We start from the raw sequence: 57671 nt of genomic DNA on the forward strand, positions 1-57671 counted from the left end.
GCCTACCTGCACTCGGCAACCATGGTGAAGGCCGGCGTGTTCCTTCTCGTGCGATTGTGGCCGGTTCTGTCCGGCACACCGGAATGGTTCTGGCTGGTTGGTTTTGCGGGTATCTCCACCCTGCTGCTGGGCGCCTATTTCGCGATGTTCCAGCAGGACCTCAAAGGTCTGCTCGCCTATTCGACAATCAGCCATCTAGGCCTGATCACAACCCTGCTCAGTCTTGGAAGTCCGCTTGCCGCCGTAGCTGCGATCTTCCACATGATGAACCACGCGACCTTCAAGGCGTCGCTGTTCATGGCCGCAGGTATCATCGACCATGAAACCGGCACTCGCGACATGCGCAAGCTGAGCGGCCTTTATACCTATCTGCCGGCGACGGCCACTCTGGCTATGGCGGCAAGTGCCGCCATGGCTGGTGTTCCGCTGCTGAATGGCTTTATTTCCAAGGAAATGTTCTTTGCCGAGGCGGTGGAAACCCACGCGGATTCCATTCTCGACAAGGCCCTGCCCTATGTCGCGACAATTGCTGGCGCCTTCAGCGTCACCTATTCTTTGCGCTTCATTCACACGGTGTTCTTTGGACCTGCGCCAACCGGCCTGCCAAACCCGAAGCCACATGAGCCACCGCGCTGGATGCGTTTCCCGATCGAGTTTCTGGTGTTTGCCTGCCTTGTGGTTGGGATCGTTCCTGGTCTTTCTATCGGCCCTTACCTGCATTCTGCAGTTCTGTCGGTGCTTGGTCCGGAAACCCCTTATTACAGCCTTTCGATCTGGCACGGTTTCAATCTGCCGCTCATTATGAGCTTGATTGCACTGGCCAGTGGTGTGCTGCTTTACGTGCTGCTGAACGGTTATCTTGCCAAATGTGATGATGGTCCGCCGGTCTTCCGTCACCTGCGCGGCCAGCGTATTTTCGAGCGTATTATCGTTACCGTTTCCTGGAAATGGGCACGCTGGCTGGAAAGCACTCTCGGCACACGCCGCCTTCAGCCGCAATTGCGCCTGCTGGTGCTGTTTGCACTGGTGGCTGGTATCTCGCCGCTGATAATGTCTGATTTCGCACTGACCTTGCCACGCGTCACCTCTTTTGATCCGGTATTTGTCATCTTGTGGCTGATCGGAATGGTCGCCGCACTTGGTGCTGCCTGGCAGGCGAAATATCACCGTCTCGCTGCGCTCATCATGCTTGGTGTGACCGGCCTGGTGACATGCCTTACCTTCGTATGGCTGTCGGCGCCGGATCTGGCGATCACCCAGCTTCTCGTTGAAATTGTCACCACGGTCCTCATCCTGCTTGGTATGCGCTGGCTGCCAAAGCGCGAGGAAAAGGTGGACAACAGCACAGAATTGCCGGCCCAGCTTCGCCGCGCCCGCGACTTTCTGGTGGCCGTTTCGTGCGGAATTGCAATGTCTGTTGTTGCCTACGCCGTGATGACGCTGCCTGTGCCAAATACAATTGCCAATTATTTCCTTGAGCGTGCCTATTCGGAAGGCGGCGGCCGTAATGTCGTCAACGTTATCCTCGTTGATTTCCGCGGCTTTGATACGATGGGTGAAATTGCGGTTCTTGCCATTGTGGCGCTAACCGTGTTTGCGCTGCTGCGTCGTTTCCGTCCAGCCAGCGAGAGTATCGGTAAAACCGAACAGCAGAAGATACAAAACGCCTTCGATGCCGCCCGGCCGGAACGTTCGGCTGGCGATACCGCGCGGGACTACTTGCTTGTTCCATCAGTTATCATGCAGTGGATGTTCCCGGTAATCATTACCTTCGCTGTCTACCTGTTCATGCGCGGGCATGATCTTCCAGGTGGCGGTTTCTCGGCAGGCATCACCATGGCGATTGCCTTCCTGCTGCAATATCTGGCCGGTGGCACACGCTGGGCAGAAGACCGCATCCGTATTCTGCCACTGCGTTGGATGGGTTTTGGTCTGATCGTTGCTGCCATGACCGGCATGGGATCATGGTATCTCGGATATCCGTTCCTGACATCTTACTCGCAATATCTGGAGCTGCCTTATATCGGCAAGATCCCGCTTGCCACCGCATTGATGTTCGATCTGGGCGTGTTCTCTCTCGTCGTTGGCGCTACGGTGCTGATGCTCATCGCGATTGCCCACCAGTCGCTGCGTAACTACCGCGTCAAATCTGCGGACACGAAAGCGGAGGGCGCGTAAATGGAACTCATTCTCTCAATCGGCATCGGCGTCATCACAGGCTCTGGCATCTGGCTCATCCTGCGTCCGCGTACCTATCAGGTCATTATTGGCCTGTCGTTGTTGTCCTATGCGGTGAACCTGTTCATCTTCGGTGTCGGAGGCATCAAAAGCAATGCGCCGCCGGTACTGGTGGATGGGGTTGATATCTCAACCCTGACCGATCCCGTACCACAGGCACTGGTTCTGACAGCTATCGTCATCGGTTTTGCGACCACGGCGCTTTTCCTCGTCGTTCTGCTTGCCGCAAGAGGCCTGACCGGCACAGACCACGTTGACGGAAGGGAGCAGTCGAAATGAACTCCTTCCCTTCGCATATCGTCATCGCACCTATTATGCTGCCGCTTTTAACCGGTGCTCTGCTGCTGTTCTTTGATGAGCGTCAGCGTTTTGCCAAAGCGATGATCAGTCTGGTGTCCTGCTGTGTCTTGCTTTTGATCACCATCACATTGTTCCAGCAGGTCAATTCGACCGTCAACACGGAAGTGGCGGCTGTCGTTTCAACCGGCGTTTACCTGCTCGGTAACTGGCCGGCACCTTTCGGCATTGTGCTGGTGGCTGACAGACTTTCCGCCATGATGTTACTCTTGACATCGCTTCTGGCCATTCCGGCACTGATTTATTCGCTGGCGAAGTGGCACAAGTCAGGTGCACATTTTCACTCACTATTCCACCTGATGCTGATGGGTATTAATGGTGCATTCCTGACAGGTGACCTGTTCAATCTCTTCGTGTTCTTCGAGGTGATGCTGGCAGCGTCCTATGGCCTGTTGCTGCACGGCTCCGGCCAGCTTCGCGTCAAGGCCGGTCTACATTACATCGCCATCAACCTTGTCAGCGCGCTTTGCTTCCTGATCGGCGTCAGCATGATCTACGGCGTGACCGGCACGCTGAACATGGGCGATCTGGCTCAGCGTATTCCGTCCCTGCAGCCCGACCAGCGCATGTTGCTTGAAACGGGTGCCGCCGTTCTTGGCGTGGCGTTTCTGGTCAAGGCCGGTATGTGGCCTCTGAACTTCTGGCTGCCCTCAACCTACAGCGCGGCATCGGCACCGGTCGGCGGTATCTTTGCCATCATGAGCAAAGTCGGCATCTACGTGATCGCTCGCCTGTCCTTCCTGCTGTTTGGCTCAACAGCCGGAGAATCAGCAGGTTTCGGTCATGATGCGCTGTTGTATGGCGGTATAGCCACAATTGTGTTTGGCGCCATTGGTGTGCTTGCCTCGCAGGCACTTGGCAGGCTTGCCGGTTTTTCGGTTCTTGTCTCGTCCGGCACGCTGCTGGCAGCCATGGGCACGGGCAATGCGACGGTCGCCGCAGGAGCCTTGTTCTATCTGGTCAGCTCGACGCTGACGATCAGCGCATTCTTCATGCTAATTGAATTGGTGGAACGCGGACAGGATGCCGGCGCGAACGTTCTTGCCGTGACCATGGAAGCCTATGGTGACGCGGAGGATGAAGAGGAAGACGCCGAAATGGGGGTGACGATGCCTGGAACCATGGCGGTTCTCGGCACGTGCTTTGCCGCCTGCGGTATTCTTCTGGCGGGTCTGCCGCCGCTCTCCGGATTCATCGCCAAGTTCTCGATCCTTTCCGCCATTCTCAACCCTTCGGGGCTTGGCGCGAATGACACCATCCCGGCACTGTCGTGGTGGATCGTGTTCCTGATCGTGTTTTCCGGTTTTGCGGCCCTGATCTCGATGACCCGTGCAGGCATCAGAACCTTCTGGGCCTCGATTGAAGGCACCGTTCCACGCGTGCTGGTGATCGAAATTGCACCTGTGATGGCATTGCTCGGCCTGACACTGCTGATGACCATTCAGGCCGGTCCTGTTATGCGCTACATGGAAGAAACGGCCCGCATTCTCGACCTGCCGGAATCCTACATTCAGGGTGTTATTTCCGCACCACGGGCGACCAGCCCAGCCGAGGAGGCACGCCCATGATTGCGCGTATCTTTCCTTATCCGCTGCTGACGGTTTCGCTTGTGATCTTCTGGCTGGTGCTGAACACGTTTTCGCTTGGCCACCTTATTCTGGGAAGCATCGTCGCCATGATCGCCTCCATGGCGATGGCGGCGTTGCGGCCGGTCAAACCGACGTTTCGTCGCTGGTATCTACTGCCCAAGCTCATCCTGATCGTGCTTTTCGATATTGTCCGCTCGAACATATCAGTTGCGCAGATCATCCTGTTCAAGAAGGAAAAAAATCGTCGTTCCGGCTTCTTGAACATTCAACTTGAGCTGAAACATCCGATGGGACTTGCGACGCTCGCAATCATTTTGACCAGCACACCGGGCAGTGCCTGGCTGGAATACAACTCCAGTCAGGGAACGTTGCTCTTGCACGTGCTCGACAATGTCGACGAGACGGCATGGACCGCCCTTATCAAAAACCGTTATGAAAAACTGCTGATGGAGATATTCGAATGAGTTCAATCATTCTGTTCTGGTCAATCAGCCTTGCGCAACTGTTTCTGGCCATCGCAATGGGAATATCGGTTTCGCGTATTGCACGCGGGCCCCGCGCACAGGACCGCGTGCTTGGCCTCGACACGTTATATGTCTGCGCAATGCTACTGCTGCTGACCTTTGCAATTCGCACCGGCAACGTCCTTTATTTCGAAGCTGCACTGGTGATCGCCATCCTTGGTTTTGTGTCGACTGTTGCCCTTTCGAAGTTCCTGATGCGTGGTGAGGTGATCGAATGAGCGAATATGGTGAGTTTCCGCTGTGGGCAGCCATCGCCGTTGCCTTTTTCATCCTGCTGGGCTCCAGCCTTGCGCTGATCGGCACTATCGGCTTTGCCCAACTCAACAGCTTTTATGAGCGGCTACATGCGCCGACCCTTGGCACAAGCTGGGGAACGGGTGGCATTGTCATGGCATCAATCATCTATTTTTCGGTGTCTGAAGGACGATTTGCCTTTCACGAGATTTTCATCGGTATCTTCATGACGGTGACCACACCTGTCTCGCTGATGTTGCTTGGCCGTGCAGCGCTTTACCGTGACCGCACCGAGCAGAATACCGAAGTGCGCAACAGTCTGGATGACGAACAACCGTAATTTCCAGACTGCGCCAAGATTACCGTTGTTTTACGTGGCCCTGCAGCCCACATATTGAGCATGTTCCGCACATTGGCTGCGGGTTGCGGCAATACCTGCAAGGCGCGAGTGATTGAACAGCAAGGCACAAACCACGACACTTCCGGATGTTTTCAGAGGCTGGTTTAAGGATAAAGGCTGGCAACCACGCCCTCATCAGCTTGAATTGATGGCGCGGGCGCGCGGTGGCGAGAATATGCTGCTGATCGCTCCGACCGGCGCCGGTAAAACGCTTGGCGGTTTTCTCGCCTCTCTCACCGACCTTACGCAGCAACAGCAGTCTCGCAAGCTGCCAGGCGAAGCTTTTCGGGGTGTGCACACTCTCTACATATCGCCGCTCAAGGCGCTGGCCGTCGATATCGAACGCAACCTGATGAAGCCGGTTTCGGAAATGGGGCTTCCCATTACGGTTGAAACTCGCACCGGCGACACCCCGCAGGGCAAACGGCAGCGACAAAAACTGAACCCGCCCGATATCCTGCTGACCACCCCTGAACAGGTCGCGCTTCTGTTGGCCAACCGCGAAGCGGAAAGGTTCTTCAAAGACCTGAAATTTGTCGTGCTGGATGAGTTGCATTCACTCGTTACATCCAAGCGCGGGCATCTTTTGTCGCTTGGTCTAGCGCGGCTACGCAAACACGCGCCGGGCATGCGTACAATCGGTCTGTCAGCGACGGTTGCCGAACCGATGGAGCTGCGGCAATGGCTGGCACCCCAGCATTGCGATACCGGTCCTGCCGGTGTCATAACCGTGTCCGGTGGCGCGAAACCGGATATCGCAATATTACATGCGCAGGAGCGCATTCCCTGGTCCGGCCACTCGGCACAATATGCAATGCCGGAACTCTATGAGATCCTGAAACAGCATCAGACAACGCTGATCTTCGTCAACACACGCTCACAGGCCGAACGGATTTTCCAGGAACTCTGGAGCATCAATGACGACAATCTACCGATTGCCCTGCATCACGGCTCGCTGGATGCCGGACAACGCCGCAGGGTGGAAGCGGCAATGTCAGAAAACCGGTTGCGTGCCGTTGTCGCCACCTCGACATTGGACCTTGGCATTGACTGGGGTGATGTTGATCTGGTCGTCCATGTCGGTGCTCCGAAAGGAGCAAGCCGTCTGGCGCAGCGCATCGGCCGATCCAATCACCGCATGGACGAGCCGAGCAAGGCAATCCTGGTTCCGGCCAATCGTTTCGAGGTGATGGAGTGTCAGGCGGCACTCGATGCGAATTACATTGGTGCGCAGGACACGCCACCGGTCAGTGCCGGTACGCTGGACGTGCTGGCGCAGCACATTATGGGCATGGCCTGTGCCGAACCTTTTGATGCCGACATGCTGTTTGAGGAAGTGACCAGTGCCTATCCCTACGCGCCACTGGCACGCGGTACATATGATCGGGTTCTCGACTTTGTCGCGACCGGTGGCTACGCACTACGCACCTACGAGCGATACGCCCGCATTCGCAAGACGAAGGATGGCTTGTGGCGGGTCTCCAATCCGCAGGTCGCGCAGCAATACCGCATGAACCTCGGGACCATCATCGAAGCGGCAGAACTGAATGTGCGGATGGTCAAACGTAATGACCGTGGCACGCTTGGCCGCGGCGGAATGTCACTGGGCAAGGTCGAGGAGTATTTTCTGGAACAGCTCGTTCAGGGCGATACATTCGTGTTCTCCGGCAAGGTGCTACGTTTCGAGGGTATCCGTGAAAATGAATGTCTTGCCTCGCAGGCCTCTTCCATGGACCCGAAAATTCCGTCCTATGCCGGGGGAAAATTCCCGCTATCGACCTATCTTGCCGATCAGGTCCGTTCCATGCTGGCAGACCCTGCCCGCTGGTCGCAACTGCCCGATCAGGTGCGCGACTGGCTGGAAATCCAAAAAGAAAGATCGCTCATTCCGGCGCGCAATGAGCTACTTGTTGAAACCTTCGAACATCGCAAACGCTTTTACCTCATCTGTTATCCGTTTGAAGGCAGGCTGGCGCACCAGACGCTTGGCATGTTGCTTACCCGTCGACTGGAACGTGCCGGTGCCAAACCACTTGGTTTCGTGGCGACAGATTATTCGCTTGCCATATGGGGCATGGAGGACATGGGCCGGATGCTGGCCAACGATCGTCTCTCCCTCAATGAGCTTCTTGACGAGGATATGCTGGGCGACGATCTAGAAGCGTGGCTCAACGAATCCTTTTTGCTGAAGCGGACATTTCGCAACTGTGCCGTGATTTCAGGGTTGATCGAAAGGCGACATCCAGGCAAGGAAAAGACCGGACGACAAGTCACTGTATCAACCGATCTGATCTATGACGTGCTACGCAGCCATGAGCCCGACCACATTCTGATGGAGGCAACACGCATTGATGCAGCCTCCGGACTTTTGGATATCGGCAGACTTGGAGATATGCTGAAGCGAATCAGAAGCCATATAACCCACCGGGCGCTTGAGCGGGTTTCGCCGCTGGCCGTGCCGGTGATGCTGGAAATAGGACGCGAGCACGTGGCTGGCGAAGCCCATGAAACGGTGCTTGAGGAAGCGGCAGAAGACCTTATTCGTGAAGCCATGAAGGAATAACGCAACAGCATGAACCGTATTGCCAGCTACCGCGATGTGACTGCACAGACACCAAGCCAGTGCGCCGAAATTTGTGTGCATGATGTTGCTGTGCTGTGCGATCCGCTTGGCGGATTGGTTATCCCCCAACATGGCATGCTTGTTGTCTCGGACCTGCATCTGGAAAAAGGCGCTGCCTTTGCGCGTCGTGGTCAGCTGCACCCACCTTACGACACACTAGCGACACTGCGACTGTTGCAAATCCTCATCGACCGTTACGCTCCCAAGACGGTGGTCACCCTTGGCGATAATTTCCACGACCGGAAAGGCTCTGCCCTGCTGCCCCCGCTGTTTCGCCAATCCATCAAAGATATGGCGAAAGGTCGTGACTGGCTGTGGGTCAATGGTAACCATGACCCTGACGGCGCGGTTGGATTGCCTGGGAACTCGGTCGATGAACTACATTGTTCCGGCCTTGTCTTCAGACATGAACCGAAACCAGGCCAAGCAAATGGCGAAATCGCCGGGCATCTGCATCCGGCAGCCGTGGTCAGGCGACGTGAAAAGTCGGTACGCCGCGCCTGTTTTGCCACCGATGGCACACGTCTTGTGATGCCGGCCTTTGGCGTAACCACCGGCGGGCTGGACCTCCGGCATGCCGCCATGAACGGCCTGTTTAACAGGACGCATCTCGTGGCCCATTTGCTCGGCCGCGACAGGATTTATTCCGTACGTTTCGACAACCTGATCGGCTGACCTCCAAATTACTGGCGGTAGACCAGAACTGGAATGTTCGAATTGCTCAACACCTTCGAGGTGACGCTGCCCAGAACCATGGCACGGACGCCCTTGCGACCATGAGAGGCCATGGCAATCAGATCGCAGCCAATCTGGTTTGCAGCCTCGATAATAGCTTCATGCGCCTTGGTGGCGCGGGCAAACAACGCGTCACACTCCAGGCCCAGTGTTTTTGCCCTCGCCTGCGTGTCTTTCAATACCTGCTCGGCCTCATCACAAATATGCGTCTCTTCCTCTTCGGTGATGATGGCAATGTTTTCTGCATCGGCCGCGACGATGTGGAACGGTTCGGCAACCGTGATGACCGTGACCTTGGCTCCGGCATCCTTTGCCAGCGCAAAACCGCTGTCGATAGCAATCTGCGCCAAGGGTGATCCGTCGGTTGGAATGAGAATGTGCTTGAACATGGCATTTCCCCTTTCGCAGCAGAGGACCCATCAGGTTGCCGACCCGCCGCAACGCTTGAAAAACAGCGCTACCAGAACGGAACTGTCCCTGTGCGCTGATAAGGACATCATGCACCTGAACGGCAATTTGCAGATTGATCCGTATCAAGCACTCAAGCTGATATTACCGGGAGGATATCAGTCCTTGCGGAACAGGATGCTGGCGCTCCAGCCGGTAATGACGGCGATCAGAACACACAACATGCCATAGGCAAGTGGTGTTTGATGGGCAGCATCGGTAATGGCCTGTTCGATACCAGTTTTGACGACACGCAGGCGCAGTTCTCGTTGCGCAATGAAGTCACCGCTCTTGAACAGATAGGCACGGGCGGTGTGTACGCCATTCGGTACGTTCGCTGGCAGGCGCAGCGTTGCCCAAAACAGGCCGGTACGCTCCAAACGCACGCCGGTTTCATCATTGCGATAAATACCATCTGACAGTTTGAGGCGACGATAGGCCTGACGGAACTCTCCGATATTGTCAGGCTCGCCCGCGTAGCCGGCCGTTACCAGAGGCAGGTGATTTACACCAAGACCGATATCGTTGAGCACTTCGGGGCTGGCAATGGAATTGACATCGCGTGTGCTGGCAAGCGCATAGGATTCCGGCAGCGGCTCAAAGCTGATAGAGCTGGTGTTGACCCAGATGCCAAAGACACGTTCTTTCTTGCGCACCGTCGCCAGGTCCAGCGGGCCTGCCAGTGTGACGATGACATCATATTGGCCGATGGCCAGCAGCAGTTGGTCGGGATTGTTGAGCGCACCGAACATCGTAAAATCGGCACCACGGAAATCCGAGGTGATGGCGATTTCCGTCGTCGAAGCACCAATCTCGATGGTCTCACGTACCGTCTGTGGTTGGCCGTAAGGTGATGTCGTCAAGGCCGGGATCTGTGGCGGTGTTTGTGCCCATGCGGAGCCACTCAGTACCATAGTGGCAAACAGCGCGCGAAGAAGTTTGCGGATCAAAAGCCCACCCCTCCCACAGCAACCGAGAAGAGGTCCTCTGGCCGGACGACCAGCGCGATGGCAAGACGTACACCAACAGCCAGAACAAGAAGGGCAAGAAGGGCGCGCAGCTGTTCGCCGCGCAGCTTCTGACCAACGCGTACGCCATATTGGGCGCCGACTACACCGGCAATCATCAGGATGAAGGCCAGAACGATATCGACGGAATAGTTGGTCGCAGCCTGCACGATCGTCGTATAGGCCGTCACGAAAATGATCTGGAACAGCGAGGTTCCGACAACGACGTTGGTCGGGATACGCAGCAGGTAGATCATGGCAGGAACCATGATGAAACCGCCGCCGACACCCATGACCGAGGTCAGGACGCCGATAAAGAAACCAAGGCCAATCAGCGGAATGATGCTGAGATAGATCTTGGATTTCTTGAACCGCATTTTAAACGGCAGGCGGTGTACCCAGTTATGATGCCCCGGTCTTTTCAACGTGACTTGCTCATTTCGGGCAGCGCGGCGAAGCGCCACAATGCTCTCCATCAGCATCAAACCGCCGACGGTTCCGAGAAAAATCACGTAAAGCAGCGAAATGATCAGATCGAGCTGGCCGGCCCGGCGCAGCAACGAGAACAACCAGATACCGGCCGTTGCCCCACCAATACCGCCAATAAGCAGGATACTTCCCAGCTTCACGTCCAGCGTACCGCGCCGGAAATGCGATATCGAGCCGGAAATCGAGGATGCGACAACTTGATTAGCACCGGTCGCAACCGCAACAACGGGGGGAATATTGTAGAAAATCAGCAGTGGAGTGATCAGGAACCCGCCACCTACACCAAACATGCCGGACAGAAATCCAACAGCGGCGCCCATGCCTAGAATGATGAAAATATTCACCGACAGTTCCGCAATCGGCAGATAAACAGTCACGCTCGGACCTCAAGCAGGGTGGTTCAAGGCTGGAAGGCAAAGCGGTCGTTTGGAGTGTTTGCCTGATCTTAGCATTCCGGCAGTCAAGGAACGCGGCTTTACCGCATATCCTGAACTGTCATGCCTGCCGGGGGCAGGCAAGTCAATTCATCTACCGGAATTGCGTTGATAATTTGGAAACTTTGCTGCCGGAGCGATTACGCGTTGCGCTCCAGCAGGGCCTTAACCAGGTTATCGGAAATGCGGCCGTCAGGTTCCTGTCCAATGGACTGCTGGAATGCCTTGATGGCGGCAACCGTCTTTTTGCCCATCTGCCCGTCGGCAGTTCCCGCATCAAAACCGTTCTTGTTCAGAATGGCCTGAATGTTGCGGATTGCCTTGGTCATGTCGACCGTGGAGGTTTTTACACCTTCCATGCCAGCCCACTCATCCGGCATGTTGACGGCATTGGTGTCTTCGTTAAGTGGTGTCGGCTTCCAGGCGGCAACCTTGGCGCGGGCGCTTTCAAGCTGTGCAGGCTGCATGGCCTTTGCAACTTCATCGCGCTTCTGGGCTGCGTCATTGTCTCCGCCATTGGCGGCGATAGCAAACCACTTGTAGGATTCTTCAATGTTCTGACTGACACCGCTGCCACGTGCATAGAGAATGGCAAGGTTGAACTGGCTGTCGTGAACACCAAGTTCAGACGCCTTCTGGAACCAGTTTGCCGCCTGCACGTAATTTGGCTGGCCAATCGCATCAGAGGCCAGAAGCACCGCCAGATTATGCATGGCACCGGCATTGCCCTGCTCTGCAGCCTTGGCGTAGTAGGCGCTGGCTTCATTCAGGTCGCGCGAAACGCCGTTTCCTTTTTCCAGCATGTTGCCAAGGCGGTACTGAGCGGGCGCGAGACCGCGGTCTGCAGCAAGTTTGTACCATTTCGCAGCTTCGCCGGCATTCTCAGCAACGCCACGTCCTTCGGTGTAACGTGCGCCAACTTCGAACAGTGCAGCTGCATTGCCGGAAGCAGCGGCCTCAGACAGAGAAGCCGGCTGAATTTCAGACGGAATGGCAATCTTGTCAGCGACAACGGCATCGACCGGTGCCCGCAATGTTTCCTGCGGCGGCTGGGCTGTCGTTTCAGCTTCAGGCAGCGGTGCACCACCGATGGTTCTTTCATCTATGGCATTCGGCTGCTGATTGGCGGTCATTGCCGCGTCCTGTTCAACGGCCTTGTCGGTTTCCAACAGCAGGTCGGACGGAATGGTCACCGGCTCATGTGCAACTTCCGGAGCAGCAGGAGGTGTGATCGCAGAGTTTTCACCCGGGGCCTGTGTTGGGGCCTGGGTTGGAGCCTGCTCGATAACCTGCGATGCAGGCTCACCTTCGATAGCCGACTTGACCAGCGGCAGAGCCATCATCACCAGCAGGATCGCACCGATACCCATCAGGATGGGGCGGCGGTAACGTGCAAATGCGGAAGCTTTGCCTTCCTGACCTGCGACATCCTTGTTGGCAGCACCAGATGCCTTTTCAGGCATGGTTTCCTGTGCAGCGGCCTGCGCGGCGCGGCGGGCAGCAGCGATGAAGTCTGCCTTGCTAACTTCAGGACCGGCAGGTTTAGCCGTGTCGCGCTGTGCATTCTGGCTGGCACGGACACGTTCAAGGATTTTCTTGACGTCCGGTACGCCAGAGCCTGGCTCAAGCAGCTCGTTTTCCTGACCGGCAGGCAGAACGTCGATCGGATCCAGCGATGGGGCAGGATTGATCTGGGTGCGCTGCTGTGGCTCGGATGCTGTTGTGCGCGATGCCTCGGACTTGAAACGGCTTGTCAGGCTTGCCAGCAGACCACGCTTTTCCTTGACCGGAGCGGCTGGCTTGTCAGCGATCGCGACATCGGCAGACGGACGCGCTTCCGGAATGATCAGGGCTTCTGCCGCGGTTTCCAGTTGCTGGGCCGCCTCTTCCGACAGCTGGCGCTCAATGGCTGCGCTGTTGAACAGCGGCTTTGCAGGTGCAGCCTCTTCTTCACCGGCATAGGCAAAAAGGCTGCCGGATGCCATTTCGGCAACGGGTTCGCGTGCCGGGCGGTTTTCGACCGGTTCCTGCTGCCAGGATTGCTGGGCTGCTGCGAAATTTGTTTCCGAGAAAGAGCGGTTGTCGAAGCTGTCGAGACGACCGGCAATCTGCACGAGGGTTTCATGCAGCGCTTCGAATGTGCGATGAGTACGCTCTTCCGACGAACGGCTGAGGTTTTCCAGATTGCGCAGATCGCTGGCCAGGTCGTTCAGCATCGTCATGTCGGTCTGCTGGACATTGCCCGACAAACCCTTGCGGGAATAGGCATCCACCACGGCTTCTGCCGCCTGACGTGCCGCCTCGATGATATACTCATCGTTGGAAGCCATATAATCTTCGATTGCAGCCATGCGGGCATCAAGTTCCGCAGGCATTACAAACGGCTCAGGCTGCACCGGCTGGCTGATCAGCGAGGACAGGTTGGCAATCTGGTCTTCCAGATTTTGCAATGCGTTGTAATCGGTCGGTGATGACGACGAGGTTTCGTCAAGGCGGGCGGCGATATCGACCAGCCGTTCTTCCAACCGCAGGAAAGCACCATCATCAAAGGCGGCAACCGGCTGTTGCTGCTGTTGTGCCTGACGGTAGTCGAGGTCCTCGATACGGCGTGCCAGATCGTCGAGACGCGAGGCCAGGGCATCATTAAACGTGCCATGATCCAGCGCTTCGATCTTACGCGAAATGTCGGTCAGAAAACCTGTCAGCTCCGGCTGGGCAACCGGTTTTTGAGCACGTTCCATCATCAGCGAAAGCTGATCGAGCCGCTCATCCAGATGGACGGCATTGCGCTCGGTTGCCAGTTCTTCGATCCGAAGGGTCAGTGCTTCCATGCGACCGGCAAGTTCGTCTGCCGGATTGCTGCGAGCGGAGGCATTGCTCAGCTCATCAATCTGCACAGCCAAACCGTTCAGGCGGCCTTCAAGACGCTGGAACAGCGATGTATCCAGAGCCGGCGCGGCATTGCGCGAGCTGGTTGCGGCAATCGCACGGCTGATTTCATCAAGGCGCTGGTCAAGATTGGAGAATTGTTCCGTAATTGCGCCACCGGAAGGCTGCATATGCTTGCCAAGATGTTCCACAGCTTCTGCGATGGTGATCAGCTTTTCTTCCAAAATGCGAACCGCAGGGCTATCGCTCATCGCACCAAGGTGGCCCTTGATGTCATCCAGCCGGTAGGCCAGCGAAACGATCTCTTCTTGCAGTGCAGATGTGTCGAACTTGCTGAGGTTCTCCTCAACGTTCTCCCAGTGATCTTCAATACGGCTGACGGTGTCCTGCCGCGCAAGCTGATCCATCAGGGCGCGCAGATCATCGAACTCCTCGCGCAAGCCATAAGCATTCGGCGAAGCACTGCCACCGAGTTGATCGATGCTGGCAGCCAAACGGTCGATGTCGGAGCGGATATCACCGACAAACTGATTGTCTTCAGCGATTGATTTGATGCTGCGGATTTCCGAGCGCAGGCCCTGCACTTCGCGAGCAATGCCTTCTGAAAGATCCTGCTTCAGTTCCTGGCGCAGGCTGACAAGCGCCTGCGCGATATCACGCATGGCGGTATCGTTGGGCTGGGAAACGACTGGCGGCTGAGGCGGCCGTGGCTCGTAAGACTGATAGGCGCGCTGAGGAGCGTCTGCGGGCGGTGTAGCAGTCGAGCGCGCCAAAGGTGGGCGCGGCGCGGGCACAAATGGGGCGCGCTCCGGCTGGCGGGGCGCTGGGCGTTCTTGCCGCTCGAGACGTTCCTGGCGATCTTCCTGCCGTGGCGGTCTCGTCGCTGCATTGAGGGCACGCTGGCGCTGGCGAATCTCGTTGATTGGATCAAAACGCTCCGGCCGAGCAGCAAGCGGCGGCTGAACGTGGCGTTCTACCGGCTCTAGCCTGCGCTGAGGCTGTGGTTCCTGCGGAGGCTGACCCATGAGGCCCTCGATGCGAGCTTCCAGCCCCTCAATGGTCCGGCTCAAGGCATCAAGGGACGATCTGCCATCGCTATACCGATTTGGTCTCGATCCGTTCATGTTCCTGCTCACTTCGCGATGGTTGGCATTGGTCCGCCATAGCGTCGATCTGCATTGTCATCGAGAATGGGCCACCCCAATCCCGACTCGTTGCGATGCACGTTTGAGGTAAACGAGCAGACAACGCGAACAGACACCACGTTTCGAACAATTTACGAAACGTGGTAAAGAAGTGGTTAACCGACGTCGGTATTTTTTAACTTTTCCTTTAATTCCCTTAAAAAATTATGGATTCTCGCTTTTCCAACGCCAATAACCGCTCCTTGCTCCCGATAAATTTACCCACCTGAGCATTTTGACGTTTACGCAAACGTCAAAATTTGCAACTATGCTCTCATACGTGCTTGAACGATGCGGAGGAACATCGGTAATGCCTGTTTACAAGGCCCCTGTTAAAGATACGCTTTTCATTCTCAACGATGTGCTCGGTTTGGAGCGCTACAATAATCTTCCCGGTTTTGAAGACGCCACTCCCGATATGATCGAGGCGATTGCCGGTGAAGCGGCCAAACTGGCGGAAGAACAGCTTTTCCCGCTTAACCTGCCCGGCGACAGCCAAGGCTGCAAACGCGCAGACGATGGATCCGTTTCTGTACCGGACGGTTTCAAACAGGCTTACGATGCCTATTGCGCTGGCGGGTGGATCGGTCTTGCCGTTCCCCAGGAATTTGGCGGGCAAGGCCTGCCTTACACCATGCATGCCGCCATCGGTGAATATATGTCGTCTGCCAACCTGTCGCTGATGATGTATCCCGGTCTGACGCAGGGTGCGATTGCCGCAATCCTCGTGCATGGCACCGACGAGCAGAAGCAGACCTACCTGCCCAAAATGGTGGAAGGCACGTGGTCCGGCACCATGAACTTGACCGAGCCCCATTGCGGCACTGACCTCGGTCTGCTGCGCACCAAGGCGGTTCCGCAGGGCGATGGCACTTACAAGATTTCCGGCCAGAAGATTTTCATCTCGGCTGGTGAACACTCCATGACCGACAACATCGTGCATCTGGTGATCGCCCGCATCGAAGGCGCGCCTGAAGGCACCAAGGGTATTTCCCTGTTCATCGTGCCGAAATTCCTGGTGAATGACGACGGAACACAGGGTGCCCGCAACGGTGTGGTCTGCGGAGCCATCGAGCACAAGATGGGCATTCACGGCAACTCGACCTGCGTCATGAACTATGACGATGCGACCGGTTATCTGCTTGGCGCAGAGAACAAGGGCCTCTCGGCCATGTTCGTGATGATGAACGAAGCCCGCCTCGGCGTTGGCCTGCAGGGTCTTTCGGTCGGCGAAATTGCCTATCAGAACGCCGTCGAATATGCCCGCGAACGTATTCAGGGTCGTTCATTGTCTGGCGCGAAGGCCCCGGACAAAAAAGCTGATCCGATTATCGTGCATCCGGATGTGCGCCGCACGCTGATGACGATCAAGGCCTATAACGAGGCTGGTCGCGCGTTCCTTCTATGGACCGCGTTGCAGTCGGATATCGCCCATCGCTCTACGGACGAAAAAGAGCGCCAGGCGGCGGACGACCTGCTTGGACTGGTAACGCCAATCCTCAAGGGTGTGCTGACCGACAAGGGCTTTGACCATGCGGTGATGGCACAGCAGGTGTTTGGCGGCCACGGCTACATCGAAGAACACGGCATGAGCCAGTATGTGCGTGATGCGCGCATCACCATGATCTATGAAGGTGCCAATGGCATTCAGGCGCTGGATCTGGTCGGCCGCAAGCTGGGCCTGAATGGCGGACGTGCTGTCATGGCGCTCTTTAAGGAAATTGGCGATTTCTGCGAGGACAACCGCGCGGATGAGGCGCTGGTTACCTACACCAAGGGTCTGAAAAAGGGCTTGAACGATCTGCAGGCGGCAACCATGTGGTTCATGCAGAACGCCATGGCAAAACCTGACAATGCCGGCGCCGGTTCGACCGACTATATGCACCTCTTCGGCCTTGTAGTCCTGGGTTATATGCATGCCCGCATGGCCAAGGCAGCGCAGAGCGCTTTGTCATCCGGCAGTGCATCGGACGTGGACTATCTCAAGACGAAACTCGTGACGGCAAAGTTCTTCATGGAGCGTATTATGCCCGAAACCGTTCTGCGCAAGACCCGCATCGAGACGGGTGCCGACACGATGATGGAACTGGCTGCCGAGGCATTCTGAGGGGCAAACGCCCCTCTTTGCCCCTCCAAGATTTCGAAGACGCTCCATGCGTCACAGGGAGATAGAGAATGACCGAGGTTTATATTTACGATCATGTCCGCACGCCGCGCGGACGCGGCAAGAAGGACGGCAGTTTGCATGAAGTGCCATCCGTTCGTCTTGCTGCCAAGACATTGGAAGCAATCCGCGATCGTAACGGACTGGATACGTCAACCGTTGACGACATCATCATGGGTTGCGTCGATCCTGTCATGGATGCCGGTGCGGTGATCCCGAAGGCCGCCGCTTTCGAGGCGGGTTATTCGACCAAAGCACCGGGCATGCAGATCTCGCGCTTTTGCGCCTCGGGTCTGGACGCCGTCAATTTTGCCGCCGGCAAGGTTGCCGCTGGCTCTGACGATATCGTTATTGCAGGCGGCGTAGAAAGCATGTCGCGCGTTGGCATGGGCATGTCTGGCGGAGCCTGGTACATGGATCCATCAGTCAATTTCCCTGCATTCTTCATGCCGCAGGGTGTTTCCGCTGACCTGATTGCCACGAAATACGGCTTTTCCCGCGATGACGTGGATGCTTATGCCGTGGAAAGCCAGAAGCGTGCTGCCCATGCCTGGGAGAACGGCTACTTCAAGAATTCGGTTGTTCCGGTCAAAGACCAGAATGGCATCACCATTCTTGACCGTGACGAACATATGCGTCCGGGTACCGACATGCAGGCACTTGCCTCGCTCAACGCATCGTTCCAGATGCCGGGCGAAATGGGTGGGTTTGAAGCTGTTGGCATCATGGCGCATCCGGAAGTCGAGCGTATCAACTACGTTCACCACGCAGGTAACTCCTCTGGTATCGTTGACGGCGCGGCCGCTATTCTGGTCGGTTCGAAGGCCGGTGGCGAAAGCATGGGTCTGAAGCCCCGGGCGCGCATCAGACATTTTGCCAATATTGGGTCCGATCCGGCACTGATGCTGACCGGTCCCGTGGACGTGACGGAAAAGCTTCTGAAGAAGACGGGCATGTCGATTGCCGACATCGACCTCTTCGAACTCAACGAAGCCTTTGCTGCCGTGGTTCTGCGCTACATGCAGGCCTTCGACATCAGCCACGATAAGATGAACGTCAATGGCGGCGCCATTGCCATGGGTCATCCGCTCGGTGCCACGGGCGCCATGATCCTCGGCACGGTTCTCGACGAACTGGAACGCCGCGATCTCAACACCGCGCTGGTAACGCTCTGCATCGGTGCCGGCATGGGTACGGCAACGGTCATTGAGCGCGTTTGATTTCGGGAGGAAACCGATGAGCTATACAAATTTTACCGTCGAAACTGACGCTGACGGCATTGCCCTCGTAACATGGGACATGCCTGAAAAATCCATGAATGTCTTTACCGCAGAGGTACTGCAGGAACTCGACGCCATCGTCGATGCAACCGTGGCCGATGCTGCCGTCAAGGGCGTGGTCTTCACGTCGGGCAAAAGCACCTTTTCCGGCGGCGCCGACCTTTCGATGATCAAATCGATGTTCTCGTTTTACCATGAGGAAAAACAGAAGAACCCCGATGAAGCCGCACAAAAGCTGTTCGATCTCGTCGGCAAGATGAACTGGATGTATAGGAAAGTGGAAACCAACGGCAAACCATGGGTATCTGCTATCAATGGTACGTGCATGGGCGGCGCACTGGAGCTTTCCCTCGCCTGCCATGGCAGGGTTGCCTCCAACGCCAAAAGTGTCAAGCTGGCACTACCTGAGGTCAAGGTTGGCATTTTCCCCGGTGCAGGCGGTACACAGCGCGTTCCACGCCTGACCGATGCACAATCGGCATTGCAGATGATGACAACAGGGCAGTCGTTGACTGCCCAACGCGCCAAGGCCATGAACCTCGTTCATCAGGTCGTCGAGCCGGATCAACTGATTTCTGCCGCCAAACAAATGATCAAGGACGGTCTGAAACCGGTCGCCCCGTGGGACGAAAAGGGTTTCAAGGCGCCCGGCGGCGGCATCTGGACACCAGCGGCAGCCCAGCTGTGGCCTGCGGCACCGGCTATTCTGCGCCGTGAAAGTGCTGGCAACTACCCGGCGGCACTTGCCATTCTCAAATGCGTTTATGAAGGCCTGCAATTGCCGTTTGATACCGCATTGAAGGTCGAGCAGCGTTATTTCACCGAAATCCTTCGCTCGAAGGAAGCCTTCGCGATGATCCGCTCGCTGTTCATCTCGATGCAGGAACTGGGCAAAGGCGCACGCCGCCCGGTCGGCCAGCCGAAGAGTGATCTGAAACATGTCGGCGTGGTTGGCGCCGGTTTCATGGGCGCATCCATTGCTTATGTCACCGCCGTTTCCGGCCTTGATGTCACCCTGATCGACCGGGACGACGAAGCCGCAGCCAAGGGCAAAGCGACCTGCGAAGGTCTGGTCAAGGACAGCGTCGGCAAGGGCCGCATGACGCAGGATGAAGGCGCTGCCATTCTCGCCCGCATCACGCCAAGCGCTGATTACACAACGCTCAAAACCGCGAACCTTGTTATTGAAGCGGTATTCGAAGACCGCGATGTCAAGAAAGCGGTCATAGAGCAGGTGGAAGCCGTGCTGCCGGAAGGCGCTATTTTTGCCTCCAATACCTCAACCTTGCCAATCAGCGGACTGGCGAAGAATTCCAAACGTCCAACCGATTTTATCGGCATCCACTTCTTCTCACCGGTTGAGAAGATGATGCTGACCGAAGTCATTCTGGGCGAGGAAACCGGTGACAAGGCTCTGGCTGTGGCACTGGATTACGTGGCGAAAATCAAGAAGACCCCGATCGTCGTCAACGACACGCGTGGTTTCTTCGTCAATCGTTGCGTATTGCGTTACATGGCCGAAAGCTATGAGATGCTGATCGAGGGTGTTCCGGCGGCAATGATCGAAAATGCTGCGAAATTTGCGGGCATGCCGGTTGGCCCATTGGCGTTGAACGACGAAGTTGCCATTGATCTTTCCTATAAGATTCTCAAGGCAACGGTTGCAGATCTCGGGGACAAAGCTGTCGATCCACGCCAGATGGCACTGGTGAAAAAGCTGGTGGAAGACGAAGAGCGTTTTGGCCGCAAGAACGCCAAGGGCTTTTATGACTATCCACCGAAGCCTGCAAAGAAGTCTCTGTGGCCGGGCCTTAAAAACCTCTACCCGCAAAAGAAGCCAGACGATGTGGAAATGGATGTTCTCAAGTCCCGCTTCCTGGTGACCATTGCACTGGAAGCTGCACGAACGGTGGAAGAAGGCATTGTGACCGATCCACGCGAGGCTGATGTCGGCTCTATTCTCGGCTTTGGTTTTGCGCCGTATACGGGTGGCGCGCTGTCCTACATTGACGGCATGGGTGTGAAGACCTTCGTGGAACTGGCTGACAAGCTTAGACAGACTTACGGCTCACGCTTCACACCAACACCTTTGTTGCTGGACATGGCCGCCAAGGGCGAAACCTTTTATGGGCGGTTTGACCCTTATGCAGTACAAAAAGCTGCCGCGTAATTGAAAGGCGCCGTGCAGACCATGCACGGCGCCTTCCTCTTCCCATAAAGATAAAATTTACCTTAAATTTTACTTATTTGAACTTTTGCTTATGCAGCACGTTAGCGCCCCAGACAGAAAGGGCGGCAACCATGATCTGCAACATTGCAAAACTTGAAAAAGAACGCGAAGACCTGATCGAGGTGATAACCGGGCTGGAACGCTGGAGGCGCTTTTCCATCGATGACAGAAATGCCATCGCTCTCCACATCACGTCCCACATGATGCGCCTGAGCGCGCTTGATGACGAAATCAATGAGGCAAGGACACAGTCAGGCCGTTATGCGCTTAAGGCCTGATTTGGCGCCAATCAATGGGGTGACTGACATTCCAGACGCTTGCCTGATTTGTCCTGATAGGTGTTATCCACCGGATGGTAAGACATGTAGCGTTTGGCGCACCATTGCACATGCTGCACTTCCTCCGCTGATAGCAGGAAGTTATCCTGGCCAGAATTCGAAGCGCCTTCCCCGGCAAAGGCTGCCAAAGGATAATGGCGTTTGGCTGTATTGCCGTCAGCTGCCTGATTCTGCTCTGCAGGAGCGATGATACTGAAAGCATGGGCAGGCATCGTAACAACGCCCAGAAGGCCAAGGCTCAAAGCAAACACAGAAGCGAATTTTTCCACTCTAAACATGGGAATTTCCCTCTCTTCGTTGCAAAACAAACGAAGGCTGAGGCTTTTTTGTTCCCGGATGGTTGGGCCACCAAGTCACGACGTGAACAATACTTGGTGAACGCAAGACAACAGGCATCCAATTTTTCAAGCTGATGAAGTTGATATTTCCGCCGTGATCACTGGCTGCGACCACAACCCTATTTTCAGGGGAACAATGCCCGGTCTGTCACGTTCACTTAACAGAAGCGCGCCGTGTCAAACGAACGTGACGGCGCTGAAGAACATCAGGATTTTTTCGTTTTCTCCTGATGGCCAACGAAAAGGCAGACGAGCTTCTTACCCGTCCGGCGCGCTTCGCCCGAAGACATTTTCCATCCTGTTACGTGAGGACACGCATATGGAAAAGACTGAGACACGCACTCTTGCCGAACAGTACCTAAACCTCGGCGGCACTCGACAAGTGATGATCGACGACAACAAGACATTCATTCGCCAGTACGAGGAAGAGCCAAGCAAAGCTGCTGAATTCTGGCATGAGCATATTGAAAGTCTGGATCAGGCAACTCGCGAAGATGTCGAATTTTTTCTGCCGTCAATCAACGCTGACGGAAACACCGATACAACCGAAAGGACGAAAACATGACTGAAATTACTAACGCTAACATCGTAATTTTGGCGACTGACGGCTACGAACGTTCGGAATTGCGCGTCCCTTACGAGGAATTGCAGCGTCGTGGCGCGAATGTAAAAATCGCTTCCATCAAATCAGGAAAGATTAAAAGCTGGGACAAGGCAGATTGGGGAGATACTGTCGATGTCGATCTTCAGGCCGAGAACGTGCATCTAACGGATTTTGATGCTCTGGTGCTTCCGGGCGGTCAGATCAACCCGGACAAGCTGCGCGCAGATGCAAATGCCATGCGTGTGGTTCGTGAATTCACTGAATCCGGCAAGGTGGTCGCGGCGATCTGCCATGCTCCATGGCTGCTGATTGAAGCCGACGCCATTAACGGACGGAAGGTGACGTCCTACGGTTCCATCAAGACGGATGTTCAGAATGCCGGTGGCATCTGGATGGATGAGAAGGTGGTTGTCGATCAGGGCATCATTACGTCACGCTCACCTGATGATCTTGAGGCATTTGTCGACAAGATCGTTGAAGAAATTGAGGAAGGGCGCCACCCGCGCCGCGCCGCTTGAGGCAGCAACCATAACGGGCCGCCAGTTATGCTGGCGGTCTTTTTTTTGAGCCATGAAGATGGCAGCCCGACATAATAAGGGAGAAGAACCGATGCAGAGCAAGCTGCTGTCCAACGACAGCGATCGCATTTTTATGCTCGTGATCGAACCCGGCGAAGAAGCATTTGGCATTATCAAGGATTTTGCCATTCAACACGACATCAACGCCGCGTCGGTGACCGCGATTGGCGCATTTGAAAAAGCCACATTAGCGTTTTTCGACCTTGCTTCACAAACCTACGATGACATTCCAATCGATGATCAAAGTGAGGTACTGAGCCTGATGGGCGACATCACTCTGGATGAACGGGGCAAACCCAATCCGCACCTGCATGCAGTTTTAGGATTCTCCGATGGGCACACGCGCGGGGGCCATTTCGTGAAGGGGTACGTCCGCCCGACGCTGGAAGTGATCGTCAAGGAAACGCCCGCCCAGCTTAGACGCACCTACCGTCCGGAATTTGGCATCGCGCTGATCGACACATCCGCCTGAGGCGGGAACAAGGTTCGTTACCACACGTTATCGCTTGCAGAACGCTGGAGGCGATACATGGCAGCGGCAGCATCCGGTCAGTCCGGGGGTAACGAAACAGAACATTTTCTGACAGGTCTGGCCCGCGGTTTGGCAGGTGCCCTGCTATTTGCCCTGCCGATGCTGATGACCATGGAAATGTGGTTCCTGGGCCTTTACGTCAATCGCACGCGATTGCTGCTGCTTTGCCTTCTCAACCTGCCTTTGCTGATTATGCTTGCGCGCCGCATTGGCTTTGAAAAAACCTCTTCATGGCATCAGGCTATCCGTGATGCGCTCACCGCTTATGGGCTGGGCATCGCAGTCAGTGCCGCAATCTTGCTGCTCCTGGGCGTCCTCAACGACCAGCTGACCACAAGTACCATTGTTGCTAAAGTGGCATTGCAATCGGTCCCCGCCAGTATCGGCGCATTGTTGGGACGCAGCCAGCTGGGTGCGCATTCAGAAGAAAAAGAACAGAATAACGGCGAAGGCGAGACCGGTTATCTGCATGAGCTTTTCATGATGATGGTCGGCGCCCTGTTCCTAAATCTGAACGTCGCACCAACGGACGAGATGATCCTAATTGCCTACAAGATCACACCATTTCACACCGCCTGTATCGTGCTAATCTCAATCGCGCTGATGCATGGTTTCGTCTATGCCCTGCATTTCAAGGGATCGCACGGCTTGCCTGATGGAAGCCAGTGGTGGCACTCTTTCATTCGTTTCACCATGCCCGGCTATGTCATTGCGCTTGCTGTCAGCATCTATGCGCTGTGGACCTTCGAGCGACTGGACCACACTTCACTCTCTCAAATAATGACCGCGGCCGTCATTCTTGGCTTTCCCGCCTCGATCGGTGCTGCGGCCGCCCGTCTTATTCTGTGAGCAATCATGACAAAATCCGTTGGAAGCAAACACACGGAAACCGCAGATCCCCATTGGCTTGAGTGGCTGGTGGGCGGCGTTTGTACGCTTCTGGTTGTTACCCTCTTTGTCTGGCTCGGCTGGGACATCCACCGCTACGAGGATCAGGCCGCGCAGTTCGAGATTTCGGTACTATCGGTACAGGCGGAACACGACAATTATCGCGTCACATTCGACATTCACAACACCTCGCTTTCAACGGCTGCAGAAGTGCATGTGCGTGGCGACCTTGTCTCCCCTGACAGTCCTGAAAGCTCTGATGTCACATTCGATTATGTCGCTTCTGAATCCCATGAAACAGGCATCCTGTTTTTTAAAAAAGACCCCGACTCCGGCGAGTTCAATCTCACTGTCATGGGTTACACCCAACCATGATTTCCCCGCCGAAAGAATGTCATGAAAAAAGCCAAACTTACAAAAGAGCGGGATCTGAGGGATTCACGACCACTGTGGATCGACAGCCCGCGCATTTCCGTGCGCAGCAAAAGCTTTATTGGTAAAAGCCATTATGACATTGTCATCATTGGTGCGGGCATCAGCGGCGCCTTGGTGGCCCAGGCACTGGCGAAGCCTGGAAAATCGGTTCTGATTGTCGATAAGCGTAAGCCGGTTCGTGGCAGCAGCATCGCCAGCACCGCAATGATTCAGCATGAAATTGATGTGCCTCTTCACAAACTGCAAGGCATGATTGGCGAGGACAATGCCAATCGCGCCTGGCAACGCTCCGCCAAGGCTGTGTTGAAACTTGAAGATATCGTCCGATCGCTGGAGATTTCTTGCGCGATGCAACGCAAGCCAGCGCTTTATATAGCAGGCAATGAATCGGGTGCGCGCGGCCTGCAAACGGAAGTGGATGCGCGCCTGAAGGCTGGCATTGAAGCGACGTTCATCGACAAGGCCGATCTCCAAAGCCACTTTGGGCTTGATCGCGATGGTGCCATCTTGAGCGACATATCGGCATCGGCAAATCCCGGCCAGTTAACGGCGGGCTTGTTGCGCTACGCCGCTAAACAGGGGGCGGAAATCGTCAGTGGGGTTGAAATTACAGACCTCAAAAGTCTCGGTGATGACGTGGTCATGGCAACCGCAGAAGGAAAGCTTATCAGCACACAGCATGTCGTGTTCTGCACCGGCTACGAATTTCTGGAAAACGTTGCCAACAAAAAACACGAGATCATCTCGACATGGGCAATTTCCAGTAAAGCCGGTTTGTCCCTCCCGGATTGGTTGCACAAACATATTTTGTGGGAGGCCTCTGACCCCTATCTATATCTCAGGACGGATGAAGCAGGACGTCTGATTGTTGGCGGTGAAGATGAAAACAACTCCAATGCCTATCAGTCCGAGGCAAAGTTGCACAGGAAAGCCCAAACCATCCGGCGCAAGGTCAACAACCTGCTAGGCCTTGATATCGGGCCGATAGACTATCAATGGGCTGCTGCATTCGGCTCAACCACAACCGGTTTGCCGTTGATCGGCTCCGTACCGGCTATGCAGAATGTCTATAGCGTGATGGGGTTTGGCGGAAATGGTATCACATTCAGCCAGATTGCTGCAGAACTTGTCGCGGCATACATTAACGGCACCAGCGACCCGGATGCCGCGCTGTTCAAACTCGATTGAGGTTTGCCTACCGCACGTATTCAGTTCCATGGCAGCCCGTCATGGGACGGGCTGACGGTCGGTACCTTCCGTTGCTGGTCTGCTGCCTTCGGGTGGATTGTCACTGAAACCGGCGCCGCTACTGGCACCTGGGTTGTTATTGTCAGCAGGCGCAGAGGCGCTTGGCGGGTTTGGTATGTTTGGTTCGTTGACGCTGCCCCAGATTTCTGCAGCAAGCCAGACTGCTGCAACCAGAATAAGGCTGACAATCAACACCACAAGAACGGGACTTCCTCGCCACCCTTGTCGGGCTTCGCGGGCGCTAAAAACCGCAGGTTTGGGTTTATTTGCCATGTGAAACTCCTTCAAAAACAACCCATCGATCTGGGTCCTATGGCCTTGAACAAGTTGCATTGATTATCGTTCCATCGCTTTTGCGGGAGAGGGTGAAACACACGGCTGAGCGGGTAGCGCTTAAGGGCACGGAACCGGGAAGAACGGTACATCGTTGTGACCAATATGTACGGAGGTAAACTCAATGGATGACCCCAAGTTGGAAAAACCCGTCAAAAGTGACCTGACCTCGCAAGTCGACGCCCCGGTATCGACTTTATTGATGGCCAAAATCTTCGTATTTACCGGCTTATTCCAACGGCTGCCAACGATGATCCTAACTGGCTTGATGCGACAACACATGATGAACTTGTCGTTTGCGCAGTGTCTGCTGGCGATGCGCGAATTGTCGCTGCGGACAGAGAGCTGGATTTTCTGGAAATCGATGCTGTGCCGGCAGAAGATGTCACAACTGTCAACGCCAGCATGTACCGCAACGAAAAGCTTTACAGCGTGGTAGATGATGGTCCGGCAATAGCCGGAATCGAACGTGGTATTATCGATGGCATAGTGCGGGTCGATAATATCAAGCCAAGCCAAACAAATTAACTCCTTGCCGGTGCCCAGATGGATACGCTTGTAACGCGTGAGTTGAAGAAAAGTGGTTTGATATATGTCCAAGACAAGGAGCCGGGCATTACTAGGCTTCGGTCGGGTAGAGGTTTTCATTACAGATTTCCTGATCGAGAACCGGTCAGGGACACCACCATCATCCAGCGCATCAAGAGCCTTGGCATTCCGCCAGCCTACAAGGATGTCTGGATTTGCATGAAAGAGAACGGTCACTTGCAGGCGACCGGACTGGATGCGAGAGGCCGCAAGCAATATCGTTATCACCCGGATTGGCAGACTTTGCGGGGTGAACGGAAGTACGACCAGCTCCTGGAATTTTCACAGTGCCTGCCAGCGATCCGGCGGCGGTCAATTTCCGATATCGAGCGCAGTAAAAGCCCAGAAACCGTGACATTGGCAGCCATAGTTCTGTTGCTTGACGCCACATTTCTGCGGGTCGGCAACAAATCTTACCTGCGCGACAATGGCACATACGGCGCGACAACGCTGCTGAAACGTCATGTGAAATTTGGAAACACCATCGACCTCAAATTTAAGGCAAAGGGTGGCACCAAGGTGCAACGGACGCTGAAACAGCCACGCCTGCAGAAAATACTCGAAGAGATTGCTGATCTGCCCGGCAAGCAGCTTTTTGTATGGCAGGATGCCGACAATAAAATTCATCCCGTCGATTCCAGCCAATTAAACGGATATCTGGCAGGTATTGCCGGCCAGAGCATTTCTGCCAAAACTTTCCGAACATGGGGAGGGACGCTGGCAGCGTTCAGCTACGCGCTGCGGTGTCTCGCTACCAGCCAACCACTGACCCTCAAGGCCATGTGCCATGCAGCATCGCTGGAACTGTGCAACACCCCTGCAATCTGCAGGAAAAGTTACATCCACCCAGCGGTGCTGGCTCTGGCAAGCGATGAGACGACGCGTACCAAACTTCTAAAGCTCACTCAATCGGCGGCCAAACGCACCGCCCATATGCGCAAGGACGAAGTTCTGCTGCGGGATTTTCTAAGCTGTGTCTAGCACCATATTCTTTGTCCGTTAGATGACAAAAGTGCATTCGACGGAACTATCTGCCATCTCAAAGGTTTAATCCACACTACAGCTCGAAAGGATCGAAAAATGAAAAATCTGGTTATCGCCGGAGCGGTTACTCTATTGTCTACGGTAGCCTTTGCGCAGCAGCCGGCCCCTACGCAGTCGGGAGAAACCCCTGCGGTTACCACACCGGATAGCACCAACCCGACAGCACCTGTTGCTGGTGAAAACAGCTTCACAGAAGCGCAAGCCAAAGAGCGCATCGAGGCTGCGGGTTATACTGCGGTGACGGGTTTGACGCTTGATTCACAGGGTATCTGGCGCGCCAAGGCCACCAAGGACGGTGCTGAAGCCGATGTTAGCCTCGACTATCAGGGCAATATTGTCACTCAGTAAAATTCAAAAAAATTTGGAGGAAACATCAATGCGTACAGTAACCGGACTTTTTGACACTCGTGATGACGCGCGCAACGCAGTGACTGCGCTGGAGGCAGCAGGTATTCCATCGAAAGACATCAGCATCGTTGCGCATGACGGCACAACCAAAGACGAGACATCTGAAACCAAAGCCGCTGAAGGTGCCGGAACCGGCGCAGGCGTGGGCGCGGTCGCCGGTGGCGGCGTTGGTTTGCTGACCGGCCTTGGTGTGATGGCTATTCCGGGCGTCGGACCGGTGGTGGCTGCAGGTTGGCTCGCTGCGACGGCGGCAGGCGCTGTTGCTGGCGCTGTAGCAGGTGGCGCAGCTGGCGGTATTATCGGTTCGCTGGTCAGCGCTGGTGTGCCTGAGGAACATGCCCATGTTTATGCCGAAGGTGTACGTCGCGGCGGTAGCATCGTTGTTGCGAAGGTAGACGAGGCAAAGGTTGATGAAGCCTCGGCAATTCTCAAACGCTCAAACCTGGTTGATCCGGTTGAACGTCGACGCACTTATGAACAAGACGGCTGGAGCCGTTTTGACGACACGCGTGACCCTTATAGCCACGACGAAATCGCAGCGGAACAGCGCCGATATCAGACCCTCCGCTAAAATCCATGCAGCTAGATGGAGCGCTTCTCACCGGTGGCGCTCCATTTGCCGTTTAAGCAACCGTATAAGGGAGAGCACACATGAATGACCGCCTCACCATTCAGGATCCACGCAAACAATATCCCGCGCCGCCCTTCGATGCGCAGCCACAACCTATGCCGGGCCTAGTGCAGAATATGGTTCCCTCTCCTGACCACGGCGAAGAAAGTTACAAAGGCTCGGGCAAACTCGCAGGACGAAAGGCTCTGATTACCGGCGGTGATTCCGGTATCGGTCGCGCCGTCGCAATCGCATTTGCCCGCGAAGGTGCTGATGTCGCCATTTCTTATCTCGAAGATGAAGAGCCAGACGCTGAGACTGTGATCGAACTGATCGAGGCTGAGGGACGCATCGGTGTTGCCTTGCCGGGAGACATCAAAAATGAAACTTGGTGCCGCGAGATGGTTGAAAAAGCGGTCAGTGACCTCGGCGGTTTGGATATCCTCGTCATCAACGCTGCCAGACAGCAATACCGAGAGAACCTAAGCGAGCTCTCCACTGACGATTTCGACCAGACCATGAAGACCAATCTTTATGCGTTGCATTGGATTGCCCAAGCGGCTGTCCCACATCTGCAGCCGGGTTCTTCAGTGATTACCACCGCATCTGTTCAGGCCTATGAGCCCTCCCCCATCCTGCTTGATTACGCCACGACCAAAGCCGGTATTGTGGCCTACACAAAGGCGCTGTCAAAACAGCTGATTGAAAAGGGTGTGCGTGCCAATGTGGTGGCGCCCGGCCCCTTCTGGACGGTGCTGCAACCGAGCGGTGGCCAGCCTGACGAGAAGGTTCGGCATTTTGGTGAGAACAGCGATTTTGGTCGCCCCGGTCAACCGGTGGAACTTGCCCCCGTTTATGTCCTTCTCGCATCACAGGAAGCAAGCTTCATCAATGGTGAGGTTTATGGTGTGACGGGCGGCAAAGGCATCGCCTGACGATTTAACACCCAGTGGCGGTTTCACGTTTAATGCTTCCGGCCGAAGGACAATCAAACGTTAACCGCCTCTCGGCAACTTTAGATGTATATTAATATAAATTTAATGGCGTCTTTAAAACAAACGCCACTTTCGTTGGCTTTCAGCCATTTTACAGACACACTTCCATTCAGCGGGTGATGAGCCATCCAGGTGTCACCGTATTGAACGAATGTGGGTTTCGGCCGAATGATTGGTTTTATTGTCCGGCTTAGAAGCCGCGCTCACTTCCGCGTGGAAGTGAAAGGCAAGGCGCCGGGGGGAACCATCTCGGGCAGCGGAGCGCGTCGAACACGACAGGCCCGGCAAAGGCTTACTCTTTTGATTGCCACTTTTGCCGTCATGTATGTGACGATCGGCGCGCGCCTCATCCAATATGGCATGGCCGACCCCTCCGTTACGGGTGCCATTTCATTCAACGCCCACGCCATGGCCTCACGGCCCGACATTCTTGATCGCAATGGCGAGTTGCTTGCAACCGACATCAACACCGTTTCCCTCTATGCCGAACCGCGGAAAATCATCGACGCTAACGAGGTCGTGGAAAAGCTGGCAACGGTTCTACCCAATCTCGACTGGAAGGACACCCACAGAAGGCTGCAATCGGGAAGCGCGTTTCAGTGGTTACGGCGTCAACTTACACCGAAACAACAATCAGATATTCTGGCGCTCGGCATCCCCGGTATTGGCTTTCGTCCGGAGAAACGGCGTTTTTACCCCGGCGGCCCGGTAGCCTCGCATATTGTCGGCCACGTCAACATCGACAATCTCGGTCTGGCGGGAATGGAACGCTACATCGACCAGCAAGGTTATGCCGACCTCAGATCCGTCGGCTTGACCTCCGACACCCGTCTTGAACCCGTCCGGCTTTCCATTGACCTGCGCGTGCAGAATATGGTGCGGGAAATCGCCGCAAAAGCCATGGTCGATTATCAGGCCGAGGCGGCAGGCGCCGTTATTCTCGATGTCGATACGGGCGAAGTGATCGCCATGGCATCGGTACCGGATTACGACCCCAATCAGCCCTCCCGCACACTTGCCGATGGCAGTGTCGACAAGGAATATGAAAAGGGGTGGTTCAACCGGATGAGTAACGCGACATTCGAGATGGGCTCCACCTTCAAGAGCTTCACGTTGGCCATGGGCCTCGACGCCGAAAAGATAAATCTGAATACCGTTATCGATGCTTCCCGTCCGATCCGCATGGGTGGCTTCACGATCCGCGATTTCAAGGGCAAATACCGCCCGCTTTCGATCCCGGAAATCTTTCAGTATTCCTCCAATATCGGCACGGCGGATATCGCCGATCGCGTTGGCATTGAAGGTCATCAGGAATTTCTGACCCGGCTTGGTCTTCTGTCCAAGATGGACACCGAAATGCCTGGTGTGGCCACGCCGACCCAGCCGAGAACATGGAAAAAGATCAACTCGGTGACGATCTCCTTCGGTCATGGCATTGCAACGACACCTTTGCAGACCGCCGTTGCCGCCGCAGCCCTGATCAATGGCGGCAATCTGATCAGCCCGACCTTCCTGCCTCGCAGCATGGAGGATGCGGCGGCTATCTCGCGCGCCGTGATCAAGGAAAAAACCAGTGCGGATATGCGTTACCTCTACACATGGAATGGCCTGAAAGGTTCAGGCCGCGCAGCCCAGGTTGAAGGTTTCAATGTCGGTGGAAAAACTGGCACGGCCGACAAGGTCATCAATGGTCGTTACGCCAAAGACATCAATTTCAACGCATTCGTCGCCGGTTTTCCAATGGACGACCCGCGTTACGTTGTGTTGACCATCGTTGACGCGCCCAAAACCGGCGTCAATGGCGGACGAACTGCCGCGTCCACTGCGGCACCGATGACCAAGGAAATCATTGCGCGAACGGCAGCCTTGCTTGGCACCAAACCAAGCTTCAAAATTGAAGGCAAACCACAGATGATCGTGAATTACTGAAATTACTGGAGCGGGTGAAGGGAATCGAACCCTCGTATTCAGCTTGGGAAGCTGCTGCTCTACCATTGAGCTACACCCGCAATGGATAAAGAGATTCAACAGATCACCGCGGCTGTCAAGCCGCGGTCAGTCTTGGGTGGGCTGCGGCCCCATCACATCCGGAAATGTTTGGAAAGCTTGAGGCCCTGCGCCTGATAGTTGGAACCTGCGCTGGTACCATAAAGGCCCTGCGGTTTTTCCAACATGTGTTCATAGACCAACCGCCCGACAATCTGGCCATGTTCCAGAATGAAGGGCACTTCGTGGCTGCGCACTTCCAGAACAGCACGGCTGCCTGCGCCGCCAGCGCTGACATGCCCAAAACCGGGATCGAAGAAACCGGCATAGTGCACACGGAATTCACCGACCAGCGGATCGAAAGGTGTCATTTCCGCCGCGTAAAGCGGTGGCACATGCACGGCCTCTCTGGACACGAGAATGTAAAATTCGTCGGGATCAAGGATCAGTTCGGAGCGGCCACGGTTATAAAGAGGCTCCCAGAAATCAAACACATCATGCTGCGCCTTGATGTCGACATCTACCACCGAGGTGTGATGTTTGCCGCGATAACCGATCAGACGGTCCTCGCCAAAACCTTCTAGATCGATCGACAGCGCAATGCCGCCGCCGGATACGTTCGGGGTTTCACTGGCAACCAGGGTTTCAGCCGCGTGCAGTGACAGAAGTTCGGCTTCATTGAGCAGCGCATGGCCGATGCGGAAACGGATTTGCGACAGGCGCGAGCCACGGCGCACAACAATCGGGAACGTGCGCGGGCTGATTTCGAGGTAAAGCGGGCCTTTGTAGCCAGCCGGGATTTTGTCGAACTCCTGCGCGCTATCTGTGATGACCCGGGTAAAGATATCCAGGCGGCCAGTCGAGCTTTTCGGATTGGCAGACGCGGACATTCCGGCGGGCAGATCAACCGTTTCCATCAAGGGCACGATGTAGACACAGCCGGTTTCCAGAACGGCACCGTCACTGAGGTCAATAGCGTGCAACCGCAGGCGCTCGAGTTTGGACATGACTGTGCAATCAGGACCCGGCATGAAGCTGGCACGCACACGATACGCGATTGCACCAAGCCGCAGATCAAGACTGGCAGGCTGAACCTGGTCGGCATCCAGTGCTGCCTCGCTTTTCAAATTGCCGCTTTCGAACAGGCCGCGGATGGCTCCATCCGTTAAAATACCGGTCGTTCTTTTCATGATACTCACCTGTTGCTTTTCCAACCGACAAAACCAAAACACCGGCATTGACGCAAGCCGTTAACGGGCGTATGCCAATTTTATCCCGTGGTGATTTGGCCGGTCGGCTTGCAGCCACGTTAAATAAGTGGCTAAAAAGACCGGGTGTTCGAAACCGGTCTGCTTTTGCGGCCGGTTTTTTTGTTTGAAGGTGATGGACATGAGCAATAACTGGCGCCCGGCAACGAAACTCGTTCACGGCGGAAGCCTGCGTTCGCAGTTCGGCGAAACATCAGAAGCACTCTACCTGACACAGGGTTTTGTCTACGAAAATTCAGAAGCCGCCGAGGCTCGCTTCAAGGGTGAGACGGAAGGCTTTATTTACGCCCGTTACGCCAGCCCTACCAATGACATGTTCGAAAAACGCATGTGCCTGCTGGAAGGCGCCGAAGAAGCACGCGCCACCGCATCGGGCATGGCTGCTGTTGCCTCCGCCATCCTGTGCCAGTTGAAGGCTGGCGACCATATCGTTGCCGCCCGCGCCCTGTTCGGCTCCTGCCGCTGGGTTGTTGAGACGCTGGCTCCAAAATACGGCATCGAATGCACGCTGATCGACGGTCGTGACCTTGCCAACTGGGAAGGCGCCATCCGCCCCAACACCCGTCTTTTCTTCCTGGAAAGCCCGACCAACCCGACACTGGAAGTGGTTGATATTGCCGGTGTTGCCAAGCTGGCCAACCAGATTGGCGCAAAGGTGGTTGTCGACAACGTTTTCGCCACGCCGCTTTTCCAGAAGCCGCTGGAATTGGGTGCACACATCGTCGTCTACTCCGCGACCAAGCACATTGATGGTCAGGGCCGCTGCCTTGGCGGTGTCGTGCTTTCCGACAAGAAATGGATCGAAGAAGAGTTCCAGGAATATTACCGTCATACCGGCCCTGCCCTGTCGCCGTTCAATGCATGGACGATGATGAAGGGACTGGAAACATTGGCACTGCGCGTCAAGCAACAGACCGCCAATGCTACCCGCATAGCCGACTTCCTTGCTGAACAGAAGCAGGTTGCAAAGGTTATCTACCCGGGCCGCAAGGACCACCCGCAGGCAGATATCATTGCCCGCCAGATGACCGGCGGGTCGACCATGGTGGCTTTTGAGCTGAAGGGTGGCAAAGAAGCAGCTTTCGCGCTGCAGAACGCCCTTGATATCGTGAAGATTTCCAACAATCTCGGCGATGCGAAGAGCCTGATCACCCACCCTGGCACCACCACCCACAAAAACCTGACGGATGAAGCCCGTGTCGAAATGGGCATTGCCAGCGGTACGCTGCGTCTGTCCTGCGGCATTGAAGACACTGACGATCTGGTTGATGACTTCGCCCAGGCGCTGTCCAAGGTCTCGGCCTGATACCAAACGAAGCCGTGCTCTCCATCAAGCACGGCTTTTCACTTCGCCCTAAATTTACCTTCTATTTCAGCATTTAATCTACTATCCGACATTGTCAGCGTTCGGTACCGCCTGTTTTATGTCAATTCTTGACGAATACCGGATGTTATAGTGTAGAATAAAGCAGATCATTAAAGGTAGCGCGTATGTATCGTGCAACGACAAATGGGATCGAAGTTGCTGTCGACCCTTATTATCTTGAAGAACAGTCGGATCCGGACGATAGTCGCTACGTCTGGGGCTACAAGATTGTCATTGCCAATAACTCCCATGCAGCCGTGCGCCTGACCCACCGTTATTGGCACATTACCGACCAGAACGGTCAGGTCGACGAAGTTTCCGGCCCTGGGGTGGTTGGCGAAGTTCCACACCTGCAACCCGGTGAAACCTATGAGTATTCCTCCGGTTGCCCGCTCGATACGCCTTCAGGCATGATGTTCGGCCACTACCAGATGGAAACCGATGACGGTGAAGTTTTCGATGTCGCCATTCCAGCCTTCTCGCTGGATACGCCCGGCTTGACCCGCGTCCTTAACTAAATAAAAACGGGCGCAACTTTCGTCACGCCCGCCTTTGATAGTGTGGTGCTTGTCGACCATCCGCCAGATCAGTTCTTGGCAGTTGCCAGAACGTCGAACTCGCTGGTTTCATAGCGGTAGGTTGTCGAGCAGAACTCGCAAGTTACCGAAACCATGCCGTTTTCTTCACTGTCGCGGATTTCCTCTGCGGTAAAGCCGGACAATACGCCCTTGATCTTGTCGCGCGAGCAATTGCAACGGTCAAATACCGGCTGTGGATCGTAGATCCGTACACCACGTTCATGGAACAGTCGGAACAGCAAGCGCTCAACAGGCACCTGCGGATCGGTCAATTCGTCGGTATCGACAGTTTCCAGAAGTGTTGCCGCTTCCGTCCATGCGTCATCATGATCGGTTTCGAAATCGCCTTCATCGCCATCTCCACCGTGCAGATCCTTTTGGCGCAGACGTTCGGGCGCCTGTGGCAGAAACTGCGCCAGCACGCCGCCAGCGCGCCAGCCGTGCCGCGGCTTGCCGTCTTCATCACGATCGAAGAACTCGGCAACGCCCAGACGGATGCGGGTTGGCAATTGTTCCGACTGACGGAAATAGGTGCCAGCAATTTCTTCCAATGACGATCCATCCATCGGCACAATACCCTGATAGGGTTGCATGCCCATGCCCTGATCGATGGTAAAGGCAAGAATACCCGTGCCCAGCAGTTCCGCCGGGCTAGTTTTTCCTTCGGCAAGGGCAGCATCCAGCCGTTCCTGATCGAAGCGGGCATAGGCGCGCATGCTTTCAGGGGCGGTGAAATCCGCAACCAGCAGATCAACCGGACCGTCGCCCTTGGTCTGCAGGGTCAACTTGCCCGAAAATTTCAACGACGTACCAATCAGCGCGGTCAGCACCGTTGCTTCGGCCAACAGGCGCGCAACAACTGGCGGGTAGTCATGACGCTGCAGAATGGTGTTCAGCAGAGGGCCAACCTGCACAGCACGGCCGCGCACATCCAGTCCTTCAATCTGAAACGGCAGCACGTTATCGTCACCCGCAAATTTCAGATCGTCCAATTCTACGGTTACATCTGCCATACCAAATACTCCTTGCAGCACCCGCTCCACTTACAGGACACGCGTGACGTCATTGTGTTTTTGCACAGGGGCACGCAAAGTGAAACCACCCGTGGCATACACGTTTCCCGCCAAAACCGGCCGGTGAAACGCTCAATTGGTTGTTTTTTGCATTTTCGGAGTGAAAATGCTGCATCTGGAAAGGTTACGACAGAGCCTTGCTTTTTAACAAAGCCGCATTGAGAGCGCTGTTGAACCTTTTCAAAGCTGCATGTTTTGCCGCAAAACCACACTGAGTTTGAGAAACCATGCAGTAAAACGCGCAAGTCCTGCCGAGATGGCCAAGCTTGCGCGCTTCGAAGACACCCAGATGGGAAGTCAGCAATAAAAGATCAAGACCCTTTCAGGCCTTGTGATCAGACAAGACCCATGCACCATGCAATGATGGACTTCTGGGCATGCAGGCGGTTTTCCGCCTCGTCAAACACAACGGACTGCGGTCCGTCGATAACCTCGTCGGTCACTTCTTCACCACGGTGAGCCGGCAGGCAGTGCATGAACAGTGCTTCCTTGTTGGCCTTTTGCATCAACGCGCCATTGACCTGGTAAGGTTGGAAGATGTTGTGACCACGTGCCTTGTGTTCCTGGTTCATCGACACCCACGTATCGGTCACCACACAATCGGCATCTGCAACAGCACGCTCTGCGTCATGGCACAGCATGATGTCGCCACCATTGTTGCGCGCCCAGTTCAGGAACTTGTCATGCGGCTCGGAGCCCATCGGCACCGCCATGTTCATGCGGTAACCAAAACGGGCCGAACCTTCGACCAGCGAATGCAGAACGTTGTTGCCATCGCCAGTCCAGGCGATAGTTTTTCCTTTGACCGGACCACGATGTTCTTCGAACGTCAGGATATCCGCCATGATCTGGCAAGGGTGGGTGTCGTCTGTCAGGCCGTTGATGACAGGCACGGTTGCGTGCTCGGCCAGCTCCAGCAGACGGTTATGATCTGTGGTACGGATCATGATGGCGTCAACGTAACGCGACAGAACCTTGGCGGTATCGCCAATGGTTTCAGCGCGGCCGAGCTGCATTTCCGTGCCGGACAGGAACAGGGTTTCGCCGCCGAGCTGGCGCATGCCGACATCAAACGACACGCGGGTGCGCGTGGACGGCTTTTCGAAAATCATCGCCAGCATTTTACCGTCCAGCGGCTTGTCAGCCGTACCGGCTTTCGTTGCACCTTTGCGTGCTCGTGCGTCATCGAGAATTGAGCGCAGATCGCCGCTTGAAACAGCCGAAAGATCCAGAAAATGCTTTGGAGATGCCATTCTTTTTACCCTATTTCCGCAAGCTGCCCCTGGCCGCCTGCTTCTTACCCATTCAGGCGCTTTTTGCCTTTAGTGATGCCGAAAGTGCGATTGCTGCGTTTTCGATACGACGCAGCCCTTCTCTTGCCTCATCTGCCGTCACGACCAGTGGCGGAAGAAGACGGATGACGTTGTCGCCAGCCGGCACGCCCAGAACATGTTCCGTGCGCATGGCATGCAAGAGTTCCGAGGACGGCATTTTCGGCTTGATGCCGAGAAGAAGCCCTTCGCCGCGAATTTCTTCGATGACATCTGGGAAACGGTCCTGCAAGGATGCCAACCCCTGGCGGAATATCAGCGTGATGTCGCGGACATGATCCAGGAAACCATCAGCCAGAACAATATCCAACACGGCGTTGCCGACAGCCATGGCAAGCGGATTGCCGCCATAGGTCGTGCCATGTGTACCAGCGGTCATGCCGGAGGCAGCCTCTGCCGTTGCCAGGCAGGCGCCGAGCGGGAAGCCACCACCGATACCCTTGGCAACCGCCATGATATCAGGCGTGACACCGGTCCATTCGTAACCGAAAAGCTTGCCCGTACGACCAACGCCAGTCTGGACCTCATCAAGGATCAGCAGAAGGCCATGCTCATCACACAGGTCACGCAGCGTGCGCATGAATTCTGGTGGAACGATACGAATGCCGCCTTCACCCTGCACCGGCTCGATCAGCAGGGCTGCGGTTTCCGATGTGATCACTGCCTTCAAGGCTTCAAGATCGCCAAACGGCACCTGATCGAAACCTTCGACCTTCGGGCCAAAACCTTCGAGATATTTTGCCTGTCCACCGGCTGCGATAGTGGCCAGCGTACGGCCATGGAACGCGCCTTCAAAAGTCACGATACGGAATTTTTCCGGATGCCCCTTGGAATAGTGGTAACGGCGCGCCGTTTTGATGGCGCATTCCAGCGCTTCAGCACCGGAGTTGGTGAAGAATGCCTTGTCGGCGAATGTGGCATCGGTCAGGCGCTTGGCAAGCTTTTCCTGGCCGGGAATTTCATACAGGTTGGAAAGGTGCCAGACCTTTTCTGCCTGCGCCTTGATGGCTTCCACCAGATGAGGATGGGCATGGCCGAGCGAGTTTACTGCAACGCCCGCCGCGAAATCGAGATATCGCTCGCCACTCTCCGTAATGAGCCATACGCCCTCGCCTCGCTCGAACCGAAGCGGGGCTCTGGAAAAAGTATCGAACAATGGCGCGGCTTCGGCCATGGCAGTATCACTCCTTCGCGCATCTTGCGCTTAAAATCGTTTGTCAAGCGGCGCGGCAGGTTATCCAACGCCTGAAAATCAAAAATGCCGCCTTGCGGCGGCACCGGCACTATCATCACTTCACCCTGCGCTGTCAACAAAAGTCAGCGTTTTCCGGTACTTTCCGGTATTTTTAGATCCCGTTCAACCGCAGATAATTCTTTTGGCCATGCTTCAGGACCGCCGCATTTTCGCAGCAAGTTGGGGAAAACCGGAAAATCGATTCGCGATGATTCCCTCGACTCTTGTCACGGAGTCAGCCTCACACTAGGTTAATAGGCAATTACTAGACTGCAAGCGGCGGAACTAGTCACCACAAAATACCTGTTAGGGCGTGTTCGCGGCTTGCCGCGGCAAGGGTGACGGATTCTGCCTACAACACGCGAACAGCGGAGAGCGGCATGAACTGGACAGACGAACGCGTCGAAAAACTCAAGAAACTGTGGTCCGAAGGACTGAGTGCGAGCCAGATTGCCACTCAGCTTGGCGGTGTAAGTCGTAACGCTGTTATTGGCAAGGTTCACCGCCTTAGCCTGCCGGGCCGCGCAAAGGCTGGCGGAACAGCAACCTCCGCCCGCACCCAAACCAAGCGCACGACATCTGCTCCGCGCGCTCCGAACTACGCTTCGCGCGTTGTTACCCGCACGGTAACGCGGGCTTCCGGCGCCAATCTCATCAAGGAAGAGATTGAAGTCGAAAGCGGTGAAGTTCTCGAGTTTGCACCAGCCAGCAACGTTGTTGTTCCAATTTCGCGTCGCCTCAGCCTGACGGAATTGACCGAACGCACCTGCAAGTGGCCAGTTGGCGATCCAATGGCGGAAGACTTCCACTTCTGTGGCTGCGACTCCCAGGATTCTTCGCCTTACTGCAAGTTCCACGCAAAGATGGCTTACCAGCCTGTCAGCGAACGTCGCCGGGCCTGATCAAATATCCAAGTCACCGAAAAGGCCGCTAATGCGGCCTTTTTGTTGTCTACGTTTCCCGCATTTAAGCGGCGACGCCAACCCTTCCTCAGGCGGCACGCTCTTCCTGCAGAAGACGGATCGCCAGATGCTGCAACAGAATGATTGTCTTGGCATCGCGGATTTCACCGCTGGAAATCATCGTCATGGCATTCGACAAGCTCACTTGCATAACATCGATGTCTTCACCCTCGTCTGCGGACCCGCCACCATCACCGACCTTCTGCTTTTCTGAATATTCGCCAATAAAAAACGCCAGATATTCTGTGACAGAGCCGGGGCTCATATAGACATCAAACAGGTGGGTGAGCGCCGACACGTCATAACCGGTCTCCTCGATCAATTCTTCACGCATTCGCACTGCCGGTTCGGCTCCCTCAAGCAGGCCAGCAGGCGCTTCGATCAGCGTCTCCAAACCGCCATTTAGAAAAACAGGCAGGCGAAACTGGCGGGTCAGCAAAACAGAACCCGTTGCCGGCTTATACAACAGGCAGGTTGCGCCATTGCCTCGATCATAGGCTTCCCGTTGCTGGCGTTGCCAACTGCCGTCCCTCAGCCGAAGTTGATATTCATATTTGGTCAATCGCCCCCAATTACTCGCCAGAACGCGCTCTGATATCGGCCGAAAAATACTATCACTCATAACGTCACCTCTTTTCAATTCGTGTATTTTCGTGCAAACTCGTGCAGAGTCAAGGATTGAATTGAATGTTGGTACAAGAGCGAAAAGCCCACTTGCTGCGTCTGCTGGCGCAGACAGGTAGCGTGGTTGCAACGGATGCAAGTAAGGCGATGGGCGTGTCCGAGGACACGATCCGCAGAGATTTGCGCGAACTTGCAAAAGATGGGCAATTAAAACGCGTGCATGGCGGCGCGGTGCCACTTTCTCCAGCGGTCGCGCCTTTTGCAAATCGTGTGACGATTGCCAATGATGAGAAGGCAGAAATTGGCAGACATGCGGCAAGGATGATCGAGCCGGGCCAACTGGTGTTTCTGGATGGCGGCACCACCGCCCTGCACATTGCCCGGAACCTTGCACCGGATTTGCGGGCGACAGTCATCACGCACAGCCTGAATGTTGCGCTGGAACTGATGAACCATGACAACATCACCGTCGAAATTGTTGGTGGCCGTCTGTTTCGGCACTCCGTAGTGACAGTCGGCGCGGCCACTCTGGCGTGGTTATCGCGTTATCGCCCCGACATCTGTTTTATTGGCGCCACCGGCCTGCACCCGGATCAGGGCATCACGACGGGCGACAGCGAGGAGGCGGAGGTCAAACGGTTCATTATCTCGATATCTGGCGCCGCCTATATCCTCGCATCATCCGAGAAGATTGGCGCAGTCTCCGCCTTCGAGATCACCGAACTCAAGAATATTGATGGGATTATCGCCACGGCCAAAGCCGAAAAAGCCACGCTCACTGGCTTGGAGCATCGTGGATGCCGGGTAATCCGCGCTGATGAAATGGCGACGTAACGAGCGCTGATAGGCCCAAGGCAATCCGTTAGAGACTGCCTTGGGTCAAATCATAGTCTGTTATTTTTAGATAATGCCACCGCTTCCGGCCTTGAAGGCCGGCCGTTCAGCGGCAATTTTTGCGCGGTAACCACTGGCACGATAGGTCGAAACCGGATCGATCGCACCACCGGCACGGCGGCGGGCTTCCGCCAGGATCGGCTCGACATCAGTGCGATAAGCACGCTTCAATGCATCAGATGCCATCAGCGCATCATTGTCCTGCTGATACCCTTCCAATGCCTTGCGGTCGACCAGCAATGCCTGTGCATAGGCGCGACGAATTTCGTTGGCGCTGGAAATCAGGCTTTCAATGGGGTCCGTGACGTTGTGCGACTGGTCGATCATGTGAGCGGGGTGGAAACCCTTCACGCCGCGATAGTCTGCATCCACCAATTCATTGAACACCAGGAACAGACGGTACGGCTCAATGGAGCCCGCATCAAGATCGTCGTCACCGTATTTGCTGTCGTTGAAATGGAAGCCGCCGAGTTTACCGAACTGGATAAGTCGGGCGACAATCATCTCGATATTGGTGTTGGGCGCATGGTGACCAAGGTCCACAAGGCAATAGGCTTTTTCGCCGAGCGTGTTGGCGATGAGGTAGTTGGTACCCCAGTCCTGCACGACGGTGGAATAGAAGGCCGGCTCATACATCTTGTGCTCGGAGAAGATGCGCCAGTCATCCGGCAGCGCCTTGTAAATATCCGCCATACCGCTGAGATAACGCTCGAAACTCTTGGTGAAATTGCTCTGGCCGGGGAAGTTCGAGCCATCACCAACCCAGACTGTCAGCGCCTTGGAGCCTAGCGCGTTGCCGATTTCGATACATTCGATGTTGTGATCGACGGCCTGCTGGCGGGTCGCCGCATCGGTGTGGCTGAGCGAGCCGTATTTGTAGGAGTGGGCCTGATCCGGCGCATCCGAGAAAGTATTCGAATTCATGGCATCGAAACCAAGACCCAATGCATCAGCGTGAGCTTTGAGGCGCTTTGGGTCTTCCTTGTCCCACGGAATATGCAGCGAGACATTCGGCGTAGCACGGGTCAATTCATTGATCACCGAGCAGTCATCCAACTTGTCGAAAATGCCGCGTGGTTCACCCTGTCCCGGAAAACGGGCAAAACGGGTGCCGCCGGTGCCAACACCCCAGGAAGGGACGGCGACAAAAAACTCCGACACCTTTTTCGTGACGTTTTCGATGTCAACACCACGGCGTGCCAGCTGGGCACCAAGGGCTGCATAATCGTCCTTCAATGCCGCAGCGTGTTTGGCATTTTCCGCCTCGATCACATCAGCAGCAATTTTCGTATCTGTCATCTTTTCCTCCCCGGCCTATTGAACCAATAGCCGTCAATCGCGTTTCAACAGTCCGGATATTTCAAAAACCAAAGGTTTAATCGTGGACGTTATTCGCATTCTTCTCGCCATCATCCTGCCGCCGGTCGGCGTGTTCTTGCAGGTCGGCATTGGCTTGCATTTCTGGCTGAATATTCTTCTCACGCTATGTGGATATGTGCCCGGCATTATCCATGCCATCTGGGTTATCCTGCGAAAGTAGCGACATCACCCCCGGCCTTAAGGGACCGAGGGTGAAAGCGTTTCGTACTAGCGCGTGAAGCTTTGTGCATTTCCGGCATCGACATTGATGATATTGCCGGTCGATTTTGCCGAAGCATCCGAAGCCAGGAAGTAAATCGCTTCCGCAATATCTTCCGGGAACACATTCAGCTTCAGCATCGAGCGCTTGCGGTAATGTTCTTCCAGATCCGTGACCTCGATCTTGGAGGAAGCCGCACGCTGTTCACGCCATTCGCCGTTCCAGATTTTTGACCCACGCAGAACCGCATCCGGATTAACGGTGTTAACGCGAATGCCGGCATCTGCACCCTCAAGTGCAAGGCAACGCGCCAGATGGATCTCAGCAGCCTTGGCCGTGCAATAGGCAGAGGCGTTTGGCGACGAGGCAAGACCGTTTTTGGAGGCCACGAATACGATGTTGCCACCGATATTCTGCCGACGGAACAGTTTGAACGCTTCCCGCGACACGAGGAAATAACCGGTCGCCAGGATGTCGATATTCTTGCTCCACATGGCAAGCGTGGTTTCTTCAACCGGTGCGGATGAGGCAATACCGGCATTGGACACCAGAATATCGACGCCACCAAATTCAACACTGGCTTCGATAAACGACGCAATCACGCCGTCTTCCTTGGTCACGTCAAGTTTGACACTGCGCACGGTATCTGCGCCAAACCGCTTTTTAAAATCACCCTTTGCACTGGCAAGAGCTGTCTCATCAATATCCGCCAGCACAACGCAGGCACCTTCACCTGCCAGACGCTCTGCGGTGGCACGGCCGATACCACCCGCACCGCCGGTGACGAAGGCCACCTTGCCTGCAAGGCTCTTTGGTTTTGGCATGCGCTGAAGTTTTGCTTCTTCGAGCAGCCAATATTCGATATCGAACGCTTCCTGCTCCGGTAGTCCTTGATATTCGGAAACCGTCGAGGCGCCGCGCATCACATTGATGGCGTTGACGTAGAATTCACCGGCGATACGCGCCGTTGCCTTGTCCTTGGCAAAGGAGAACATGCCGACGCCCGGAATCAGGAAAATGACCGGGTTCGGGTCACGCATTTTGGGTGAATTGTCGTGTTTGCAGGTCTCGTAATAACGCGTGTAATCGGCGCGGTAGTCTTCCAGTGCCTTGTCCAGACCGGCCAGAAGACCATCGACGTCAGGATTTGACGTATCGAGATCCAGAATGAGCGGGCGAATTTTGGTGCGCAGGAAGTGATCCGGGCACGACGTGCCCAAGGCGCCGAGTGGCTTGAGGCTTTGCGAATTGACGAATTCGAGAACAGCATCCTGATCATCGAAATGACCGAGCTTGCGCTCATCACGGCCGATACGGCCACGGATTTCCGGCATAAGACGGGCGGCAATGGCGCGACGTTCTTCAACGGCCAGGCTTTTTGCAACGGCCCCACCAAAGATTGTCTTGCCTTCTGTCTGGGCAGCAAACCATTCAATGGCCTTGTTGATGATGGCCAGAGTCAGCTCATAGCACGTCTTGGCATCGTTATCCCAGGTGAACAGACCGTGGCTTTCCAGCACAACGCCCTTTGCAGTCGGGTTTGCCTTGACGAAAGCTTCAAGGTCGAGACCAAGCTGGAAGCCAGGACGGCGCCATGGAAGCCAGCCAATGTCCGCACCAAAAATCTGCTGTGTCAGTTCTTTGGAATTCTTCGCCGCAGCAATCGCAATGATGGCATCCGGGTGCATGTGATCGACATGGTCGAACGGCACAAAGCCATGCAAAGGCGTGTCGATGGAAGCGGCACGTGGATTGAGGTTGAACGTGCAATGCGGCAGGAAGCCGACCATGCGGTCTTCGTCTTCCACGCCCTTGTAGATGCCTTTCAACGCTTCAAGTTTGTCCATGTAAAGGGTGGCAAAACCATCGAGCTTGATGGTACCGACGTCACCGCCAGATCCCTTCACCCACATGACACGGACTTTTTCGCCGGTCAGCGGATCGGTTTCCAGCACCTTGGCGGACGTATTGCCGCCGCCATAATTGGTAATACGCTTGTCACCGCCCAACAGGTTGGAGCGGTACAGAAGCTTGCCGGGCTCATCGAGTTTTGCGGCGTAAGCATCATCCCAGCGATTTTCGAGAAGGCGGGTTTGGCCCGTCATGTCTTCCTCCCTAGTGTTTCGTTCGCGAACCACACACGGTCCGCCTCCCGTTGTGTGCAGATATCGCGCAATCAAAACCGCAATGTCAATCAAAAACGATCATAATTTTTCATTGTGCGACGCACCATTGATTAATTTGATCGATCTTGATTGACAACGTAAAGAGTTTGCGAATAATTGCCAATCAGGAGGACCCCAATGCACGAAAGCGAACGCCATCGCATTATCTTGAGCGCCATACAGGAAAAGCCTGTAGTGACAGTGCAGGATATTGCCGAACTGACGGATGCTTCCGAAGCAACGATCCGTAGGGATATTGCGTCCCTTCATGTGCAGGGTAAGTTGCGCCGAGTGCGCGGTGGAGCCGAAGCGGTGCACCCGCCACAGTTGGGAAATCTGGCCGCGCGACCGTTCCGCGTGTCCGAATCAGTCAACATCGATAAAAAACGCACAATTGCGCGCAAGGCTGTCGATTTGTGCGACGATGGCGATGCGATCATCATCAATGGCGGTACAACGACATTCCAGATGGTGCATTACATGTCGGCGCGTCGCCTTCAGGTCATGACCAATTCATTTGCGATCGCTGAACATCTCGTCAAACATTCCAAGTGCAATGTCAGCGTTCCCGGCGGCGCGATCTACCGCGACCAGAGCCTGATCCTTTCGCCGTTTGACAATGATGCAATCCGCAATTTTTACGCACGCCGTATCTTCATCGGTGCACAGGGTGTGGGCGCACTCGGCATCATGGAATCGGACGCGTTGGTTATTCAAAGTGAACAGAAGCTGATGCGGCAGGCGGAAGAATTGATCGTGATGATCGATTCCAGCAAGTTCCGCAAACGCTCCAGTCTCATTCTTTGTCCGCTGGAAAATGTCTCCACCATCATTACCGACGAAGGCGTGCCCGACGACGCGGCACGCATGGTGGAGGATGCGGGCATAAAATTGATTGTCGCCGGAGCATCGGCGAGTGCGGTGGCCGATGTGCCGCCCGATAAAAGAGGTTCCACGTCGGTTGCTTGAGGAGCGCTGACGGGAGGGTTCAAGTTTTCAACTGGGAGGAAAAGGTATGAAACTTACACGTAGAACATTGTCCCGCGCTTTGATGCTGGGTGTCGCCATGGGCGTCGCCGGCATCGGAGCCGGTTTGAGCACGACGGCACAGGCTGCCGACATGAAGATCGCGCTGGTCGTTAAATCGCTCGGCAACGGCTTCTTTGAAGCTGCCAACAAGGGTGCACAGGAAGCGGCCAAGGAACTTGGCGGCGTTGAAATCATCTATACCGGCCCAACCTCGACCACGGCAGAAGGCCAGATCGAAGTGATCAATTCACTGATCGCACAGGGCGTTGACGCCATCGCAATCTCTGCAAACGACCCGGACGCTGTCGTTCCAGCCCTGAAGAAAGCTGCGCAGCGCGGCATCAAGGTTATCTCCTGGGACAGCGGTGTGGCACCGGAAGGCCGTATTCTTCAGCTGAACCCATCTTCCAACGCGCTGATTGGCAAGATGTGCCTGCAGCTGGCAGCAGCCCACCTTGAAGGTGGCAAGGGCGACTTCGCCATTCTGTCCGCCACCACCACATCCACGAACCAGAATATCTGGATCGAGGAAATGAAGAAGCAGCTGGGTGACTTCCCGGGCCTCAACCTCGTCACAACGGTTTATGGCGATGACCTTGCCGACAAGAGCTACCGTGAAGCACAGGGCCTGTTGACCTCGCAGCCAAATGTGAAGGTTATCGTGGCACCAACCACAGTTGGCGTTCTCGCAGCCTCGCAGGCTGTCAAGGATGCCGGCAAGATCGGCCAGGTTTACGTGACCGGCCTTGGCCTTCCGTCCGAAATGGCCGGCGCGATCAAGTCTGGCGCCACCAAGGAATTTGCGATCTGGAACCCGATCGACCTCGGTTACTCCGCAACACAGATTGCCTATCACCTCGTCAAGGGTGACGCAGACGGCAAGCCAGGCTCGGAAATCGAAGCCGGCCGCATGGGTAAGATCAAGGTTGGCGAAAATAGCGAAGCCGCAATGTCGGAACCGTTCATCTACAACTCTTCAAACATCGATGAGTTCTCGAAGATTTTCTAATCTGCGACAGCCTATCCCGGCGGTGAAAGCCGTCGGGACCTTAGACCGCAACTGCATACTCAACGTCATCACCATCTGAGATGGATCGACTTCGTCCACGTGGTTGGATCCCCGGATCCAGCCTCAAGAGTGACGTCGGGTGTGAGGTGCGCATTCTGCTCAATCATGAGCACCCGGATTCGTGACAATGACCATGGCAATTGAAAAAATGGCTGAACCCACTGCACCAGACATGTTGGCTTCCGCCAGCCAATCGCCCATTCTGGAGATGCGCGGCATCAGCCAGATATTTCCCGGCGTAAAAGCGCTGGATGGCGTCAATATCGCACTTTATCCCGGCAAGGTCACGGCCTTGATCGGTGAGAACGGCGCTGGAAAATCGACGCTGGTGAAAATTCTGACCGGCATTTACCGGCCCAATGAAGGGGAAATCCTGCTCGACGGTCAACCCGTGCAGTTTCAAAGTGCGCAGGATGCCATCGATATGGGCGTCACAGCCATCCATCAGGAAACCGTGCTGTTTGACGAACTTTCCGTCGGCGAAAACATCTTTCTCGGCCACGCGCCCAAAGGCCGCTTCGGTCTCATAGACTGGAAAACCATCAACAACCGTGCGCGGGTTCTGCTCGAAAAGCTTGAGAGCACCATCGACCCTTCGATCCGGTTGAAAGACCTGTCCATTGCCCAGCGCCATCTGGTGGCGATTGCCCGCGCACTTTCGGTCGAAGCACGCATCGTCATCATGGATGAGCCGACCGCCGCGCTTTCGCGTAAGGAAATTGACGATCTGTTTCGCATCGTTGAAAACCTGAAAAGGCAAGGCAAAGCCATCCTGTTCATCAGCCACAAGTTTGATGAAGTGTATGAAATTGCGGAAAATTATGCGGTGTTCCGCGACGGTAAAATGGTAGGTGCTGGCCAGCTTGCCGACACACCACAGGAAAACATCGTTCGCCTGATGGTAGGTCGTGACGTCAAGGATGCGTTCCCGAAACAGGCCGTCAATATTGGCGCCACTGTACTATCGGTCAAAAACTACTGCCACGCGACCGAGTTCCGAGACATTTCTTTCGATCTGCGCAAGGGTGAAATTCTTGGCCTTTACGGCTTGATCGGTGCAGGACGTTCTGAACTCTGCCAATCGCTGTTTGGTATCACCAGACCGGCGTCCGGCACCTTGTCGCTCAACGGCCAGGATATCCAGATCCATTCTCCCGGCGACGCGATTGGTGCTGGCATCGTTTATGTTCCAGAGGAACGTGGGCGCCATGGTCTGGCGCTCGATATGCCGATCTACCAGAACATGTCGCTACCTTCTTTGGCGCGCACGTCCCGCAAGGGTTTTCTGGCAGCTGCCAACGAGTTCGCGCTGGCGCGCAAATATGCCACGCGACTTGATCTGCGTGCCGCGGCGCTTTCAGTTCCGGTTGGCACGCTGTCCGGCGGCAACCAGCAGAAGGTTGTTATTGGCAAATGGTTGGCAACACAGCCCAAGGTGATCATTCTTGATGAACCGACCAAGGGTATCGATATCGGCTCCAAAGCCGCCGTGCACGGTTTCATCAGCGAACTGGCCGCAGAAGGCCTGTCCATCATCATGATCTCATCGGAACTGCCGGAAATTCTTGGGATGTCCGATCGCGCGCTGGTGATGCGTGAAGGCCTGATGGCCGGCATGTTCGAGCGTGCCGAATTTTCGCCGGAAGCGCTGGTGCGCGCCGCAACTGGCAATATTTAGGAAATTGACGATGCAGCGACTTCTTAAAAACCGCGAAATCTTGCTGGCCGGTATCATCATCCTGATGATCATTGGCTTTTCGATGCGCGCTCCCGGTTTTGAAAAACCGGCCAATCTCGTCAATATCTTCAATGACACATCTATTCTCATCATTCTGGCGCTTGGCCAGATGGGCGTGATCCTGACGAAATCAATCGATCTGTCCGTCGCCGCAAATCTTGCCTTTACCGGCATGGCCGTGGCGATGACCAATGCAGCCTTTCCCGGTGTGCCATTGCCGCTGCTCATTGCCATGGCTGTTGGTATTGGCGCGTGTCTTGGCGGTATCAACGGCTTTCTCGTCTGGGCGCTGCGCATTCCACCGATCGTTGTGACACTGGGTACACTCACCATCTATCGCGGCATGGCCTTTGTGCTGTCGGGTGGTGGCTGGGTCAATGCACACCAGATGTCGCCGAGTTTCCTCAATATTCCGCGCCTGCCGATCCTTGGTGTTCCGGTCCTGTCCTGGATTGCGGTGTTTATTATCGCCGGAGCATGGCTGGTTCTGACACGCACCTCGTTTGGCCGCTCTGCCTACGCATCGGGCGGCAACCCCAACGCTGCAATCTACGCCGGTATCGATGTCGGTCGGACGCGGTTCCTTGCCTTCGTGTTATCCGGCGCGCTGGCTGGCCTCGCCGGTTATCTCTGGGTCTCGCGTTATGCCGTCGCTTATGTCGATATCGCCGCCGGTTTTGAACTCGACAGCGTCGCTGCGAACGTGATTGGCGGCATCTCGATTGCCGGGGGTATTGGATCGGTCGCCGGCGCCGTTCTTGGTGCCTTGTTTCTTGGCGTCATCAAAAATGCATTGCCGGTGATTGGCATTTCTCCTTTCGCACAAATGGCGATTTCCGGCATCGTTATCGTCCTTGCGGTCGTTTTCAATGCCCGCGCCGAAGCCAAGAAGGGCCGCATCATCCTGCGGGATCAGGCCGCAAAAGATACAGCTAAGGAGGCTGCGGCATGAGTGTCTCGCAAACAGAAAACACACCTGCTCGCGTTATCCCGGACAAGCTCGGTACACCTTTCAAGCGCATCATGGCCAGTTGGGAAGTACTGCTGCTGGGTGTGGCGATCCTGATCTTCATCGCCAACTCCTTTGCATCGCCCTATTTCCTTGATGCCTGGAACCTGTCGGACGCCACCTTCAATTTCACTGAAAAGGCGATGATTGCCTTTGCGATGGCGTTATTGATCATTGCGGGTGAGATCGATCTTTCGGTTGCCGCCATCATTGCACTCGCCTCCACCGCCATGGGTTATGCAGTACAAATGGGCGTTGGCACGCCGGGCCTGGTCGCCATCGGTATTGGCACGGGCCTTCTCTGTGGCGCCTTCAACGGCTTTCTGGTAGCCGGACTGAAACTGCCTTCCATCGTTGTCACCATCGGCACGATGAGCCTGTTTCGTGGTATTTCCTACATGGTGCTGGGTGACCAGGCTTATGGCAAATACCCGGCAGATTTCGCCTATTTCGGACAGGGTTACGTGTTCTGGGTGATTTCCTTCGAATTCGTTTTGTTCATCGTGATGGCTGTCATTTTCGCCATCCTTCTGCACGCCACGAATTTCGGTCGCCAGGTCTTCGTCATCGGCACCAACCCCTTCGCCGCGCGCTTTTCCGGCATCCCGGTCGAGCGCGTGAAATTCATCCTGTTTCTGTTGACCGGATTGATGAGTGGCATTGCTGCCGTATGTCTGACATCCCGCCTCGGGTCCACCCGTCCTTCGATTGCACAAGGTTGGGAGCTGGAAGTGGTCACAATGGTGGTGCTTGGCGGTGTTTCCATTCTCGGCGGCTCCGGCACGATCGGCGGCGTCGTTATTGCGGCCTTCGTGATGGGCCTTGTGACATTCGGGCTTGGGCTTTTGAACGTGCCTGGCATTGTCATGTCGATCTTCGTCGGTTTGCTTTTGATCAGCACCATTGCCCTTCCGATCATCGTTCGCCGCATTCGGACCATGAGGTAACCAATGTCAGAGCTTGAAAAACACGCTTTCAAGATGAAGCTGTTTCCCGGAATGGAAGCGGAATACAAAAAACGCCATGATGAGATTTGGCCCGAACTGGTGACGCTTCTTCGGGAGGCGGGGGTAAGCGACTATTCCATCCATCTCGATCATGAGACCAATATCTTGTTTGGTGTGCTGACCCGCTCGAAAAATCACGGCATGGCGGCGCTGCCCGATCATCCTGTGATGAAGAAGTGGTGGGCCCATATGGCCGATATCATGGAAAGCAATCCTGATAATTCACCCATCGCGACCGATCTTGTGACGGTGTTTCATCTGAAATGATCAATGCTACTCCATTCCGCCACGTCGCCGTTATCGATATCGGCAAGACCAACGCCAAAGTGGTTGTCCTTGATACGGCGAGTGGTGCCGAAATTGCGGTTGAACGCCGGCCTAATACCGTCATCAAAAGCGGGCTTTATCCGCATTACGACATTGATGCGCTCTGGCAATTCATCCTCGCAAGCCTCAAGACATTCGCCATTAAACCTGGCTTCGATGCCATATCGATTACCACCCATGGTGCTTCGGCAGCTTTGCTGGACGGGAACGGCGATCTGACGATGCCTGTTCTGGATTATGAACATGAATATCCGGCGGAGATCCGGCAGGATTATGCCCGCCTGCGCCCAGCCTTCGCGGAGACCGGTTCTCCACCGCAGTCCATCGGGCTTAATCTCGGTGCGCAGATCCACTATCAGAAAACCGCTTTTCCCGAGGCGTTTGCACCGGTTCGCAGCATTGTCACCTACGCACAATATTGGGCGGCACGTCTGACCGGCGTTTTGGCCACTGAAGTGACGTCGCTTGGTTGCCATACGGACTTGTGGAACCCGGGTGCCAACACCTTTTCATCCCTCGTCGATACGCTGGACATTCGCTCGCTGATGGCGCCGGTCCGTTCCGCTTTTGATGTTCTGGGACCGGTCAAACCAAAGATTGCTTCTGAGATTGGCCTGTCGTCAGACATACCGGTTTATTGCGGCATTCACGATTCCAACGCTTCATTGCTACCGCATCTTTTAAAACGGCAGGGCAATTTCTCTGTTGTTTCCACCGGCACATGGATCGTGAATTTTGCAATTGGCGGTACGCTCGATCGGCTCGACCCAACACGTGATACGTTGACCAATGTCGATGCCTATGCCCGCCCCGTTCCGTCATCACGGTTCATGGGCGGCCGTGAATATGAAATGCTGAGCCAGCAGTTCGGCACTGTATCGGCCGTAGAGATTGAAGCCGCGTTACCCGCAGTCCTGACACGTGGCATGATGTTGTTGCCAAGCGTGGTCAAAGGGTCTGGTCCGTTTCCGAATGAGGATGCACGGTGGGTTGCCGACAAGGACGCCAACAATGCTGAGCGGCATGCAGCGGCAGCGCTTTATCTCGCGCTAATGACAGACGTCAGCCTGAGCCTGATTGGCCGCAAGGGACCAATCCTTGTTGAAGGACCATTTGCAAAAAACACCCTCTACCTCAGGGCGCTCTCCAGTTTTGCCAATACGGATGTGATTGCCATTGGGGGCTCCACGGGCACCAGCGCTGGCGCAGCCCTGCTAACGGGGTCATCACGCACCGCACAAGATAGTCGCGAAATTGTTGCAGGAAGGCTGGAAGTTGGTGATTACAAACGCCGCTGGCATGCGGCAATGGAGCGTGTTCCCGGCTGATAAGAAATCCAGCAATCGCTGAGATCAAGGGCTTCCCGATCAATGAACGGGAAGCCCATTTTGTTTCAAGCGTCGAGGCTGATGGCGCGAACACCATCCTTGTCGAATACATGCAGATGCTGGCCCGGGAAATCGACCCGGACTTTTGGACCAGCCGACAGGGCAGCGCGATCCAGCGTAAAGATTTTGAACGGCAGACCGTGCAGCGACAGATGGATGATGATGCCAAAGCCAGTTGGTTCGATCAGATCCACATTGGCCTCAATGCCACCGGTTTCGACCATTGTGACGTGTTCGGGCCGAATGCCAAGGGTCACGGATGTCCCCTCTTCCAGCTTCACCGACTTTGCCAGTTTCATCACCATGTCATCGGCAAGGCGCACGCCATGGCCGCCGTCCTTGGCGACGTAGGTGCCAGCGAGGAAGTTCATGCCGGGAGAACCGATAAAGCCGGCAACGAACAGGTTGGCGGGAGTATCATAAAGTTCAAGCGGCGTACCAACCTGCTGCACCACGCCACCATTCATGGCAACGATACGATCAGCAAGTGTCATCGCTTCGATCTGATCGTGGGTCACGTAGATAGATGTGGCTTTCAGGTCGGCGTGCATTTTCTTGATTTCAGCGCGCATCTGCTCACGCAGACGGGCATCAAGGTTGGAAAGTGGTTCGTCAAACAAAAACGCCTTGGGCTGCCGCACAATGGCACGTCCCATGGCAACGCGCTGGCGCTGGCCACCGGAAAGGGCTTTTGGACGTCGTTCCAGGAAAGGTTCAAGCCCAAGCTTGGACGCCGCACCGCTGACGGCAGAGGCAATCTTTTCCTTGGCAGTTTTGCGCAGGCGCAGGCTGTAGCTCATATTGTCGGCAACCGACATATGTGGATAAAGCGCGTAGGACTGGAACACCATGGCGATGTCCCGGTTCTTCGGCGCGACGTCGTTGACCCGGTTTCCCTCAATGCGGATATCGCCGGACGAAATGTCTTCCAAGCCAGCAATCATGCGCAGCAGAGTGGACTTGCCGCAGCCGGACGGACCGACGAGAACGATAAATTCCCCGTCCTGAATTTCCAGATCGACTCCATGCAGCACCGGATAGTTGCCATAGGTTTTGCGAACATTCTGAATATCAATAGATGCCATAATAGAGCTCCTAGCCTTTCACCGCACCGGCGGTGAGGCCTTGAACAAGGTAACGCTGGATCAGCAGAAAGAAGACGCAGGCAGGAATAAGCGCAAGAACGCCCGCTGCCATCATCTGTCCGAAGTCCACCGAGAATTTTGAAACGAAGGTCAGAAGGCCGACCGGGAATGTCGCCGCGTCATTGCCGGAGATCAGCATCAGGGCGAACAGAAGTTCACTCCACGCTGCGGTAAACACGAAGCCGAGGGTTGCCGCCACGCCGGGAAGCGTCAGGGGCAGAATGATCTGCCGGAAAGCAACAAAACGGCTGGCGCCATCAATCATTGCCGCCTCTTCCAGATCCTTAGGAATTCCGTCGAAGAAGGACTGCATCAGGAAGGTTGCAAATGGCACGTTGAAGGCAGTGTAGACCACGACAAGTCCGGTCAGACTGTTGGTCAGACCAAGTGGCGACAACATCTTGAAGATCGGCGCAACCAGCATGACCAGCGGAAACATTTGCGTCAGCAACATAAGGCCGACGATCCAGTATTTGGCCTTGAAGTCGAAACGCGACAGCGCGTAACCGGACAGCGATGCCAGGATTGTCACGACAATGGCGGTGGAGCCGGCGACAATCAGGCTGTTTTTGAAAAACACCGGAAAAGCGCTGTGGGCGATAACGAAGCTGAAATGGTCGAATGTCATGCGCGATGGCCACATGCGCACGCCTTCGCTGTAGAGCAGGTCATTTGGCGTGACCGACACCTTCAACAACCAGAACAACGGGAAAAGCGCAACGATTACATAAAGCAGGATCGCAATACGATGAGCGCCGATGGAGATAACTTTACTGGCTCTCATGGGATCAATCCTTCTTCAGCAGTGATTGGCGCAACAGGATAATCAGCATCGAATAGGCCAGGAGCAACACCAACAACACCAGCGCAATCGCCGAGGCATAACCAAAATCCAGCCGCTTGAAGGCTTGCGTGAAGATATAGCTGGCAACGATCTGCGTGCGGTCTGCCGGGCCACCGTTGGTCATGACAATGATGAGATCTGCGAAGTTAGAAATCCACACGGTTCTCAGCAGCACGGTGATGGCAATGGTCGGTGCCAGAAACGGCAGGGTAATCGACATGAAGCGCTGTACAGGACCTGCGCCATCAATTTCGGCGGCTTCATAAATATCACGCGGGATAGCCTGCAAGGCAGCCAGAAGCGTGATGGCAAAAAACGGAATGCCCCACCAGATATTGGCGACGATCGGTCCCCACATTGCCAGCTGAGGGTCGGAAAGGATGTTGTTTGGCGCATCCAGAATGCCGAGAGCATATAGCCAGTGCGGCAGCGGACCAATCAAAGGATTGAACAGCCATGCCCAGTTGAGGCCGGCCAGAAATGTCGGGACCGCCCAAGGCAAAAACACCAGCGCCTGTACAAGACCACGGCCATAAAAGGGTTTGTCCAATAGCAACGCCAGAATAAGGCCGAACAAGAACTGCAGAAACACCGAGGCGCCAGTCCACCACAGCGTGTTTTTCAACGCTCGGTAAAAGGCCTGATCCTGCGACAGCGTTTTGAAGTGTTCAATACCGATAAAGCCACCGGAAAACGGGTTGAGAAGCTGCACATCCCGAAACGCATAGGACAGGCCGAGTGCCAGCGGCACCAGCATGACGGCGGCAATCAGGATGAGCGATGGCGCGCTGTAGAGCCAAGGCTCACTCTTATGCGCCAGCCGCTGCAGAAACGGTCGTCTGTCCTGGCGCCGCGTGTGCGGAAGGGCAGTGTTATTCATGTAAGGCAATCCTGTTCTGGCCTTTTGGCAGGCGCACTGCACTGCCGCTATTTTCTTGGGCTGGCGCAGAACATTCCGGCCAGCGAGTTGCAGTGCGGGACATGAAGTCCCGCACTGCACTTTGTATTACTTCTTGGCGAGGTGCTTCTGCTGCGCCTTCGTCAGGTAGTCGGCCCACTGGTTGGCCAGATCTTCCGGGGTAATGTCACCCAAGAGAGCTTCCTGCGAGGTCTTGATAACCAGCGAATCCTTGAAGAACGCAAATTCTTCGAGATAGGTCGGCATGGTTGTCGGAACGGCGTTCTTGTCTTCCAGCTCGGCAAACCAGCCCTTGAACTGCTCGCTTGCGTAGAACGGATCTTTTTCAGCCGACTTGTGAGCCGGAAGAGCGCCTGTCTTCTTGTTCCACTCGATGTTGCCTTCTGGGCCTTCGAGCGTCTCAATCAGCTTCCAGGAAAGATCCTTGTCCTTGGACGACGCCATCATCGACCAACCGGCAAAACCGATTGTCGGGAAGGTCTTACCGTCAGGACCCTTTGGCATGGTCATGATGCCGTAGTCTTCCGACTTCATGCGCTCAGCGATCGCAATGAGGGCATCCGGGTCCTGGTCAAGGAAGGCGCAAGTGCCGGTATAGAAGCCGGCCACGATTTCGTTGAAGCCCCAGTTGACGCTGTCCTTTGGTGCATAACCGTTCTTGTAGAGATCGATCAGCCAAGTCAGCCCCTTGACCCAGCCTTCGCTGTTCATCGTCGAGGTGCCGTCTTCGTTGAAGAACTTGTTGGAGCCGGCCATCGAGGCGCCGAACATGATCCAGCCGTTCAGGCCACCGGGACCACCACGAAGGCAATAACCGTATTTACCGGGCAGAGCTGAGATCTTTTTCGAGGCCTCTGTGAACTCGTCCATGGTCTTTGGCGGCTCGGTCACGCCCGCTTCCGACAGAAGCTTTTTGTTGTAGAACATGGCGCGCAGATAGAAGCCGTATGGCAACATGTAGGCTGTGTCCTTCACATCGCGGCCAAGTTCCAGCGCGCGCGATGTCAGACCGTCTGTATGCTCCCACTTTGCGAGATATGGCTCGAGACTTTCGAGCATGCCATTGTTGGCATAAAGCGATAGCCATGTATCCGGCATTTCGATGACGTCAGGGACTTCACCGGCCGATACCATGGTCGCGAATTTCTGGAATGCCTCCCCCCAAGGAAGCGAAATGATCTCAACTTTGGTGCCCGGGTTCGCTGCCTCAAACTTGGCAACGATAGACTTCAAGGTTTCGGTACGTTCTGGGCTGGTAATAACCTCCACCAGCTTCAATGTCGTGTCCGCAAGTGCCGTGCCTGCCATCATCGAGGCAAAAACCGCAGCGGTCAGCAGCTTCTTCATCATTCCAGTTCCCCCTATTGTTGGGTTTCGTTGGTTGTCGTTACTCCATCAGGTAGCAGCAGCGATGGCCGCTTCCAGATCTCCCCAAAGCGCATCCGTCCCCTCAAGACCGACATGCAGACGCACCGAGCGCGCGCTGATGCCGAAGGTCTGAGCCGAATTTGGCTGTGCTTTTTGTTCCAGCACCACCTCACCGGGAACGATCAGGCTTTCGTGACCGCCCCAGCTGACGCCGAGCTTGAAAAATTTAAGCTGATCCGCAAAAGCGCGCACATTCACGCCTTCCCGGAAAATGAATGAAAACAGGCCCGACGTGCCGTTAAGACCGGTCGGCAGGCGATTGGCCAATGCCGGATGGCAGACGGTTTCCACAACATCGAGTTCCTGAAGCTTACGGGCAATCGCCAAAGCCGATTGCTCATGCGCTTTCATACGAATTGGCAGCGTGCGCATACCGCGGATCAACAACCAGGCATCAAACGGCGACAGCTTGCCGCCGAGATACGGATAGGCTTCGCCACGAATGCGGCCAATCAGCTCCTTCGAACCGGCAACAACACCGGCAACCACGTCGCTGTGACCACCCAGATATTTGGAGGCCGAATGCAAGACGATATCGACACCCAACTTCAATGGCTGCTGGAAGATCGGGCTGGCCCAGCTGTTGTCGATGACGCTGATGATACCGTGTTTACGGGCGATTGCTGCCAGTGCGCCAACATCATGTGCTTCCATAACCCAGCTTGTCGGGCTTTCCATGTAGAACAGCTTTGCACCGGGGAGAGCCTTGGCAACAGCCTCTTCGTCGCGGCCATCCACATAGGTGACCTCAACCTTCATGCGCTTCAGCAACGTGCCAAACAGACGGAATGCGTCCGGGTAGACGTGGCGCACGGCAACAATGCGGTCACCCGGCTCTACGAATGACAGGACAGTCGAAGAAATGGCCGACATGCCGCTGGCAAACCCGATGGCGTCTTCCGCACCCTCCAGCTTGGCCAGCATTTCCTCAAATGCCCGGACCGT

Annotated in this window: 54 protein-coding genes, 1 tRNA gene and 1 riboswitch (2 of these 56 only partly in view); of the genes, 36 read left to right on the top strand and 19 right to left on the bottom strand. The window is 55.4% G+C overall.

From position 1 onward, the window contains the following. From M2418_RS15765 to pdeM, 8 genes are all read left to right on the top strand, one after another. A protein-coding gene (locus M2418_RS15765) for a monovalent cation/H+ antiporter subunit A (RefSeq protein WP_259147748.1) crosses the window boundary here: on the top strand, positions 1-2178 show its 3' portion. Its footprint begins 738 nt before the window's first position; 2178 of the gene's 2916 nt are visible here — the last part of the coding sequence; its start codon lies off the left edge, out of view; the stop codon is at positions 2176-2178. Then, complete coding sequence (locus M2418_RS15770) at positions 2179-2517, top strand: Na+/H+ antiporter subunit C (RefSeq protein ID WP_192486815.1); 339 nt, start codon at positions 2179-2181, stop codon at positions 2515-2517. Continuing rightward, complete coding sequence (locus M2418_RS15775; protein ID WP_259147750.1) at positions 2514-4163, top strand: monovalent cation/H+ antiporter subunit D; 1650 nt, start codon at positions 2514-2516, stop codon at positions 4161-4163. Before M2418_RS15770 ends, M2418_RS15775 begins: the two co-directional genes overlap by 4 nt. Continuing rightward, positions 4160-4648, top strand: a complete 489-nt coding sequence (locus tag M2418_RS15780; protein WP_250983428.1) for a Na+/H+ antiporter subunit E — start codon at positions 4160-4162, stop codon at positions 4646-4648. Before M2418_RS15775 ends, M2418_RS15780 begins: the two co-directional genes overlap by 4 nt. Beyond that, a complete protein-coding gene (locus M2418_RS15785; RefSeq protein WP_192486812.1) occupies positions 4645-4926 on the top strand; it encodes a K+/H+ antiporter subunit F in 282 nt (93 codons plus the stop codon). Before M2418_RS15780 ends, M2418_RS15785 begins: the two co-directional genes overlap by 4 nt. Further along, on the top strand, positions 4923-5282 hold the full coding sequence (gene mnhG, locus M2418_RS15790) for a monovalent cation/H(+) antiporter subunit G (protein ID WP_192486811.1): 360 nt from the start codon (positions 4923-4925) through the stop codon (positions 5280-5282). The genes M2418_RS15785 and mnhG overlap by 4 nt, the downstream gene beginning before the upstream one ends. A 112-nt stretch (positions 5283-5394) precedes the next feature. After that, on the top strand, positions 5395-7905 hold the full coding sequence (locus M2418_RS15795; RefSeq protein WP_259147751.1) for a ligase-associated DNA damage response DEXH box helicase: 2511 nt from the start codon (positions 5395-5397) through the stop codon (positions 7903-7905). Positions 7906-7914: 9 nt separating this feature from the next. Next, positions 7915-8640 carry a ligase-associated DNA damage response endonuclease PdeM gene (pdeM, locus tag M2418_RS15800; RefSeq protein WP_259147752.1) on the top strand — a complete coding sequence of 242 codons (726 nt, stop codon included), beginning with the start codon at positions 7915-7917 and terminating at the stop codon, positions 8638-8640. A gap of 8 nt (positions 8641-8648) precedes the next feature. Here pdeM and M2418_RS15805 read toward each other — a convergent pair whose 3' ends face one another. The 4 genes from M2418_RS15805 to M2418_RS15820 all read right to left on the bottom strand — a co-directional run bounded on the left by M2418_RS15805 (position 8649) and on the right by M2418_RS15820 (position 15090). Next, positions 8649-9089, bottom strand: a complete 441-nt coding sequence (locus M2418_RS15805; protein ID WP_259147754.1) for a universal stress protein — start codon at positions 9087-9089, stop codon at positions 8649-8651. A 177-nt stretch (positions 9090-9266) separates the two neighbouring features. Next, positions 9267-10061, bottom strand: a complete 795-nt coding sequence (locus M2418_RS15810; RefSeq protein ID WP_259148029.1) for a TIGR02186 family protein — start codon at positions 10059-10061, stop codon at positions 9267-9269. A gap of 32 nt (positions 10062-10093) precedes the next feature. Continuing rightward, complete coding sequence (locus tag M2418_RS15815; RefSeq protein ID WP_192486807.1) at positions 10094-11020, bottom strand: sulfite exporter TauE/SafE family protein; 927 nt, start codon at positions 11018-11020, stop codon at positions 10094-10096. Between the two features lie 197 nt (positions 11021-11217). Then, positions 11218-15090 carry a peptidoglycan-binding protein gene (locus tag M2418_RS15820; RefSeq protein ID WP_259147756.1) on the bottom strand — a complete coding sequence of 1291 codons (3873 nt, stop codon included), beginning with the start codon at positions 15088-15090 and terminating at the stop codon, positions 11218-11220. Between the two features lie 370 nt (positions 15091-15460). Between M2418_RS15820 and M2418_RS15825 the strand changes: the two genes are divergently transcribed. The 4 genes from M2418_RS15825 (at position 15461) to M2418_RS15840 (ending at position 21102) form a co-directional block, all read left to right on the top strand. Further along, positions 15461-17257 (top strand): acyl-CoA dehydrogenase C-terminal domain-containing protein, encoded by a 1797-nt coding sequence (locus M2418_RS15825; protein ID WP_250983424.1) that lies wholly within the window; start codon positions 15461-15463, stop codon positions 17255-17257. A gap of 68 nt (positions 17258-17325) precedes the next feature. Then, positions 17326-18534, top strand: coding sequence for an acetyl-CoA C-acetyltransferase (locus M2418_RS15830; RefSeq protein WP_259147759.1), 1209 nt, complete (start codon positions 17326-17328; stop codon positions 18532-18534). A 16-nt stretch (positions 18535-18550) separates the two neighbouring features. After that, positions 18551-20764 carry an FAD-dependent oxidoreductase gene (locus M2418_RS15835; protein ID WP_259147760.1) on the top strand — a complete coding sequence of 738 codons (2214 nt, stop codon included), beginning with the start codon at positions 18551-18553 and terminating at the stop codon, positions 20762-20764. 131 nt (positions 20765-20895) lie between these two features. After that, positions 20896-21102, top strand: a complete 207-nt coding sequence (locus M2418_RS15840; protein WP_259147761.1) for a hypothetical protein — start codon at positions 20896-20898, stop codon at positions 21100-21102. An 11-nt stretch (positions 21103-21113) separates the two neighbouring features. Here M2418_RS15840 and M2418_RS15845 read toward each other — a convergent pair whose 3' ends face one another. Further along, on the bottom strand, positions 21114-21440 hold the full coding sequence (locus M2418_RS15845; protein ID WP_250983420.1) for a BA14K family protein: 327 nt from the start codon (positions 21438-21440) through the stop codon (positions 21114-21116). 379 nt (positions 21441-21819) lie between these two features. Here M2418_RS15845 and M2418_RS15850 point away from each other — a divergent pair, with 379 nt between their 5' ends. The 6 genes from M2418_RS15850 to M2418_RS15875 all read left to right on the top strand — a co-directional run bounded on the left by M2418_RS15850 (position 21820) and on the right by M2418_RS15875 (position 25725). After that, positions 21820-22065, top strand: coding sequence for a hypothetical protein (locus M2418_RS15850; RefSeq protein ID WP_259147762.1), 246 nt, complete (start codon positions 21820-21822; stop codon positions 22063-22065). Beyond that, complete coding sequence (locus tag M2418_RS15855; RefSeq protein ID WP_250983418.1) at positions 22062-22622, top strand: DJ-1/PfpI/YhbO family deglycase/protease; 561 nt, start codon at positions 22062-22064, stop codon at positions 22620-22622. The genes M2418_RS15850 and M2418_RS15855 overlap by 4 nt, the downstream gene beginning before the upstream one ends. 91 nt (positions 22623-22713) lie before the next feature. Continuing rightward, positions 22714-23154, top strand: coding sequence for a PPC domain-containing DNA-binding protein (locus M2418_RS15860; protein ID WP_259147763.1), 441 nt, complete (start codon positions 22714-22716; stop codon positions 23152-23154). Between the two features lie 57 nt (positions 23155-23211). Further along, positions 23212-24063, top strand: a complete 852-nt coding sequence (locus tag M2418_RS15865; RefSeq protein WP_250983417.1) for a TIGR02587 family membrane protein — start codon at positions 23212-23214, stop codon at positions 24061-24063. Positions 24064-24069: 6 nt separating this feature from the next. Then, entirely contained in the window at positions 24070-24477 is a 408-nt protein-coding gene (locus tag M2418_RS15870) for a TIGR02588 family protein (RefSeq protein ID WP_259147765.1), read from the top strand. Positions 24478-24498: 21 nt separating this feature from the next. Further along, complete coding sequence (locus M2418_RS15875) at positions 24499-25725, top strand: FAD-binding oxidoreductase (protein ID WP_250983415.1); 1227 nt, start codon at positions 24499-24501, stop codon at positions 25723-25725. A gap of 39 nt (positions 25726-25764) precedes the next feature. Here M2418_RS15875 and M2418_RS15880 read toward each other — a convergent pair whose 3' ends face one another. After that, positions 25765-26058 carry a hypothetical protein gene (locus tag M2418_RS15880; RefSeq protein ID WP_250983414.1) on the bottom strand — a complete coding sequence of 98 codons (294 nt, stop codon included), beginning with the start codon at positions 26056-26058 and terminating at the stop codon, positions 25765-25767. Between the two features lie 363 nt (positions 26059-26421). Here M2418_RS15880 and M2418_RS15885 point away from each other — a divergent pair, with 363 nt between their 5' ends. The 6 genes from M2418_RS15885 (at position 26422) to M2418_RS15910 (ending at position 31692) form a co-directional block, all read left to right on the top strand. Beyond that, the gene (locus M2418_RS15885) at positions 26422-26646 is read left to right on the top strand and encodes a hypothetical protein (RefSeq protein WP_259147768.1); all 225 of its coding nucleotides are present in this window, start codon (positions 26422-26424) and stop codon (positions 26644-26646) included. 18 nt (positions 26647-26664) lie between these two features. Continuing rightward, complete coding sequence (locus tag M2418_RS15890) at positions 26665-27687, top strand: DNA topoisomerase IB (protein ID WP_250983412.1); 1023 nt, start codon at positions 26665-26667, stop codon at positions 27685-27687. A 99-nt stretch (positions 27688-27786) separates the two neighbouring features. Continuing rightward, positions 27787-28098 (top strand): PepSY domain-containing protein, encoded by a 312-nt coding sequence (locus M2418_RS15895; protein WP_259147770.1) that lies wholly within the window; start codon positions 27787-27789, stop codon positions 28096-28098. Positions 28099-28126: 28 nt separating this feature from the next. Continuing rightward, positions 28127-28729 (top strand): general stress protein, encoded by a 603-nt coding sequence (locus M2418_RS15900; RefSeq protein ID WP_259147771.1) that lies wholly within the window; start codon positions 28127-28129, stop codon positions 28727-28729. A gap of 80 nt (positions 28730-28809) precedes the next feature. Continuing rightward, entirely contained in the window at positions 28810-29703 is an 894-nt protein-coding gene (locus tag M2418_RS15905; protein ID WP_250983410.1) for an SDR family oxidoreductase, read from the top strand. Between the two features lie 228 nt (positions 29704-29931). Beyond that, positions 29932-31692: a penicillin-binding protein 2 gene (locus M2418_RS15910; protein ID WP_259147772.1), complete on the top strand. Its 1761-nt coding sequence runs from the start codon at positions 29932-29934 to the stop codon at positions 31690-31692. A gap of 6 nt (positions 31693-31698) precedes the next feature. Here the strand turns inward: M2418_RS15910 and M2418_RS15915 are convergent. Then, positions 31699-31772 (bottom strand) — tRNA-Gly (locus M2418_RS15915). 72 nt (positions 31773-31844) lie between these two features. Then, on the bottom strand, positions 31845-32939 hold the full coding sequence (locus M2418_RS15920; RefSeq protein WP_250983408.1) for a 2'-deoxycytidine 5'-triphosphate deaminase: 1095 nt from the start codon (positions 32937-32939) through the stop codon (positions 31845-31847). 77 nt (positions 32940-33016) lie between these two features. Then, positions 33017-33095, top strand: a riboswitch (SAM riboswitch). Between the two features lie 43 nt (positions 33096-33138). Here M2418_RS15920 and M2418_RS15925 point away from each other — a divergent pair. Both M2418_RS15925 and apaG read left to right on the top strand, forming a co-directional pair. After that, positions 33139-34323 carry an O-succinylhomoserine sulfhydrylase gene (locus M2418_RS15925; RefSeq protein ID WP_250983407.1) on the top strand — a complete coding sequence of 395 codons (1185 nt, stop codon included), beginning with the start codon at positions 33139-33141 and terminating at the stop codon, positions 34321-34323. A 185-nt stretch (positions 34324-34508) separates the two neighbouring features. Then, the gene (gene apaG, locus M2418_RS15930; RefSeq protein ID WP_192486787.1) at positions 34509-34901 is read left to right on the top strand and encodes a Co2+/Mg2+ efflux protein ApaG; all 393 of its coding nucleotides are present in this window, start codon (positions 34509-34511) and stop codon (positions 34899-34901) included. Positions 34902-34969: 68 nt separating this feature from the next. Here the strand turns inward: apaG and M2418_RS15935 are convergent, their stop codons facing one another. The 3 genes from M2418_RS15935 to M2418_RS15945 all read right to left on the bottom strand — a co-directional run bounded on the left by M2418_RS15935 (position 34970) and on the right by M2418_RS15945 (position 38539). Continuing rightward, complete coding sequence (locus M2418_RS15935; RefSeq protein ID WP_250983406.1) at positions 34970-35974, bottom strand: Hsp33 family molecular chaperone; 1005 nt, start codon at positions 35972-35974, stop codon at positions 34970-34972. 395 nt (positions 35975-36369) lie between these two features. Next, complete coding sequence (gene argF, locus M2418_RS15940; protein WP_192486785.1) at positions 36370-37287, bottom strand: ornithine carbamoyltransferase; 918 nt, start codon at positions 37285-37287, stop codon at positions 36370-36372. Positions 37288-37339: 52 nt separating this feature from the next. Next, entirely contained in the window at positions 37340-38539 is a 1200-nt protein-coding gene (locus M2418_RS15945; RefSeq protein WP_250983405.1) for an aspartate aminotransferase family protein, read from the bottom strand. Between the two features lie 440 nt (positions 38540-38979). Here M2418_RS15945 and M2418_RS15950 point away from each other — a divergent pair, with 440 nt between their 5' ends. After that, positions 38980-39501 carry a GcrA family cell cycle regulator gene (locus tag M2418_RS15950; RefSeq protein ID WP_192486783.1) on the top strand — a complete coding sequence of 174 codons (522 nt, stop codon included), beginning with the start codon at positions 38980-38982 and terminating at the stop codon, positions 39499-39501. Positions 39502-39589: 88 nt separating this feature from the next. Here M2418_RS15950 and M2418_RS15955 read toward each other — a convergent pair whose 3' ends face one another. Then, positions 39590-40183 (bottom strand): NUDIX domain-containing protein, encoded by a 594-nt coding sequence (locus M2418_RS15955; RefSeq protein WP_259147774.1) that lies wholly within the window; start codon positions 40181-40183, stop codon positions 39590-39592. Between the two features lie 65 nt (positions 40184-40248). Here M2418_RS15955 and M2418_RS15960 point away from each other — a divergent pair, with 65 nt between their 5' ends. Continuing rightward, entirely contained in the window at positions 40249-41019 is a 771-nt protein-coding gene (locus M2418_RS15960; protein ID WP_259147776.1) for a DeoR/GlpR family DNA-binding transcription regulator, read from the top strand. 66 nt (positions 41020-41085) lie between these two features. Here M2418_RS15960 and rhaI read toward each other — a convergent pair whose 3' ends face one another. Further along, a complete protein-coding gene (gene rhaI, locus M2418_RS15965) occupies positions 41086-42378 on the bottom strand; it encodes an L-rhamnose catabolism isomerase (protein ID WP_259147778.1) in 1293 nt (430 codons plus the stop codon). A gap of 82 nt (positions 42379-42460) precedes the next feature. Between rhaI and M2418_RS15970 the strand changes: the two genes are divergently transcribed. Beyond that, positions 42461-42619, top strand: coding sequence for a YqaE/Pmp3 family membrane protein (locus M2418_RS15970; protein ID WP_148146741.1), 159 nt, complete (start codon positions 42461-42463; stop codon positions 42617-42619). Between the two features lie 47 nt (positions 42620-42666). On the opposite strand, the gene M2418_RS15975 is transcribed toward M2418_RS15970, so the two are convergent. Continuing rightward, positions 42667-44763, bottom strand: a complete 2097-nt coding sequence (locus M2418_RS15975; protein WP_259147780.1) for a bifunctional rhamnulose-1-phosphate aldolase/short-chain dehydrogenase — start codon at positions 44761-44763, stop codon at positions 42667-42669. A gap of 198 nt (positions 44764-44961) precedes the next feature. Here M2418_RS15975 and M2418_RS15980 point away from each other — a divergent pair, with 198 nt between their 5' ends. The 7 genes from M2418_RS15980 (at position 44962) to M2418_RS16010 (ending at position 52330) form a co-directional block, all read left to right on the top strand. Next, a complete protein-coding gene (locus tag M2418_RS15980) occupies positions 44962-45792 on the top strand; it encodes a DeoR/GlpR family DNA-binding transcription regulator (protein ID WP_259147781.1) in 831 nt (276 codons plus the stop codon). Between the two features lie 46 nt (positions 45793-45838). After that, entirely contained in the window at positions 45839-46861 is a 1023-nt protein-coding gene (gene rhaS, locus M2418_RS15985; protein WP_192486777.1) for a rhamnose ABC transporter substrate-binding protein, read from the top strand. Positions 46862-47069: 208 nt separating this feature from the next. Beyond that, on the top strand, positions 47070-48599 hold the full coding sequence (locus M2418_RS15990) for a sugar ABC transporter ATP-binding protein (RefSeq protein ID WP_259148030.1): 1530 nt from the start codon (positions 47070-47072) through the stop codon (positions 48597-48599). Between the two features lie 10 nt (positions 48600-48609). Continuing rightward, positions 48610-49611 (top strand): ABC transporter permease, encoded by a 1002-nt coding sequence (locus M2418_RS15995; protein WP_250983400.1) that lies wholly within the window; start codon positions 48610-48612, stop codon positions 49609-49611. Continuing rightward, entirely contained in the window at positions 49608-50615 is a 1008-nt protein-coding gene (locus M2418_RS16000; RefSeq protein ID WP_192486775.1) for an ABC transporter permease, read from the top strand. Before M2418_RS15995 ends, M2418_RS16000 begins: the two co-directional genes overlap by 4 nt. 3 nt (positions 50616-50618) lie before the next feature. Beyond that, positions 50619-50942: an L-rhamnose mutarotase gene (gene rhaM, locus M2418_RS16005; protein ID WP_250983398.1), complete on the top strand. Its 324-nt coding sequence runs from the start codon at positions 50619-50621 to the stop codon at positions 50940-50942. Next, positions 50939-52330 carry an FGGY-family carbohydrate kinase gene (locus M2418_RS16010; RefSeq protein ID WP_259147782.1) on the top strand — a complete coding sequence of 464 codons (1392 nt, stop codon included), beginning with the start codon at positions 50939-50941 and terminating at the stop codon, positions 52328-52330. Before rhaM ends, M2418_RS16010 begins: the two co-directional genes overlap by 4 nt. A gap of 65 nt (positions 52331-52395) precedes the next feature. Here M2418_RS16010 and M2418_RS16015 read toward each other — a convergent pair whose 3' ends face one another. From M2418_RS16015 to M2418_RS16035, 5 genes are all read right to left on the bottom strand, one after another. Next, entirely contained in the window at positions 52396-53475 is a 1080-nt protein-coding gene (locus tag M2418_RS16015; protein WP_259147783.1) for an ABC transporter ATP-binding protein, read from the bottom strand. 10 nt (positions 53476-53485) lie between these two features. After that, the gene (locus M2418_RS16020; protein WP_192486771.1) at positions 53486-54319 is read right to left on the bottom strand and encodes a carbohydrate ABC transporter permease; all 834 of its coding nucleotides are present in this window, start codon (positions 54317-54319) and stop codon (positions 53486-53488) included. A gap of 4 nt (positions 54320-54323) precedes the next feature. Then, positions 54324-55259, bottom strand: a complete 936-nt coding sequence (locus tag M2418_RS16025) for a carbohydrate ABC transporter permease (protein WP_192486770.1) — start codon at positions 55257-55259, stop codon at positions 54324-54326. Positions 55260-55385: 126 nt separating this feature from the next. After that, positions 55386-56645, bottom strand: a complete 1260-nt coding sequence (locus tag M2418_RS16030) for a sugar ABC transporter substrate-binding protein (RefSeq protein ID WP_259148031.1) — start codon at positions 56643-56645, stop codon at positions 55386-55388. Positions 56646-56693: 48 nt separating this feature from the next. Continuing rightward, positions 56694-57671, bottom strand: partial view of a PLP-dependent transferase gene (locus M2418_RS16035; protein ID WP_250983395.1) — the 3' portion only. 189 nt of this gene lie beyond the right edge of the window; only the last 978 of its 1167 coding nucleotides appear in the window; its start codon lies off the right edge, out of view — the gene reads right to left on this strand; its stop codon occupies positions 56694-56696.

It is taken from the genome of Rhizobium sp. BIGb0125, assembly GCF_024810055.1.
In the GTDB taxonomy this organism is placed as follows: Bacteria; Pseudomonadota; Alphaproteobacteria; order Rhizobiales; family Rhizobiaceae; genus Agrobacterium.

Coding starts and splice junctions, on each gene's coding strand:
- M2418_RS15770 (WP_192486815.1), top strand. CDS start 2,179: ATGGAACTCATTCTCTCAATCGGCATCGGCGTCATCACAGGCTCTGGC.
- M2418_RS15775 (WP_259147750.1), top strand. CDS start 2,514: ATGAACTCCTTCCCTTCGCATATCGTCATCGCACCTATTATGCTGCCG.
- M2418_RS15780 (WP_250983428.1), top strand. CDS start 4,160: ATGATTGCGCGTATCTTTCCTTATCCGCTGCTGACGGTTTCGCTTGTG.
- M2418_RS15785 (WP_192486812.1), top strand. CDS start 4,645: ATGAGTTCAATCATTCTGTTCTGGTCAATCAGCCTTGCGCAACTGTTT.
- mnhG (WP_192486811.1), top strand. CDS start 4,923: ATGAGCGAATATGGTGAGTTTCCGCTGTGGGCAGCCATCGCCGTTGCC.
- pdeM (WP_259147752.1), top strand. CDS start 7,915: ATGAACCGTATTGCCAGCTACCGCGATGTGACTGCACAGACACCAAGC.
- M2418_RS15805 (WP_259147754.1), bottom strand. CDS start 9,089: ATGTTCAAGCACATTCTCATTCCAACCGACGGATCACCCTTGGCGCAG.
- M2418_RS15810 (WP_259148029.1), bottom strand. CDS start 10,061: ATGGTACTGAGTGGCTCCGCATGGGCACAAACACCGCCACAGATCCCG.
- M2418_RS15820 (WP_259147756.1), bottom strand. CDS start 15,090: ATGAACGGATCGAGACCAAATCGGTATAGCGATGGCAGATCGTCCCTT.
- M2418_RS15825 (WP_250983424.1), top strand. CDS start 15,461: ATGCCTGTTTACAAGGCCCCTGTTAAAGATACGCTTTTCATTCTCAAC.
- M2418_RS15830 (WP_259147759.1), top strand. CDS start 17,326: ATGACCGAGGTTTATATTTACGATCATGTCCGCACGCCGCGCGGACGC.
- M2418_RS15835 (WP_259147760.1), top strand. CDS start 18,551: ATGAGCTATACAAATTTTACCGTCGAAACTGACGCTGACGGCATTGCC.
- M2418_RS15840 (WP_259147761.1), top strand. CDS start 20,896: ATGATCTGCAACATTGCAAAACTTGAAAAAGAACGCGAAGACCTGATC.
- M2418_RS15845 (WP_250983420.1), bottom strand. CDS start 21,440: ATGTTTAGAGTGGAAAAATTCGCTTCTGTGTTTGCTTTGAGCCTTGGC.
- M2418_RS15850 (WP_259147762.1), top strand. CDS start 21,820: ATGGAAAAGACTGAGACACGCACTCTTGCCGAACAGTACCTAAACCTC.
- M2418_RS15855 (WP_250983418.1), top strand. CDS start 22,062: ATGACTGAAATTACTAACGCTAACATCGTAATTTTGGCGACTGACGGC.
- M2418_RS15860 (WP_259147763.1), top strand. CDS start 22,714: ATGCAGAGCAAGCTGCTGTCCAACGACAGCGATCGCATTTTTATGCTC.
- M2418_RS15865 (WP_250983417.1), top strand. CDS start 23,212: ATGGCAGCGGCAGCATCCGGTCAGTCCGGGGGTAACGAAACAGAACAT.
- M2418_RS15870 (WP_259147765.1), top strand. CDS start 24,070: ATGACAAAATCCGTTGGAAGCAAACACACGGAAACCGCAGATCCCCAT.
- M2418_RS15875 (WP_250983415.1), top strand. CDS start 24,499: ATGAAAAAAGCCAAACTTACAAAAGAGCGGGATCTGAGGGATTCACGA.
- M2418_RS15880 (WP_250983414.1), bottom strand. CDS start 26,058: ATGGCAAATAAACCCAAACCTGCGGTTTTTAGCGCCCGCGAAGCCCGA.
- M2418_RS15890 (WP_250983412.1), top strand. CDS start 26,665: ATGGATACGCTTGTAACGCGTGAGTTGAAGAAAAGTGGTTTGATATAT.
- M2418_RS15895 (WP_259147770.1), top strand. CDS start 27,787: ATGAAAAATCTGGTTATCGCCGGAGCGGTTACTCTATTGTCTACGGTA.
- M2418_RS15900 (WP_259147771.1), top strand. CDS start 28,127: ATGCGTACAGTAACCGGACTTTTTGACACTCGTGATGACGCGCGCAAC.
- M2418_RS15905 (WP_250983410.1), top strand. CDS start 28,810: ATGAATGACCGCCTCACCATTCAGGATCCACGCAAACAATATCCCGCG.
- M2418_RS15910 (WP_259147772.1), top strand. CDS start 29,932: ATGATTGGTTTTATTGTCCGGCTTAGAAGCCGCGCTCACTTCCGCGTG.
- M2418_RS15920 (WP_250983408.1), bottom strand. CDS start 32,939: ATGAAAAGAACGACCGGTATTTTAACGGATGGAGCCATCCGCGGCCTG.
- M2418_RS15925 (WP_250983407.1), top strand. CDS start 33,139: ATGAGCAATAACTGGCGCCCGGCAACGAAACTCGTTCACGGCGGAAGC.
- apaG (WP_192486787.1), top strand. CDS start 34,509: ATGTATCGTGCAACGACAAATGGGATCGAAGTTGCTGTCGACCCTTAT.
- M2418_RS15935 (WP_250983406.1), bottom strand. CDS start 35,974: ATGGCAGATGTAACCGTAGAATTGGACGATCTGAAATTTGCGGGTGAC.
- argF (WP_192486785.1), bottom strand. CDS start 37,287: ATGGCATCTCCAAAGCATTTTCTGGATCTTTCGGCTGTTTCAAGCGGC.
- M2418_RS15945 (WP_250983405.1), bottom strand. CDS start 38,539: ATGGCCGAAGCCGCGCCATTGTTCGATACTTTTTCCAGAGCCCCGCTT.
- M2418_RS15950 (WP_192486783.1), top strand. CDS start 38,980: ATGAACTGGACAGACGAACGCGTCGAAAAACTCAAGAAACTGTGGTCC.
- M2418_RS15955 (WP_259147774.1), bottom strand. CDS start 40,183: ATGAGTGATAGTATTTTTCGGCCGATATCAGAGCGCGTTCTGGCGAGT.
- M2418_RS15960 (WP_259147776.1), top strand. CDS start 40,249: ATGTTGGTACAAGAGCGAAAAGCCCACTTGCTGCGTCTGCTGGCGCAG.
- rhaI (WP_259147778.1), bottom strand. CDS start 42,378: ATGACAGATACGAAAATTGCTGCTGATGTGATCGAGGCGGAAAATGCC.
- M2418_RS15975 (WP_259147780.1), bottom strand. CDS start 44,763: ATGACGGGCCAAACCCGCCTTCTCGAAAATCGCTGGGATGATGCTTAC.
- M2418_RS15980 (WP_259147781.1), top strand. CDS start 44,962: ATGCACGAAAGCGAACGCCATCGCATTATCTTGAGCGCCATACAGGAA.
- rhaS (WP_192486777.1), top strand. CDS start 45,839: ATGAAACTTACACGTAGAACATTGTCCCGCGCTTTGATGCTGGGTGTC.
- M2418_RS15990 (WP_259148030.1), top strand. CDS start 47,070: ATGGCTGAACCCACTGCACCAGACATGTTGGCTTCCGCCAGCCAATCG.
- M2418_RS15995 (WP_250983400.1), top strand. CDS start 48,610: ATGCAGCGACTTCTTAAAAACCGCGAAATCTTGCTGGCCGGTATCATC.
- M2418_RS16000 (WP_192486775.1), top strand. CDS start 49,608: ATGAGTGTCTCGCAAACAGAAAACACACCTGCTCGCGTTATCCCGGAC.
- rhaM (WP_250983398.1), top strand. CDS start 50,619: ATGTCAGAGCTTGAAAAACACGCTTTCAAGATGAAGCTGTTTCCCGGA.
- M2418_RS16010 (WP_259147782.1), top strand. CDS start 50,939: ATGATCAATGCTACTCCATTCCGCCACGTCGCCGTTATCGATATCGGC.
- M2418_RS16015 (WP_259147783.1), bottom strand. CDS start 53,475: ATGGCATCTATTGATATTCAGAATGTTCGCAAAACCTATGGCAACTAT.
- M2418_RS16020 (WP_192486771.1), bottom strand. CDS start 54,319: ATGAGAGCCAGTAAAGTTATCTCCATCGGCGCTCATCGTATTGCGATC.
- M2418_RS16025 (WP_192486770.1), bottom strand. CDS start 55,259: ATGAATAACACTGCCCTTCCGCACACGCGGCGCCAGGACAGACGACCG.
- M2418_RS16030 (WP_259148031.1), bottom strand. CDS start 56,645: ATGAAGAAGCTGCTGACCGCTGCGGTTTTTGCCTCGATGATGGCAGGC.